Below are 55,024 nucleotides of genomic sequence, written 5' to 3' on the forward strand. Positions count from 1 at the left end.
GGCCGCGGCGACCCGGCACGAGATCGCCGCCCAGCCCGGCGATCTGCTGCCGGTGCTGCGCAACCGCGAACTCCAGGTGCGCGAGGCCATGCAGAAGTCCTTCCCCCGTACGGTGCGGTCGCGCGGCAGCCGGGTCGACAGCCTGGAGGGCTGGGAGTCCGGCCGGGCCGCCGCCGACGAGGCGAAACTCGGTTGAGCCACCCCCGACCGGCGGGTCAGACTGAGGGCATGTCTCCTCCACGTTGACGCTGAACCTTCTATGCGGTGCGGGCTTGTTCCGAGGCCGTGCCGCTCTACCCGGTGTACGCGCTGCTGTTCGCCGACACTGGTCTTTCGACTGCTCAGGTCTCGTCGCTGTTCGCGATCTGGTCGGTGGTGGCGTTCGTCGCCGAGGTCCCGTCCGGCGCGCTCGCCGACGCCTGGTCCCGCAAGCGGCTGTACGCGCTCGGTGAGCTGCTGACGGCTGCGGGATACCTGCTGTGGATCCTCTGGCCGTCGTACCCCGGCTTCGCCCTGGGTTTTGTGCTCTGGGGTCTGGGCGGGTCGCTCGCGTCGGGTTCGCTCGAAGCCCTCGTGTACGACGACCTGGCCGCGTCCGGAAGCGAGGCGGACTACGCCCGCGTGGCCGGCCGCGGCGGCACCATCGCCATCCTGGCCATGCTGGCCGCGACTCTGGTCGCCACGCCCGCCTGGCAGTGGGGTGGCTACGCCCTGGTCGGCGCCCTCAGCGTCGCGATCAAGACGGCCGGCGCGCTACTCGCCTTGCGTCTGCCCGAAAACCGCTCCCGTCCAGACTCCTCCCCTTCTTCGTCGTCCGATCCCTCGTCGTCCGATCCCTCGTCGTCCGATCCCTCGTCGTCCGATCCCTCGTCGTCCGAAGATGAGGCCGCGAGCTATTGGGCAACGCTCAAGGGCGGTGTGCGCGAGGCGTTCGGCTCCCGCCTCGTGGCCCGGGCAACCCTGGTGGCGGCCCTCGTGCCCGGCTTCACCGCGCTCGACGAATACCTCCCGCTGCTCTCCCAGGAGAAGGGTGCGTCAACCGCGGCCGTACCACTGCTCTACGCCGTCACGGCTCTCGCCATGGCTGCCGGCAGCGCGCTCGCGTCACGCCCGTTCCCGCTGCTGGTGACGCTCCCGCTGGCGGCAGCACTGCTGGCTGTCGGCGCGCTCGTCCCCCACCTGGCCGGCATGGTCGCGGTCTCGGCGGCGTTCGGGCTGCTCGAGTACTCGATCATCCGCTCGGAGACCCGTCTCCAGGACACGATCACCGGCCCGGCCCGCACCACCGTGCTCTCGGTGGCCGGTTTCGGCGGGGAGGTCTTCGCCGTGCTGCTCTACGCCACCTTCGCGCTTCCGCTCGAGATGCCGCTGCTGTTCGCCCTCTGCGCCGTGCCCTTGCTGCTCACAGCGCTGATCGCTCGCCGTTGATCTTACCGTGGCCGCCGCTGCCATCCCTAGCCCCCACCCGCCTCGGGGATCGGGATGGAACTTACGCGCTGTCAAGCGAAACGAGACCGTTGTCCACAGCGAGCGGCCACCAGCGAACGCCGATATCCACAGGGCGGTCAGCCGCCGCTGTTCTCCATCTCGGCGTCCTCGGGGACGATGTCGTCGTCGCGGCTGTCGAGCCAGCCGTGCGGCAGGGAGACTTTGCCCGGGGCGTTGATCCGGCCACGCGGCTTGCCCAGCTCGGCCACCGGGAACGGCTCGCCCGGGTCGAGCTTGCCCAGCAGGTCGTCCAGCTCGGCCAGCGACGAGATCATGGCGAGCCGCCGCCGCAGTTCGCCGCCGATGGGGAAGCCCTTCAGATACCAGGCGACGTGCTTGCGGAAGTCGGCGCAGCCGTGCTTCTCGTCGCCGAGCGCGTCGACCAGCAACTCCGCGTGCCGCGACATGATCTTTGAGACCTCGCCCAGCACCGGCAGCACGGGCTTGTAGTCGGCGCCCTGCGTGAAGGCGGCCTCGAGGTCGGCGAAGAGCCACGGCCGGCCCAGGCAGCCACGGCCCACCACCACGCCGTCGACCCCGGTGTGCTCGACCATGCGCAGCGCGTCCGAGCCCTCCCAGATGTCGCCGTTGCCCAGCACGGGCACGTCGAGCGCCTGCTTGAGCGTGGCGATCGCATCCCAGTCGGCATTACCCGAGTAGCGCTGCTCGGCCGTGCGCGCGTGCAACGCCACCGCGGCCACGCCCGCCTCCTGAGCGGCCAGACCGGCTTCGACGTACGTCAGATGGTCGTCGTCGATGCCCTTACGCATCTTGATCGTGAGCGGAATGCCGTACGGCCGCGCCGCCTCGACGGCCTGCCGCACGAGCCGACCGAACAGTCGGCGCCGCCACGGCAACGCCGACCCCCCGCCGCGCCGGGTCACCTTGGGCACCGGGCAGCCGAAGTTGAGGTCGATGTGGTCGGCCAGCCCGTCCTCGCCGACCAGCCGCACGGCGGCCGCCGTCACGTCCGGGTCGACGCCGTACAGCTGCAGACTGCGAAAATCCTCGTCCTCGTCGAACGCGATCATCTTGAGCGTCTTGGGGATCCGCTCGACCAGCGCCCGCGTGGTGATCATCTCGCACACGTAGACGCCCCCGCCCTGCTCACGGCAGAGTCGCCGGAAGGCCACGTTCGTGATCCCCGCCATCGGGGCCAGCACAACGGGCGGTTTCACGGCGTGGTCGCCGAGCATGAGCGGTGCAGTCACGTCGTACAGGATAGTTGCCCTTCCTTCGTATCTTTGATTCATGGAGGCCCGGAAGACCAGCGCCTGGAAGAGCAACTACGTCGTGACCGACCGTGGTCGCGAGATCGCCACGTGGGACAAGTCGACCTGGAAGAGCGGCGGCGAGTTCACGCTCGAGGGCCGCCGCTACCGCGTCCGCTCCAACGGCTGGGGCAACAAGTACACGATGACCGACGACTCGGACACGGTCCTCGCCGCCGCCGACCGCGTGGGCCGCAAGCGCTGGACGGTGACTGCGGACGGCCAGACCTACCACTTCCGCCGCCGCTCCATCTGGGCCAGCGAGGAAGAGCTGGTGCTGGGCGAGACCCGGGTCGGCAGCGTCCGCAAGACAAGCTTCTGGCGCGGCGACGTGAACGTGGAACTCCCCAGTCTGACGCCCGCCCTGCAGCTCTTCATCCTCGGCGTGGTCATCAGCAAATGGGACGCCGAAGCAGCCGCAGCAGCCGCCTAGAGTGGCGGTGGCCAGGGTCGCCCGGAGAGGACCCGGCTCACCGAGTAGCGCCGCTCTATCCAGTTCTTGCTCACTGGGCAGACCCAGCCCACCAGCTCGAGAGCGGCGAACCGGATGTCGGCGATCGGCCGGTTGAACATCGGCTCGTGATGCGCCACGCGGTTGCGCGAAAGATGGGCCACCGCGATCGCGTCCTGAATTATCCGGCGATCAGCCTGGCCCGGGAAGACCTGGTGAAGGGTCTGGCGCCACAGTGTCGCGTCGTAGTGGTTGGCCAGAAGGTAACGCCAGAAACCCAGACTCAACTCCGCCACCACATGTCCTGGACTTTCGCGCCCACGAAGCCGTCGCCGCACACCTCGAACCACTTCGGCCTGGCGTGGCTGCAGAAGGCGGCCGGGATCCAGATACCACCTGGGCTCGGCGAACCGGCGAGTGGACCAGCTTGACAGGTTTTCGTGAATTGCGTTCCGCAGAACGACCTCGACGTGGCCGATCGTCGTCGCCAGGGCGGCCGACACGTGAGTGTTCCAGGCGTACAGATCGAGTGCCGCCGCTATGTCGCCGCCGGCGGCGACGACATACGGCCCCAGCCTTTCGGGCGACAGCCGGCGGGTCATAGTTCTCGTTTCGGTCAGGTCGGCACGCATCTCATGGCCTCCTCCCCCAGTGTCCGGTAGAGTTCTGACCGAAAACCCCGGACAGCCTCTGCTTGCATGCGGCCGGGGTTTCCGTTTGTCCAGAACCGCTTCGCGCGGGCACATACTAGACGCGCGACAACCTGTCTGGCATCAAGACCGGGCCGCCTGTGGACAGAGCGCGGGTCTGGCACAGTCGACTCATGGGCGTTGAGAACGGGGCGCGGCGGCTGGTTGTGGTTTTCGAGTCGCCGGTGGCTGAGGCGATTCTGCGGCTCACGCCGGATCTGGGCTTTCAGACTGTGCTGGTGGAGCCGGACGCGACCAGGCTCACCGGGACGCCGCGGGCCCGTGGGGACAGGGTCGTGCGCGACCTGGCGGCGGCCAACCTCGATGCGAACACCGATGTCGTCCTCACCGACCATGATCGGGCGGAGGTCGGGGACGTGCTCGTGGAGGCTTTGGCGGCCGAGACCCGGTACGTCGGGATCATGGGGAACCCCAAGAAGGAAGGGCCGCACGTGGCGGCCCTCCGCTCTCGGGGTGTGGGCGAGGAGCTGATCGCCCGGGTGCACCGGCCGATCGGGCTCAACATCCGGGCCCGGACGCCGGCCGAGATCGCCGTGGCGACCCTGGCCGGGCTCATCGCCGATCGCAACGACCGGCCCGGTGGGTTCGAGTTCTGAGACTCAGCAGCCGGGCAGGCGCTTGATCAGGTAGTCCTCGATCCGGCTGAGGGCGACCCGCTCCTGCTTCATGGTGTCGCGGTCGCGGACCGTCACCGCGTCGTCGGTCAGGGTGTCGAAGTCGACCGTGACGCAGAACGGGGTGCCGATCTCGTCCTGGCGGCGGTAGCGCCGGCCGATCGCCTGGGAGTCGTCGAACTCGACGATCCAGCGCTTGCGTAGCGTCTCGGCCAGCCCGCGGGCCTTGGGCGACAGCTCCGGGTTGCGGCTGAGCGGCAGCACCGCCACCTTGATCGGCGCCAGGCGCGGGTCGAAGCGCATGACCGTGCGCTTGTCGACGCCGCCCTTGGTGTTCGGGGCCTCGTCCTCGTCGTACGCCTCGAGCAGGAACGCCAGCACGGCCCGGGTGAGGCCGGCCGCCGGCTCGATCACGTACGGCACCCAGCGTTCCTGCTTCTCCTGGTCGAAGTAGGAGAGGTCGACGCCGGAGTGCTTGGAGTGGGTCGACAGGTCGTAGTCGGTGCGGTTGGCGATGCCCTCGAGCTCGGCGAACTCGGTGCCGCCGAACCGGAACCGGTACTCGATGTCGACCGTGCGCGTCGAGTAGAACGACCGCTTCTCCGCCGGGTGCTCGTAGAAGCGCAGGTTGCTCTCCGAGAGGCCGAGACCGCGGTACCAGTTCCAGCGTTCCTGGAGCCAGTACTCGTGCCACTTCTCGTCGGTGCCGGGCTCGACGAAGAACTCCATCTCCATCTGCTCGAACTCGCGCGTACGGAAGATGAAGTTGCCCGGGGTGATCTCGTTGCGGAAGCTCTTGCCGATCTGGGCGATGCCGAACGGCGGCTTCTTGCGGGCCGCGGTGGCCACGTTGTTGTAGTTGACGAAGATGCCCTGCGCCGTCTCGGGCCGCAGGTAGTGCAGGCCTTCGGCGCTCTCGGTCGGGCCCAGGAACGTCTTCATCAGGCCGTTGAAGTTCTTCGGCTCGGTGAAGGTGCCCTTGTTGCCGCAGTTGGGGCAGTTCAGCTCGGCGAGGGACCCCGGCGGCGAGCCGTGCTTCTCTTCCCACGCCTCTTCGAGGTGGTCGGCCCGGAAGCGCTTGTGACACGACTGGCACTCGGTCAGCGGGTCGGTGAACGCCTCGACGTGGCCGGAGGCGACCCACACGTCACGCGAGAGGATGACGGCGGAGTCGAGTCCGACGATGTCGTCGCGCTGCTGGACCATCGTGCGCCACCACTGGCGGCGGACGTTCTCCTTCAGCTCCACGCCCAGCGGACCGTAGTCCCAGGCCGAGCGGGTTCCTCCGTAGATCTCGCTGGAGGGGAAGACGAAGCCGCGGCGCTTGGCCAGGCTGACGACGGAGTCGATACGGTCGGCGGGCATGTTCCTCCTACGCCGGCTGGGTGTCGGCGGGGACAAGAATCGGGACGTACGATCAGGACAAAGGGAGAGATTACTCCCCGAGCTCGCACACCTCGAACGCGCCCGTGGACGTGTTCTGGTCGAGCGAGGCCTCCAGCTGGTCGCGCTGGCCGTCCTCGTAGGTGGCATCGACCGGCACGGTCATGTTGATCGTGTCGAGGGCGCCCAGCTGCCAGTCGGTGATCCGTTGGCCGCCCTCGATGCGGGTACGGAACTCGGACGCGGACTCGGCCCGCCTGGCCTGGGCGCAGAGTTGCCCGTACGCGTCGTCGTAGAGCCGCGCCTCGAGCGCCTCGAGGTAGTCGTCGACGGCGGCGTGCGCCTGCTCGTCGAGCGCACCCTGCACGGAGGTGCCGAGCCCGATCAGCGCGGCCACGCCGCCACCGCAGATGAGCAGCACGACACCGGCACCGATGCCCAGGCCCCAGCCGATGCGTTTGCCCTTGCCCTCGACGGGCGGGGCCGGGAACGGCGGCTGGACACCCGGCCCTGGCGGCGGGGCGGGAACGTGCGGCGCCGTCGTCATGACGCCAACATTAGTCGTCAGCGCCAGGGCTCGGCGGCCCGGTCACTTTCCGCGACCTCGACCGCGCCGCCCGGCGAAGCGTTGGCCAGCGTCTCGAAGGCGGACGGCTCGTCGACCGACCGGGCGAGCAGCGGGGTGGCGTGCACCTTGACGTCGAAGGCGCCCAGGGCCCGCCGGTAGGCTCCGACGGACTCCCACTCGGTGAGCAGGGTCCACGCGGCCGGGTCCTCGATCGCGCGGGTCAGCCGACCGGAGAGGTAGCCCGGGCAGGCGGCGAGAGCGGCCAGCGCGGCGTGCGCCTGCACGACGAAGCCGTCCTGGGTGTCGGGCGGGACGACAAAGCGGTTCAGCACAAGCATGCGACGAGGGTACGCAGCGAACAGGAGTGGCCAGTGACACCCATCCAACGCCTGTCCAAGGTGAGCCCGACCAAGGCGTTCATCGTCGCGCTGGTGGTGATGATCGCCGGCCTGTTCCTGCCCGGCATCGTCGGCGCCGCGCTGCTGGCCGTGCTGGCGGTCGGCCTGATCGCGCTGACCTTCACCACCTGGCCGGTGCAGACCCCGTCGACCCGCGTACTTCGCCTGCTGATCCTCAGCCTGCTCATCGCCGTGATCGTCGCCAAGGCGCTCTAGACATATGCGGTTTTGACAATCATTATCATTCTCGGAGACAGTGGTTGCTATGCGCCGCCGTCTGCTTCCTGCTCTGCTCGTCACCGCCGCTCTCGCCGGCTGCGGCGGCCAGGCCGGGACGGCGGACGGGAAGTTCGAGATCGTCACGGCGTTCTATCCGCTGCAGTTCCTCAGCGAGCGGATCGGAGGCGACGTGGTCAGCGTCACCAACCTCACCAAGCCGGGCGCCGAGCCGCACGACATCGAGCTCACCCCGCGCCAGGTCGGTGACGTCGCCGAGGCCAAGCTCGCGGTCTACATCAAGGGCTTCCAGCCGGCCGTCGACGAGGCGGTCGCCCAGGAGGCGAAGGACCGCTCGTTCGACGCCGCGTCGGTCGTGACCCTGCTGCCCGCCGGCGGCGAGGACGACCACGGGCACGAGCACGAAGAGGCCGGGCACGGCGAGGACCCGCACGTCTGGCTCGACCCGGTGCGGTTCTCGACGATCGCCGGGAAGCTGGGCGAGCGCCTCGCCGAGGCCGACCCCGAGCACGCGGCCGGCTATCGCGAGCGGGCCCAGGCCCTGGTGGCCGAGCTGGGCACGCTGAACACCGAGTTCGCCGACAGCCTCAAGACCTGCGAGCGCCGCGAGCTGGTGACCAGCCACACGGCCTTCGCCTACCTGGCGAGCCGCTACGACCTGCACCAGGTGGGTATCTCCGGTATCGACCCCGAGGCCGAGCCCTCGCCGCAGCGGCTCGCCGCCGTGGCCCAGGAGGCCCGGGAGACCGGCACCACCACGATCTTCTTCGAGACCCTGGTGAGCCCGGCCGTGGCCGAGACCATCGCGCGGGAGGTCGGCGCGAAGACAGCCGTCCTCGACCCGCTGGAGGGGCTCGTGGATGCCCAGGGTGACTACCTCGGGGTCATGCGGCAGAACCTGGCCACGTTGAAGACCGGATTGGGATGTTCGTGATGAGCGTGGAGAGCGGCAACACCCGCAGCGTCGTGACGGTGCGCCACGCCGCGGTCGGCTACGACGGCCGCGAGATCCTGCACGACGTCTCGTTCGAGGTCGGCGCGGGCGAGGTGGTGGCGATCCTCGGGGCCAACGGCTCCGGCAAGTCCACCCTGATCCGGACGATCCTGGGGCTGACCCCGCTCACCCGGGGCGAGATCGACCTGTTCGGCACGCCGCAGCGCAGATTCCGCGACTGGGCCCGCGTCGGCTACGTGCCGCAGCGCCTGGGCGCGGGCAGCGGCGTGCCCGCCACGGTCGGCGAGATCGTGGCCTCCGGGCGCCTGGCGCGGCGCGGCATCTTCCGGATGTCCCGGGCCGCCGACAAGACCGCGGTGCGCGACGCCCTGACCGATGTCGGCCTGCTGGATCGGATCAACGACCCGGTGACCACGCTCTCGGGTGGACAGCAGCAACGGACGCTCATCGCCCGCGCCCTGGCCGGCCAGCCCGATCTGCTGGTGCTCGACGAGCCGACGGCCGGGGTGGACGCGGCCAGCCAGGAGGCGTTCGCGGCCGCGCTGAGCCGGTTCCAGTCCACCGGCGGCGCGATCCTGCTGGTCGCGCACGAGCTCGGCCCGCTGCGGCCGCTGATCGACCGGGCGGTTGTGGTGCACGAGGGCCGCATCGCGCACGTGGGCCCGCCGCCCGAGCCGGCCGGCCACCACGCCGAGCCCGGCCACGACCACGTTCACCCGCACGCCGTGCCCCAGGCGACCGGCATCTGCGTCGCTCCCACCGACCGGATCGCGGCCAGCTAGCGATGGACCTTTTCCAGTACGACTTCATGATGCGGGCCCTGATGGGCGCGCTGATCATCGGCTTGGCCGCTCCCGCGCTCGGCATCTATCTGGTGCAGCGCCGGCTCTCGCTGATCGGCGACGGCATCGGCCACGTGGCGCTGACCGGCGTCGGGGTGGGCCTGCTGCTCAACCAGTCCCCCGTGCTCAGCGCGGTCATCGTGGCCGCGATCGGCGCGGTCGGCGTCGAGCTGATCCGCGAGCGCGGCCGCACCTCGGGCGACCTGGCCCTGGCGCTGCTGTTCTACGGCGGCATCGCGGGCGGCGTGGTGCTGGTCGCGCTCTCCGACGACGCCAGCAGCAACAGCCTGGTGCAGTACCTCTTCGGTTCGCTGATCACCACGTCCCCCGAGGACATCGCGGTGATCGCCGTGCTCGGGGCGGCGGTGCTGATCGCCATGCTGGCCTTCCGGCCGGCGCTCTTCGCGGTCTGCAACGACGAGGAATACGCCCGGGTCAGCGGCCTGCCGGTGCGCGCGCTCAACATCCTGATGGCGGTGACCACCGCCGTGACGGTCACGATCGCCATGCGTACGGTGGGACTGCTGCTCGTCTCGGCCCTGATGGTGATTCCGGTTGCCGCCGCCCAGCAGGTCACCCGCGGCTTCCGCACCACGATGGCCGCGGCGATGGCGATCGGCCTGGTCGCCGCGGGCGCCGGGGTCGTCGTCTCGGCCGAGGCCGACACCCCGCCCGGCGCCACCACGGTGATCCTGGCCCTGGCCGTCTTCGTCGCGATCACGGTCGGCGCCGCCGGTTGGCGCGTGGTGCGGCGACGTGTCCACCCGCCCCACGAAGTCGAACCACCTGACGTCGTCCTGCAAAAGGTCTGAGCCCACAATGACAACCACGCCCAGTAGCCAGGTCCTGCAGGAGGTCCGATGACGAGCGGATACGAGGCGTACGAATCCGCCGGCGAGCTGCTGCGAGCCCTGTCCGCGCCGATCCGGGTGGCGATCGTCGCCGAGCTGGGCGCCGGTGAACGCTGCGTGCACGAGCTGGTCGAGAAGCTCGGCGCGCCGCAACCCCTGGTCTCCCAGCACCTGCGGGTGCTGCGGGGCGCCGGGGTGGTCCGGGGTGCACGACGTGGCCGGGAGATCGCATACTCGCTGGTGGACGATCACGTCGCGCACATCGTCGCCGACGCGGTCAGTCACGCGAGGGAGGTCCGATCGTGAGCACCGAACAGAACGTCGGGCAGCGCAACACCAAGCAGCGCACCGCGGTGAGCGCCGTGCTGGCCGAGGCCGAGGGCTTCTACAGCGCGCAGGAGCTGCACGCCCGGCTGAAGGAACGCGGTGAGCGCGTGGGCCTGACCACGGTCTACCGCACCCTGCAGGGGCTGGCCGACGCGGGCGAGATCGACGTCATGCGCCCGCCCGGCGGCGAGCACCTCTACCGCCGGTGCAGCCAGGGCCACCACCACCATCTCGTGTGCCGGGAGTGCGGCAGCGCGGTCGAGGTGGAGGGCCCGGCGGTCGAGTCGTGGGCCGACAAGGTGGCGAGCCGGCACGGCTACGTCGACGTCTCGCACACGTTGGAGATCTTCGGAACGTGCCCCGTCTGCGCGAAGCGCTGACTTCGTCCCCATGGGACGCTGTGCGGCGTGAAGATCTATGCCGACCGGGTCCCCGCCGCCGTACGCCAGCTCCTCACCGACATCCTCGTGGTCCTCTGGGTCTATGCGTGGGTCCGGGCGGGCCTGTGGGTCAACGACATGGTCGAGAAGCTGGCTGTGCCGGGCGCCAAGCTCGAGAGCGCCGGCGGCGGCATCGCCGACAACCTGACCGACGCCGGCAGCAAGGTCGGCGGGGTGCCGCTCGTCGGTGACCAGCTGGTCAAGCCGTTCGAGGGGGCCGCCTCGGCCGCCCGGTCAATCGCCGAGGCCGGACGCCAGCAGCAGGACATCGTCGACACGCTGGCGCTCGTGGTCGCGCTGATCGCCGTGGCCGTTCCGCTGGCGCTGGTGCTGTTCGGCTGGCTCCCGCTGCGGTTGCGCTGGATGCGCCGGGCCGCGGTGGCTTCGGCCGTACGCGATCAGCCCGCCGGCCGCGACCTGCTGGCCCTGCGTGCCCTGGCCGGCCAGCCGCTGAACCGCCTGGCCAAGCTCGGCCCGGACATCGCCCAGAGCTGGCGCAACGGCGACGCCGAGGCGGTCGACGCGCTGGCCGAGCTCGAGCTCAGGAGACTCGGTCTGCGGTCTCGCCGGGGGTGACCTCCGTCCGGCTGACCCGCTCGTCCTCCTCCTCCTCCTCGTCCTCGTCCTCGATCCAGTTGCGCCGGAAGAACGGCACAGCGGCCCAGAAGGTGAGGAAGAAGGCGGCGGTGATCCCGGTGAAGACGAACGCGATCGGCCGGGCCAGGATGAAGTCGGTGACCAGCAGGACCGCGCTGACCATCGAGACCAGCAGGAAGAACAGCCCGCCGGTGGCCATCGCGTGGGCGTAGCGCACCAGCTCGGGCTTGCGGCCCTGCCGGAAGAGCGCCCGGTGGAAGGCGACCGGCGCGATGATCATCGCGGTGGCGCCGGCCGCGGCCAGCAGCGCCACCACGTAGACGTCCTTCTGGAACTGCGTGACCTCGGGGAACCGGTTACTGAAGGGCAGGGTCAGCAGAAAGGCGAACAGGATCTGGATGCCGGTCTGGGCGACCCGCAGCTCCTGCAACAGATCGGCGAAATTACGGTCCCAGCGCTGCTTCTCTGTTTCGTGCCTGCCACGTACCTCGTCTGCCATGACGCTGCGGATTCCCCAAAGTGAACAGAAATCAAACTCGGCCGATCCGGCGGAGCGCCGCCTCGGCGAGGGCGGTCGCGGCCTGCTCCGGTACCCAATGGCTGATACCCCGCATAGCAACCATTTCGTAGTCGGACTGGACCCAGTCGCGCGTACGCAGAGCGGCGGTCAGCGAGACCACACCGTCCTTGTCGCTCCAGACGTAGGTGGTGGGCACCTCGATGGGGCCGGGGCCGCCGGGTGGGTTGCCGGTTGCCGCGCGGTACCAGTTCAGGCCGCCGGTGAGCCGGCCCGGGTCGTCGCGCATCGCCTCGACGTACTTGTCGCCGCGGTGGCCGATCGGCTTGAACATGGCCCGCAGCACGGCGCCGTCCCGGGCCAGCAGCAACCGCTCGGCCTGCCGGGACTGGAAGACCTTGAAGTACGTCATCCGGGCCCGCTGGGACGCGCGCGTCCGCAGGACCAGGCCCAGCGCCTTGGGGTGCGGCACCGAGACGGCGGTCAGGGTGCGCAGGCGATCGGGGTGCGCCGAGGCCAGCCACCAGCCGACGATCGCCCCCCAGTCGTGCCCGATCACGTGGGCCGACTCGATGCCGAGCGCGTCGAGCACGGCCACCGCGTCGGCAGTCGGCTCGCTCAGGTGGTAGGCGCTGACCTCGGCCGGGCGGGCGCCGGGCGAGGTGCCGCGCTGATCCAGGGCGTACGTCCGGAGACCGGCGGCGTGCAACTTCGGCGCGAGCAGATCGAACTCGCGGTGGTCCTGCGGGAAACCGTGCAGCAGGAGCACCGGATCGCCGTCGGCCGGCCCGCCCTCGTACACGTCGAAGGTCAGGCCACGCGCCTTGATCTCCATGTGATCACTCCCTCGCTGTTCGGCGACCCGCTACGGTGTTACGTTCATCGAAACACAGCACAACAGCACCGAGCCTTGTCCTCGACGGTCACCGTACGTCGCGAACGAAGCTCGTCCGACAGGGGAGCGCACAGCGCTGAGAGTGCGGGCGACCGCAGACCCTCGCACCTGATCTGGGTAATGCCAGCGCAGGAAGTTCGGTCTTTTCTCCAGCCGCGCCGTGTCCCGGGCCCGCCCGGGAGACGGCGTGCGTCTCCTCCCGGTACAAACTGGGAGGTTCCAACCATGAACAACCGCTGGCGCACGATAGACATCGTGATCGCCTCGATCATCGCCGTCTCGTTCGGCGTGATCTTCTGGGCGTGGGGTCTGCTCTGGAACGGCCCCGCCGACGCCATCCCGCTGCCCGGCCGGGCCGTGCTCTACGGCGTCTGGCTGGTGCCGGCCGTGCTCGGCGCGCTGATCGTGCGCAAGCCGGGCGCGGCGTTCTACACCCTCTCGCTGGCCTCGCTCGTCTCGGTGGCCATCGGCGTGAGCTGGGGCTGGACGATCGTCGTGCAGGGCCCGCTGGAGGCGCTGGGCGCCGAGCTGATCTTCGCGATCTTCGCCTACAAGGTCTACCGCCTGCCGGTGGCGCTGCTGGCGGGCGCGACGGCCGGGGTGGTGGCCGCGGTCTACGACGCGTTCGTCTGGTACGGCGGCACGTCGTGGGCCACCATGCGGATCCCGTACATCCTCATCACCGGGGTGTCGGCTCTGGTCATCGCCGGGCTCGGCAGCGTGCTGCTGACCCGCGCGCTGGCCCAGACCGGCGTTCTCGATCGTTTCCCGGCGGGCCGGTCGCGCGCGCTCGTCTGATTTGGTTCGATTGGTAGATATGAGTGAGGTCGTCCTCCGCGGATTCGGCTGGCGGCATGCCGGCCGGCGCGCCTGGGCTGTCCGCGACGTCGACCTGCACATCGCGCACGGCGAGCGGGTGCTCCTGCTCGGTCCCTCCGGGGCCGGCAAGAGCACCCTGCTCGCGGCGCTGGCCGGCCTGCTCCCGGAGGACTCGGGCGAGGCCGCGGGCACGATCGAGATCGACGGCCTCGATCCGCTCAAGGCCCGCCACCGCGCAACAACCGAAGCCTGGTCCTCCGGACGGCACGGAGAACCCGGGCAAGGGGTGGGCATCGTCTTCCAAGATCCGCAGACCCAGCTGGTCATGGCCCGCAGCGGCGACGACGTGGCGTTCGGCCTGGAGAATCGCGGCGTGCCGCCGGCCCAGATCTGGCCCCGGGTCAGCGACGCGCTCGACCGGGTCGGCTTTCCCTACCCGATCATCCGGTCGACGGCAGCGCTGTCCGGCGGCGAGGCACAGCGGCTGGCGCTCGCCGGGGTGCTGGCGCTGCGGCCCGGCCTGCTGCTGCTCGACGAGCCGACCGCCAATCTGGACCCGGCCGGCGCCGAGCTGGTGCGCGAGTCGCTCGCCGCGCTGCGGGACCAGACCACGATCCTGGTCGAACACCGGGTGGCCGAGGCGCTGCCCCTGGTCGACCGGGTGGTCGTGCTCGAGGCGGGTGGCGGGGTGCGAGCCGACGGCGCGCCCGAGATGGTGTTCGCGGCGTACGGCGACCGGCTGGCCGACGAGGGCGTCTGGGTGCCCGGCTTCACGATCCCCCCGCTCAAGTCGGCCACCCCGCCCGGACCCGAGCTCGTCCGTGCTTCGCAGGTGGCGGTGAGCCAGAGACTCGCGCCGGTGTCACTGGCCGTGAACGCCGGCGAGGTGCTGGCCGTGACCGGCCCCAACGGCGCCGGGAAGTCGACGCTGGCACTGACGCTCGGCGGCCTGCTCGCGCCGACCGGCGGCCGGGTGCACGGCTTCGGCGACGACCGCCCGCCGCACCGGTGGCGGGCGGCCACCCTGACCGGGCGGATCGGTTCGGTCTTCCAGAACCCGGAGCACCAGTTCGTCACCGCCCGCGTCGCCGACGAGCTGGCCGTCGGCCCGCGGCGGCTGGGCCGGTCAGCGGCCGAAGTGACCCGGATCGTCGACGATCTGCTCGACCGGCTGCGCCTGAGCAAGCTGGCCGGGGCCAACCCGTACACGCTCTCGGGCGGCGAGGCCCGCCGCCTGAGCGTGGCCACCGCGCTGGCCACCGCGCCCCGCCTGCTGGTGCTCGACGAGCCGACCTTCGGCCAGGACAGGCGCACCTGGATCGAGCTGGTCACCCTGCTCGCCACGCTGCGCGACGACGGCCACGGCATCGTCGCGGTCACCCACGACGACGACTTCGTGCAAACTGTGGCCGACCGCACCCATCGCCTGGGCTCCGCCCGCGTGCGCGATCCCCTCCCCCACCGCCGCCCCGGCGGCGGCCCATGACTCTCGCGCTCCAGCCCGTCGCGAACCCCTCGGCCCCGCTGGCCCGCCGCAACCCGGTGGCCAAGCTGGCCGCCGCGCTGCTCTTCTCGCTTCCGCTGATCTCCACACTCGACCCGCTGACCCCCGCCATCGCGCTCGCTGTCGAACTGGCCGTCGTCCCGCTCTTCGGCCTGCGGTACTCCACCCTCGTCCGGCGGGCCTGGCCGTTGCTGATCGGCGCGTTCGGCCTGCTGGTCACGATGGTGCTGTTCGCCGCCGAGCGCGGTGGCTCGCTGCTGCTGAACCTGGGCCCGTTCGACGTCACCACCGGCGTGCTGATGGCAGCGCTCGGCCTGATCCTGCGTCTGTTCGCGGTGGCCGTTCCCGGCGTGCTGGTCTTCGCCACCACCGACCCGACCGACCTGGCCGACGCCCTGGTGCAGAACGCGAAGGCGCCGGCCCGGTTCGCCCTCGGCGCGCTGGCCGCGTTCCGCCTGCTGCCGCTGCTCGGCGCCGAATGGCAGATGCTGACGCTGGCCCGCCGGGCCCGCGGCATCGACGCCGGCCGCAATCCGGTGGCCGTGCTGCGACTCTTCGTCTCGACGGCCTTCGCCCTGCTGGTCGGCGCCCTGCGGCGGGGCGGCCGGCTCGCGGTGGCGATGGACGCGCGCGGCTTCGACTCGGGGGTTCCCCGCACGTACGCCCGGAGGCAGGTCTTCCGCCGGGCCGACGCGATGCTCGTGGCCGGCGCGGCGGTGCTGTCGGCCCTGATCCTCGGCACCACGATCGCGCTGGGCCTCTTCCGCCCGATCATCTGACCCGCCGCCGCTGAGCCGCCGCCTCCCCCGCCCACGAGGGAGGGAAGCGGGCTGACGCTACCCGATCAGCACTGACCGCCGCGTTCGTCATCCACAGGCGGCCACCCTTGACTTTCGGCAGTAGTGGCGGGCCGGGCGCGTCGATAACCTGGCCGGATGCGGGGACGGCGGGAGTGGCTGGCCGACGGGCTGCTCGGGGCGGTGCTCATCGCGCCGGTCCTGGTGCACCAGGTGATGAACGGCGACGTGCTCAGGGTCCTGGCCGCGCTCGTGGTCGCAGCCGTGCTGGTGGTGACCGTGCGGCGGTCGCCGGTGGTGGGTCTGCTGGTGGTGCTGGTGGGCACGCTGGCCGACGGGAACTTCGTGTTCGGCCTGCCGGTGATGAGCTACCTGGCCGGGTTGCGGACGGAACGGATCCGCGTGGTCGCCGCCGCGTTCGCGGTGATCGCGGCCGGCGGGACGGCGCTCAACTTCACCGTGTTCGGCACCAGCCTGGGCGAATGGTTCTTCCTGGCCATGTCGCTGTTGCTGCTCGGCGTCTTCCCGTGGCTGGCCGGGCGCTACCGGGCGCAGCAGACCCGGCTCGTGTCGGCCGGGTGGGAACGCGCGGCCCGCCTGGAGTACGAGCGACGGCTGGTCGTGCGCGAGGTGCGGCTGCGCGAGCGGGCCCGCATCGCGCAGGAGATGCACGATTCGCTCGGGCACGAGCTGAGCCTGATCGCCCTGCACGCCGGCGCCCTCGAAACCACTCCGGGGCTGGCCGAGAAGCAGAGCGCCACTGCCGGCCGCATCCGCGAGTCGGCCGCCGCCGCCACCGACCGGCTGCGCGAGATCATCGGGGTGCTGCGCGACGAGGACGACGCGGCGCCCCTCGAGCCCGCCGGGGAACAGGCCGAAGCGCTGGTCGAGCGGCACCGGGCGACCGGGATGACTGTCCTGCTCACGCGGACGGGCGACCTGCCCCCACCGGCCGCGCCGACCGTCCACCACGTGCTGCGCGAGGCGCTCACCAACGCGAGCCGGCACGCGCCGGGCGCCACCGTACGGGTCCTGATGGCCGACGACGGCACCCGATCGACCGTCTCGGTGACGAGCGAGGCGCCGGCCACACCGCCCCGGCCCGCGGCAACGACCGGGCTGGGCCTGGCCGGGCTGCGGGAACGACTGCGCCTGGCCGGCGGCACCCTGACCGCCGAGCCCACTCCCGACGGGGGCTTCCGCACCACGGCCGAGATTCCGCACGATGCCACGCCTGTGCTCGACAACCCGCCGGTGGAGGAGGAGATGCACGATGCCCGGCGTCGCGCGCGCCGCAGCCTGGCCGCCGCGATCCTCACTCCGCTCGTGCTGGCCACGGTCACCGCAATCGGCTACTACCCGTTCGCGGTCGCCGGCTCGGTGCTCGACGAGGCCGCGTTCGACGCGATGAGGACGGGCACACCGCGGGCCGATCTCGTCGACGTGCTGCCGGCCCGCCAGACACCCGGCGACCGGCCCCGGGGTTGCGAGCTCTACACCGACGGCAACTTCCCGATGGCCGGCGCCACCTACCGGCTGTGCTTCACCGACGGCCGCCTGACCGGCAAGGAACGACTGCGGTGAAGGTGCTGATCGCCGACGACGAGGCGATGATCCGGGCCGGCATCCGCGCGATCCTCGACAACGACGCCGGCATCGAGGTGATCGCCGAGGCCGGGGACGGGATCGAGGCGGTCGACCTGGTGCGGCGGCACCGGCCCGCCGTCGTGCTGATGGACATCCGGATGCCGCGGCGCGACGGGCTGGCCGCGGCGGCCGAGATCCGGCGGGTCGCGCCCGCCACCGGCGTGCTCATGCTGACGACGTTCGGCGAGGACGAGTACATCGTGCGTGCCATCGCCGCCGGGGCGGCCGGCTTCCTGCTCAAGTCGAGCGACCCGCGCGAGCTGACCGCGGCGATCCGGGCGGTCGCGGCGGGCGCGGCCTACCTGTCGCCGCGAGTGGCCCACCGGGTCATCACCGAGCTGGCCGGCGCACGGCTGGGTGCGGGAGCCGAAGCCCGGTCGAAGGTGGATTCCCTCACCGGCCGGGAGCGCGAGGTGCTGGCCCTGATCGGTGAGGGACTGTCCAATGCGGAGATCGGGCGGCGGCTCTTCCTCGTCGAGGGCACCGTGAAGGCGTACGTCAGCAGCCTGTTGAGCCGGCTCGGCGCGCGCAACCGGGTGCAGGCGGCGATCGTCGCCTACGAAGCCGGGCTGGTCTAGGCATCGCGGCGGTCGAGCAGGCGGGCGCCGATCAGGAAAGCGGCGGCCGCCCAGGCTGTCACGATCAGCAGCCCCGCGTACGAGTTCTCGTTGAGGAACCGCTCGCCGGCCACCCCGGGCAGGGCGTCGGCGATCGTGTTGAGCACGGCCAGATCCGGCACCTGGAGCAGCGGCGGCACCACCACGACCAGCATCAGCAGCACCACGAGGGTGACCACCGGCCCGCGCAGCGCCGCACCGAGGCCGACCGCGAACACGCCGAGCAGGGCCAGGTAGAGGCCCATCTTCGGGGCCGCGGCCCCCATCGAGCTGTCGTCCAGGATCGAGGCGGCGACGAGCGTGCCCACGAAGCCGACGATCGTGCCCGCGACCAGCGTGACGGCGGCGACCACCACGCTCTTGGCCAGCAGCAGCCGGGGCCGCAGCGGGGTCCAGGTGAGCGTGGCCCGGATCGTGCCGGCCGAGTACTCGCCGGTCATCACCATCGAGGCCAGAGCGATGAAGGCCAGTTGCGCGAAGCTCAGGCCGAGCGCGGCGATCTCCCCGGCCGAGCTCTCGTCGATGTCGCCGTTCCTCGCGTAGAGCGCGTACTGTCCGGCGCCCGCGGCCATGAGCACGAGTGCGGCGGTGAGCGCCCACCACACCGTACGAGTGCTCCAGAGTTTGATCCATTCGGCGCTGATCGTGGCTCGTAGCATCGTCATCGGAGCGCGCTCCCCTCGGTCAGCGTGTAGTAGGCGTCCTCCAGCGAGGCGTGCCCGGCCAGGATCTGCTCGATCGGCGCGTCGGCCAGCAGCCGCCCGTTGCAGATGACGATCAGGTGGTCGGCGGTCACCTGCATCTCGCTGAGCAGGTGGCTCGAGACCAGCACCGTGCGGCCCTCGGCGGCCAGGTCGCGCATCAGGCCCCGGATCCAGCGCACCCCGTCCGGGTCGAGGCCGTTGACCGGCTCGTCGAGGATCAGCACCGGCGGGTCGCCGAGCAGCGCGCCCGCGATCCCCAGCCGCTGCCCCATGCCCAGCGAGTACGTGCCGGTCCGCTTGCGGGCCGCTCCGCCGAGTCCGGCCAGGGCCAGCACCTCGTCGACCCGTGCGGCCGGGATGCCGTTGCTGCGCGCCATGGCGAGCAGGTGGTTTCTTCCCGTACGGCCGGGGTGAGCCGCCTTGGCCTCGAGCACGGCCCCGACCTTGCGCAGGGGCCAGGCGTACGAGGAATAGGGTCGCCCGTCGAGGAGCGCGCGCCCCGACGTCGGGCGGTCGAGCCCGAGGATCATGCGCAACGTGGTCGACTTGCCGGCGCCGTTGGGTCCGAGAAACCCGGTGACCAGGCCGGGCCGCACCGCCAGATCAAGCCCGTCGACGGCCAGGGTGGCGCCGTATCTCTTCGTCAGTGTCTGCAGGGTTATCACCATGCGCCGCACGGTAGAACCGCAGGTGCCGCCGCCACCCGACCCGAACGGCAGTCGCGCGTACTGACGAAAGTCATGCTCGATACACGGGCTGTTGATCTACCGCCGCGAATGTGTGCTGGAGTCCGCATGCGTCAATCTGTGGGAGATCACCGATATGGGTCACGGCCACGACCATCACCACCACCACGACAACGTGCACGAGGGCAGCGACGTCTCGCCCGCTCTCGACCTGACCATCCCGGACAGCGAGCTCTCGCCGTCCGACGTGTCCCGCCGTGGGTTCCTGCGCGGCGCGGGCCTGCTCGGCGCCGGTGCGGCCGCGTCTGTGCTGGCCAACCCCGCCCCGGCTGTGGCCCACGGGCAGAATTCGTCGGGAAAGGGGCTAGTTTGGCTGTCTGGTGACCACCACATTCACACCCAGTACAGCTCGGACGCCCAGTACCGGGTGATCGACCAGGCCCGGCACGGCCGCGCCTTCGGCCTCGACTGGGTCGTCATCACCGACCACGGCAGCGCCACCCACGCCAAGATCGGCGTCGACAAGGTCAACCCGGACATCCGGGCCACCCGCGACGAACTGCGCGACCTGCTCACGTTCCAGGGTCTGGAGTGGAACATCCCGGGCGCCGAGCACGCGACCGTCTTCGTCACCCCGAGCCGGAACGAGGTCGAGGTCCTCAAGAAGTTCGAGCAGAGCTACGACGGCTCGCAGCTGCCCGCCACCAACACCACCGAGCAGAACGAGGCGGCCGCGATCGCCGGCATCAAGTTCCTCGCCTCGCAGGTGAAGGCGCGCAAGGTGGACGGCGCGCTGTTCTTCGCCAACCACCCGGCCCGCCGCGGGATCGACTCGCCGCACGAGATCCGCAACTGGCGCGACGCCGACCCGACCGTCGCCGTTGGCTTCGAGGGCGCGCCCGGCCACCAGGCCGCCGGCATCCCGGCCCCGAACGGCCGCGGCGGCGCCCGCGGCTACTACGACAACAACCCGTCGGCCGCCTCGTTCCCGGGCTACCCGCTCGAGAGCTACCGCACCTGGGGTGGCTTCGACTGGATGACCGCCACCGTCGGTGGCCTGTGGGACAGCCTGCTCGCCGAGGGCAAGGCGTGGTGGATCACCGTCAACTCGGACTCGCACGTCAACTACCTGGACCAGTCGGACCGGGGACCGGGCAGCAACTTCGAGGTCAACGGCAAGTACAACGACCCCGTCCACACCGGCAAGACGCTGACCACGGCGGGCGACTTCTGGCCCGGCTTCTACGGCCGCACCACGGTCGGCGCCACGTCGTGGGGCTACAAGCAGGTCATGGACGGCCTGCGCGCGGGCCGGGTCTGGGTCGACCACGGCCGGCTGATCAAGGGGCTGGACGCGCGCGTCCGCGTGGCCGGCGACCGCCGCTCGGCCACCGGCACCGGGCTCGGCGGCGTGCTGCACGTCAAGCGCGGCACCACCACCGAGATCACCCTCGACATCGACCTGCAGGACGTGCCCAACTGGGCGCAGTTCGTCCCGGTGCTCAAGCGCGTCGACCTCATCGTCGGCACGGTCACCGGCCCGGTCACCGAAAAGGACGCCTACACCGCCCCCGACACCAAGGTGGTCAAGTCGTTCGAGGTGTCCAAGACCTCGGGCCGGGTGTCGATCACGTACTCGTTCGGCCGCCTCGACAAGCCGTTCTACGTGCGGGTACGCGGCACCGACGGCAACCGCACCCAGCCCGGCCTGATGGGGGTGGGCGTCGACCCGTACGGACCGAAGCTCGACGTCATCGGCGACGCCGACCCGTGGGGCGACCTGTGGTTCTACACCAACCCGATCTGGGTCCTGCCCAAGTGACCCTGTACCGCTCGGTTGCCGGCCCCTCGGTTCTCGGCGTTTCGCTCGGGCACCGGGAGGTCGGCGCGGCCGATCACTGGATCCTCTCGCTCGACCCGGCGCCGTCGCTGGCGTGCACGCACCTGGTCCGGACGCCGTTCCCGCACGTGGCGATCAGCCTGGTCGGCGCGTCCGCGTCCGCACCGGCCTCGCCGGCTCCGCTTCAGACGGCCGCCGACGAGGCAGCAACCGGGAAATTCGGCCGCGCGGTGATCTTCCCCGGCTCGCGGGACCTGACCGGCACCCTCTCCGTCGGCGAGGTGCTGTCCCGCAGCGCGATCGACCGGGTCGAGGTGCTGGGCTCCGGTCCGGCCGACGAGGCGCTGAAGCTCGACACGCGCGACTTCGTCCGGCCGCAGTTCCGCGGGGGCGACCTCGTTCTGGTGACGATGCCGGCCGCGGGCGGCCTGCTGGTGCCGTTCGAAACGCGGGACCCCACCCCCTGCTGCGCCGACCACGCCTAGCCGATTCTCTACGCTGGGCCGGTGCCTCGTAACTCGCTGCAGTCCAAGCTAGCCGACCCGCAGCGCGGGGTGATGCTGTTCAGCATCACCCCGCCGCGCCGCAACACCGCTCCCGAGCGGGTCAAAGAGATCGCCGAGATCACCGTGCGCCGGCTGTCCGGCCTGGACCTCGACGGCCTGATCCTCTACGACATCGACGACGAGTCCGACCGCGTCGCCGGGGAGCGCCCGTTCCCGTACCTGCCGACCCTCGACCCGGCGTCGTACTACGCCGACCACCTCGGCGACTGGGACCGGCCCACGGTGATCTACCGCTGCGTCGGCAAGTACACCGAGGACGAGCTGCGCGGCTGGCTGGCCACGGCCGACGCCGCCCGCACGCTGAGCGTCTTCGTCGGCGCCTCCTCCGGGGGCAAGCCCGTGCAGACGTCGCTGCGGCGGGCCCAGCAACTGCACGCCGAGGTACGCCCCCAGTTGCCGCTGGGAGCCGTCGTGATCGGCGACCGCCACACCCGCCACGGCGACGAGCACCTGCGCATGCTGACCAAGCAGGAGCGCGGCTGCACATACTTCATCTCCCAGGTCGTGTACGACCTCAACGAGACGAAGAACCTGGTCTCCGATTACTTCTACGCCTGTCGCGAGGCCGGCATCACCCCGCGTCCGCTCATCTTCACGCTGTCGCTCTGCGGGTCGGCCAAGACGCTCGAGTTCCTGGGCTGGCTGGGCGTGCAGGTCCCGCCGTGGCTGGCCACCGAGCTGCTCGAGTCCTCCGATCCCCTGGCCACCTCTCGCCGCGAGGCCCTGGCCATCGCCGAGGACCTGAAGGCCTTCTGCCGACGCCTCGGCATGCCCTACGGCTTCAACGTCGAGAGCGTCTCCATCCGCAAGGCCGAGATCGAGGCCTCCACCGAGCTGGCCCGCGAGATCGCCACCCTGCTCCGCGGCTGACCTCAGCCCAGGCGGGCCAGATCCTCAGCGGTGAGACGCACGGCGCCGGCGGCGATGTTGTCCAGCAGATGCTGTTCGTCGCCGGTGCCGGGGATGGCGAGGACGTTGCCGCCCTGGTGCAGTGTCCACGCCAGACGGATCTGATGCTCGGTGACGTGGTGGGCGGCGGCGATTTCGCGTACGGCGTTGTCTGTGCCCGCGGTGGGGCCGCCCTCGCGGCCGGGGCCGGCGATGGCGAAGAACGGCACGAAAGCCATGCCCCTCGACGCTGCTTCTTTCACGAGCGCAGCGTCCCGGCGAAGGTCGACGGCGAAGCTGTTCTGAACGCAGACGATCGGGGCGACAGCGGCAGCCTCGTCGATCTGGGTGAGGGTGGCGTTCGAGATGCCCAGGTGCCGGATCAGGCCCTCGTCGCGCAGGGCGGCCAGCGCCTCGAAGCGCGGGGCCACGGGCGCGGTGCGGCTGGTCAGGCGCAGGTTGACCAGGTCGAGACGGTTCACCCCGAGGCGGCGCAGGTTCTCCTCGACCTGGGCTCGCAAGCGGGCCGGGGTGTCGGCGGTCTCCCAGTCGCCTTCCGGCCTCAAGCCCGGACCCACCTTGGTGGCGAGGAACAGGCTTCCGTCGTACGGGAAAAGGGCCTCCCGGATCAGCTCGGTGGCATACCTCCGGGGGCCGCTGCCGGTGTCGATGATGCCGCCGGGGCTCACGTAGAAGGCGGCCGTGTCGATGTGGTTGACGCCCAGTTCGACCGCCCGGCGCAGGACGCGGATCGCGACGCTGCGGTCGGGGTTCGCGGTGAGCCGCATCGAGCCGAAGCCCATGCGGTTGACGACCTGATCGCCGAGCTGCCAGGCGCCGGCGGCGTGTGCAGTGATCATCGCGGCAACGCTAGGGCGACATCTACCCGAAGGCACTCCGCCGTCCGCTCGATACCGTTTTGTACACACCTTTGCTAGCTTGTTTAAACACGGAATGATGCGTACGTGCCGGCGGTTGTCGCGGTCATGACGACGATTGGAATCATCGGTAGCGGGAACATCGGCGGCACGGTGGCGCGACTCGCGGTCGCGGGCGGCTACGACGTGGTGGTGAGCAACTCCCGCGGTCCCGAGACCCTCAAGGACTTCACCGACGAGCTCGGCCCCAAGGCTCGCGCAGCGAGCGCGGCCGAGGCCGCGGCGGCCGGCGACATCGTGGTGGTGAGCGTGCCGTTCAAGGCGTTCCCGCAGCTGCCGGTGGCCGAGCTGGCCGGCAAGGTCGTGCTCGACACGAACAACTACTACCCGCAGCGCGACGGCGCCTTCGAGGCGCTCGACGAGGGCGAGAAGACCAGCGCCCAGCTCGAGCAGGAGGCGCTGGGCTCGGCGCGCGTGGTGAAAGTGTTCAACAACATCTACTCGGGCCACCTGGCCTCGCTGCCCCGCCCGTCGGGCTCGGCTGACCGCTCGGCCCTGCCCATCGCGGGCGACGACGCGGCCGCGAAGCAGACAGCCACCGAGTTCCTCGACGCCATCGGCTACGACGCGGTCGACGCGGGGACGCTGGCCGACAGCTGGCGCCAGGAGCCAGGTACTCCGGTCTATGGCCCGCCCTACGGCACGTACGGAGTAGAGGCCGGCACTCCTGCGAGCGCCGACCAGATTCGCCAGGCGCTGGCCGAAGCCAAGCGCTGACCTGTCAGGAGATCGTGCCGGGCTCCGCGAGCCATTGCACGCGCTGCCCGGTCACCTCCGAGACGCATTCGAACCCTTTGTCGTAGTGCAGCAGCACCATCTCGTGCTCCTCAGCCGTGGCCGCCGCCAGCAGGTCGAGGGGACCGACCGCTCGGTGACGGCCCTGATCGGCCAACTGTTGCTGCACTTCCTCTGCCCGCTCGAAGGCTCGGTCGGGCATGACCACCCATCGGTACGACTCCCGCAAGTTGGCGATCATCTCTTCACGGTGTTCTCGCGACTTGGCGCTGAAGAGAATCTCCAACTCGCTGAGAGGGCAGACCACCAGCGTGCCGCGCCTGACCTTGTGATCCCAGGCGGCGCGAACGCCAGGATTCGTCGTCAGTCGCACGTAGGCGCTGGTGTCGACCAGGTAACTCGCCTGGCTCATATGCGGTAGTTCCTCTTGTCGAGCAGGATGTCGAAATCGCCCGCATCCCCCATCTTGCCGAGCCGCTCGAACGCCTCCCCGCGCCGCTGCTGGTCGGCCGCGTCCTGAACCGCGGCTTCGACCGTCTTCTCGTGTGTCTCCGTGCCGAACATCCGGGCGGCGAAAGCCAGCACCTCGCGGTCGATCTCGACCTCAATTTTGATCTTGGTCGCGCTCATCAACGCCTCCATTCGGTCACCTCCTCTCATCTTAGCGCCTAGACGACTAGCGCCTAGTTGTTATATGACTAGACTAGTCACCCGACCATAAGAATGCAACATAGGTACAGCTCGCACTTCTCGCGGGAGCGCGATCCGATTCTCGTCGCATCCGACCCCTGCCAAACCCGTCGCCAACTGCGCGAACATGCCGTGAGAGCGCTCTCAGGCCCTGGACGCGCCATCGACGGTATTGCTCGCCGGGCTGCCCGAAACCGGGTTGGAGCTGCGACTATGTGGGCGTGCTGGTTGCTTTCTCTGTGACGCCGCTCGGCGTCGGTGACTCCGTCGGTGATCTCGTGGCCGAGGCGGTGCGCGTGGTGCGCGCCTCCGGGCTGCCCAACCGCACCGACGCGATGTTCACCACGATCGAGGGCGAATGGGACGAGGTGATGGCCGTCGTGAAACAGGCCGTCGACGCGGTGGCCGCGCACGCGCCGCGGGTCAGCGTGTCCCTCAAGGCGGACGTGCGCCCCGGCGTCACCGGGGCCCTCGACGCCAAGGTCGAACACATCGAACGGGCGCTGCGCGAATGAGGCGCCTGATCATGTGGGACATCGACCACACCCTCCTGCGCGGCGGCGGCGTCACGACGATGGCCTGGCAGGCGGCCTTCACCGCCGTCACCGGGGTGGCTTGGCGCGAGACACCGAACTTCGGCGGGCGCACCGACACCGACGTCTGCGCCGAAGTCTTCGCGACGCATGGGGTCACCGACTGCACGCCCGAGAAGTTCTTTCCGCGGTACGTGGCCGAGGTGCACCGGGTCAAGCATCTGTTCGCCGAGCAGGGCACCCTGATGCCCGGCGTGCGGGCGGTGCTGGCCCGCCTGGGCGACGACCCCGGCGTGGTGCAGACGCTGGTCACCGGCAACGTGCCCGAGGTGGCGGCGGCCAAGGTGGCTGCCTTCGACCTCAGCGCCTCCTTCGACGCCGAGGTCGGCGGCTACGGCACCGACGACAGCGTGCGCGCCACCCTGGTCCGCCGCAGCCTGGAACGGGCCGAGGCCAAGTACGGCGAGCCCTTCCAGCCCGTCGTCATCGGCGACACCGTCCACGACGTGACCGCGGCCCTGGCCAACGGCGCGTACGCCGTCGCCGTGGCCACCGGCAGAACCAAGATGGCCGACCTGGCCCTGGCCGGCGCCCACGCGGTGCTCCCGGATCTCTCCGATGTCGACGCCGCCGTCAGCGTCCTCCTGGCCGAAGCGGACCCGCTCGACCAGCCCCTGACCCACTGACCAGCCAGGCCAGGCCCATGATCGCCAACCAGCCGAACCCCACCCTCCCTGGGGGAGCCCCCGCAGTCCATTGTCCCGAAAATCCGGGCATCACCGCGGGCAGCCTGTGGGCAGGCGGGAATTGTGGATAACTTCGGCCGGCGTGACGTGACGGTGTGCCCAGCTCCGGCGCCGGCCCGGGCCGCCGTCAGGGCAGGCGCAGCTCGGGTGGAAAACCTGTCCAGCGCAGATCGGGCGGCAGGTGGGTGAGGTCGTTGAAGACCAGGGGCGACACTGGGACGCCGGGGGTCGCACTCCAGCGCAGCACGGTCACGCCGGTGTTGGCCGAGTTGAGCGCGGACCACCGGGCGGCCGGCGCGTCGAGGACGGCGCGCACGAACCAGCCGACCTGGAACATATGGGTGATGCACAGTTCGTCGGCCGGCGGGTCGGCGAAGCGCGCCACCATCGCCTCGGCCGCCGCGGGGTCTTCGGTGGGGTCGGAGTCGGTCAGCTCTTCGGCCGCCACGACCGGCACCCCGGGCAACGCCGCGGCCACGATCGACGCGGTCTGAACCGCACGAGGGAGCGGGCTGTGGCTGATGCGCGTGATTCCCGCACCGGCCAGCCGCTCGCCGAGCAGTTCGGCCTGACGCCGTCCGGTCGCGGACAACTCCATGCCACCCGGCGCCGCCTCAGCATGCCGCGCCAACCAGAGCCGGCTCACCAGTCACCGCCCGCGAAACCGCAGCCAACGCCCGCGAAACCGCAGCCAACGCCCGCGAAACCGCACTCAGCGCCCACAACACCGCCGTCAGAAGCGCAGACACCGGCCGGGCGACGACAGCGGACCATCAGGTCGGGCTGACCGGGTTGGGGACGGCGCCGCCGAAGCGGCGGTCGCGGCTGGCGTACAACTCGCACGCATACCACAGGTGGCGGCGGTCGAAGTCGGGCCAGAGGGTGTCGAGGAAGACCAACTCGGCGTAGGCCGACTGCCAGAGGAGGAAGTTCGACGTACGCTGCTCGCCCGAGGGCCGCAGGAAGAGATCGACCTCAGGCACCTCGGGGTGGTAGAGGTATTTGGCGATCGTCTTCTCATTGATCTTGGATGGGTCGAGCTTGCCCGCGGCGACGTCGCGCGCGATCGCGGCCGTGGCGTCGGCGATCTCGGCCTGGCCGCCGTAGTTGACGCAGAACTGCAGGGTGAGCTTCTTGTTCTTCTGGCTCATCTGCTCGGCCGTCTCGAGCTCGGAGATGACGCTCTTCCACAGCCGGCCCCGGCGGCCCGACCACACGACGCGTACGCCCAGGTCGACCAGCTGGTCGCGGCGGCGGCGGATGACGTCGCGGTTGAAGCCCATGAGGAAGCGCACCTCTTCGGGCGACCGCTTCCAGTTCTCGGTCGAGAACGCGTACGCCGAAAGGTAGGGGATGCCCAGCTCGATGGCGCCCTCGATGGTGTCGAACAGCGAGTGTTCGCCCTGCTCGTGGCCCTTGGTGCGGGACAGGCCGCGCTCCTTGGCCCAGCGGCCGTTGCCGTCCATCACGAGCGCCACGTGCTTGGGCAGCGCCGCCTTGGGCAGTTCGGGCGGCTTCACCCCGGAGATGTGCGGGGTCGGTGGACGCGGCGTCATGAGTTCTCCCGTCGATCGACCAGCGGGAGCGAGCGCAACGCCCGCTCCATGTGCCATTGCAGGTGGGCGGCGACCAGGCCGCTGCACTCGCGGCGCACCGGGGCCTCGGACGCGTCGGCCACCACCCAGTCGCCGATGGTCAGCGCGTTCATCAGGCCGATCGTCGCGGGACTGGGGTGGGCCGCGCCCGGCGGGCGGCAGTCGGGGCAGACCGCGCCACCGGCCGGCACCGAGAAGGCGGCGTGTTGCCCCGCGGTGCCGCAGACCGCGCACTCGATGATCGCCGGCGCCCAGCCGGCCACCGCCATGCCGCGCAGCAGGTAGGCGTCGAGCACAAGGCTGCCGGCGTGCTCGCCCTTGGCCAGTGCCTTGAGCGCGCCCAGGGTGAGCTGGAACAGGCGCAGCGAGGGCTCGCGCTCGACCGGGGTGAGCCGCTCGGCCGTCTCGGCGATGGCGCTGGCCGCCGTGTAGCGCGGATAGTCGCTCAGGAAGTCTTTGCCGTAGAGCGCCACCGCCTCGACCTGGCTCACCGAGTGCAGGCTGCTGCCGACGCCCTCGGGCGAACCGGCGAGCTGCAGATCGATGTGGCCGAACGGCTCCAGCCGGGCGCCGAAGCGCGAGGTGGTGCGGCGTACGCCCCGGGCCACCGCCCGCAGCCGGCCGTGGCGCCGGGTGAGCAGGGTGATGATGCGGTCGCTCTCGCCCAGCTTCTGCACGCGCAGCACCACCGCGTCGTCGCGGTAGAGATGGCGGCGGTATCCGGCGGTCGGCACCCCAACATTCTGCCCCCTGGGTGCGACCGACCCTGACCCGGATCTCAGGGTCATCTAGGGGGCCGGTCAGTGACAGGACCGATGGTGCCCACCCGGCCCCGGCAATAGCGTCGACATCATGACCGCGACACTCGCCCGGCGTGCCGGAGTTCTCGTCCTCGTCGCCGCCACGACGGCGGCCACCCTGACCGGGTGCGCCGGAGTGGTCGGGGCCAAGATGACGTACGACGACACCGAGAAGACCAAGATCACCGCGATCCGGCTCGACGGTGGCAGCGGCGACATCGCGATCAGCACCGCCGCGGTCACCGAGACCAGCATCAAGCGGATCATCCGCCGCAGCACCGACCCGGGCGAGTCCTACCGGCTCGACGGCAGCACGCTGATCATCGACACCTCGTGCGGGCACAACTGCTCGGTGTCGTACGAGATCGTCGCCCCGGCCGGGGTGAAGGTGAGCGGCGCGCTCGACTCGGGCGACATCTCGTTCGACTCGCTCGGTGACACCGACGTCAAGCTCACCTCGGGCGACGTCACCGTGGTCGACCCGGCCGGCACGGTCAAGCTGCGGGGCACCTCGGGCAATATCCGGGTGGTCAACGCGAAGAAGGCCGTCGACGTGCAGTCCACCTCGGGCGACATCGAGGCGATGGACATCGCCGCCCCGGTGAAGCTCAAGGTCACCTCGGGCGACATCAACGCCGTGCTCTCCACCCCCAACTCGGTGACCGCCCAGACCACCAGCGGCGACGTCGAGGTGCAGGTGCCGGTCGGCAGCTACAAGATCAGCACCAGCAGCGGCTCGGGTGACGAGGGTGTGCAGGGAATCACCAACGACCCGACCGCCAAGAACGAGATCAACCTGCGCACGGGAAGCGGAAATGCGGTAGTCATCGGGGCATGAGTTTCTATCTCCCGCTCGGCGACGACCACTACCGCCCGACCCGATCGACGGAGAGCCCCTGGGATTCCGGGATGCAGCACGGCGGCCCGCCCGCCGCGCTGCTCGGCCGCGTGCTCACGGTCGACGGCCTGCGCCTGGCCCGCATCTCGGTCGACTTCCTCGGCCCCATCCCGCGCCGCGACTTCCGCATCGAGGTCTCGCCGCTCAAGCCCGGCCGGCTCACTACGCTCAACGAGGCCCGCATGGTCGTCGACGGCCGGGTCGCGGTGACCGCCCGGGCCTGGCACATCGCGCCCGGCCCGCAGCCGCCGGTGACCACCCCCGCCGACCACGCCGACCCCCTGCCCAAGGGCGACGGCCATGGGGACTTCCCTAACTACGAGGGCTGGGGTTACGGCGAGGCGATCGAGTGGCGGGCCACCAAGGGTGAGCTGGGTGTGGCCGACGGCGAGACCCACGTCTGGACCCGGGTACGGATGCCCCTGATCGAGGGGCAGCAGATCGACGGGCAGGACAGGGCGCTGATCGTGGCCGACTCGGCCAACGGCGTCTCGGCGGTGCTGCCGATGGACAAGTGGCTCTCGATCCCGCCCACGATGACCACCACGCTGCTGCGCCCGGCCGGCGGCGAATGGGTGCACCTGGCCTGCCGTACCGTCCTCAGCGCGGACGGGCTGGGGTTGAGCTCGGGCGAGCTCTACGACTTCGACGGCAGCATCGGCCAGGTGGCGCAGCCGCTGGTCATCCGCGCCCGCTGAGCCCAAGATCACCCGTCGAGCCGAGCCCGCCCTCCACCGGGGGAGCCCCCGCTGGTCATTATCGCGAAGTTGCGCTTGATCGTGTCGGCGTCGCCGGCCTTGTTGTGGACAAGCCGGGAATGTGGACAACGGGACGGCTCAGCGGCCGGCGCGTTGCAGGTCGACGGCCCCGGTTGGAGCTGGGGAGACAGGGGCTACGCGGCGGGTGGCGCCGGGCAGTAGCGACGGGCGGCGACCGGCGGAGATGTCTTCCACCCAGCCGACCAGCATGACGACGATCGCGAGCAGCACCGACACCACGGCCAGGCGCCAGGAGATGCCTACCCAGCCGTGCACCGGCAGGCCGGTGGCCTCGGCGAAGCGGACCACGATGATGATCAGCGGGACGTGCCAGAGGTAGATGGAGAGCGCCCGCGCGTTGAGCACGGTCAGGATGCGGCGTGGGGCCACCCGCGGGGACACGCTCAGCGCGACCAGGATGAATGCGGCCGACCAGAGCGCGTTGGCCAGCGGGATGTCGTTGAGGTCGTAGCCGCGCGGGCCCGGGTGGGTCACCGCCCAGGCCGCTGCGGTGGCGGCCAGCACGCCGACGATCCACCAGCGGTAGCGGGCCAGCGCCGCCCCGCGGACCAGGGCCTCGCTGCCCGCCGACGAGCAGGAGAGCGCTGCCGGTGAGGCGCGGGTCGCAGACCAGACGGCGCGGGACGCCGACTCGGCGGCGGGTGAGGTCGAGAGGCGGGACGGCGGGGCAATCAGGCGGCGGGCGGCGGACCGGGCCGGGCGGCGGGCCAGGAGGCCGTCGTGGTGGGCGAAACCCAGCAGCCAGGCGCCGCCGTAGAGGGCCAGGTCGCGCGCGATTACGTGGGTGGTGGCGCCGGTGAAGGTGATCAGCGCCAGAGCCGCGTACGGAAGGGTGAGGGTGGTCAAGGGGAAGCGGCGGAACAGGGGCAGCAGCAGGGGCGAGAGCAGGACGAACCACAGGAAGTCCCGCAAGTACCACGTCGCGGCCAGGCCCTCGAGCCAGAAGCCCGCGGCCGGCGGGTCCTCCAGCGGGAAGGCCCACAGCAGCACCTGCCACTCCCAGGCCATGCCGCCGATCAACATCATCGGCACGGCGACCGCGGCCAGCAGCCACAACGCGGGCAGCAGACGATGCAGGCGCCGCTCGACCGCGAACGGCCCGTAGCGGTCGAGCGAGGCCGCCATCATCGAGCCGGCCAGCGCGAACATCACCGACATGGCCGGGAAGACAATGGTCAGGGCCGCCCAGCCGGACGAGTGATAGACCACGACCCGGACGGTTGCGGCAGCGCGCAGCAGATCCAGGTACCGGTTTCGCATAGGCGTCGTTGTTACCCAACTCAGCACTAAGGTCGCAAACCAGCGTGAACTATCCCATAATCAATATATCGCGACGTTTAGATCTTACGGGATAGGGCAGAAACGAAATCAAAAGCCGAGTTTGCGCAGCTGACGTGGGTCACGTTGCCACTCTTTGGCCACCCGCACATGAAGATCGAGATACACGCGAGCGCCAATCAACTGCTCGATCTCGGCGCGCGCGGTGCTGCCGACTTCTTTCAGCCGGGCTCCCCGCGAACCGATCACGATCGACTTCTGGCTGTCGCGCTCCACATAAAGATCGGCGTAAATCTTGGTGACGCCGCCTTCGACCATCATCTCCTCCACGAGCACCGCGATCGAGTGCGGCAGCTCGTCGCGGACACCCTCGAGCGCCGCCTCGCGGATCAGCTCGGCGATCAGCACCTGCTCGGGCTCGTCGGTCAGCACGTCGTCCGGGTAGAGCTGCGGCGACTCCGGCAGGTGCTTGACCAGCACGTCCACCAGCGTCTGCACCTGATGCCCGGAAACCGCACTGACCGGCACGATCTCCGCGAAGTCGTACAACTCGCTGACCGCGAGCAGGTGCTTGGCCAGCGTCGCCGAGTCGACCAGGTCGACCTTGGTCACCACCGCGATCACCGTCGCCTTGAGCTCGGCCAGCTCGGACGAGATGAACCGGTCACCCTTGCCCACCGGTTCGTCGGCCGGGAAGCAGACGCCGATCACGTCGGTTTCGCTCCACACCTCGCGCACGAGGTCGTTGAGCCGCTCGCCCAGCAGCGTGCGCGGCCGGTGCAGGCCCGGCGTGTCGACCAGCACGAGCTGCGCGTTCTCCTGGTGGACGATGCCCCGGATCACGTGCCGCGTCGTCTGCGGCTTGTTCGAGGTGATCGCGATCTTCTGCCCGATGATCGCGTTGGTCAGCGTGCTCTTGCCGGCGTTGGGCCGCCCGACAAAGCAGGCGAACCCGGCACGATAAACATCGCCCGACGCCGCGGCAATGGACGCTTCCCGATGCTTATGGACCCGCCGGCCAGGACGAACCATAGGCGTGCTCTCAGCGTCGGCCCGCTTCGCGCTCTGGTCAGCGGCTGGCTTCGCGCTCTGACTCGGAGCGGCTGGCTTCGTGCTCTGGCTGCTCGGAGCGCCGGCCTGCCTCAGCCGCTGGTTGATCCGCGGCACGCGCTTCGGCCGGGCCTCACCATCAGCACCAACCCGCTTCGGCCGAGCCTCACCGTCAGCTCCGACCCGCTTCGGACGCTGGTCACCCCGGGCGGCGACGTCCCGCATTTTTGACGTACGCGCCATGTCTCTCCCGCCGGAACCGGCCCGATCAGAGTCACCGCGCGACTCGCCGCGCACCCACTCCGGCCTGGCTCCCGCCCGCAGACCCGGCTCGCCGCCGGCTCTCGGAGTTTCCCGCCGTCCTCCGGACGAGCTCTCGGCCCGCCGCGCGGCCCGCCGCTCCTGACGCCGGATCTCGTTCCGCTCCCCCGCCGTCAGCCGCCGCTCACCGCCGGACGCCGTGGACCGTCCGCCGCCCGAGGCCGCGGATCCCCCCGACCGCCCACCAGCCGAAGCCGAGGATCCAGCCGAACGTGCGCCACTCGAGCCCGAAGAACCCGCCGCAGAGTTCCGGGACGCCAGAGAGCGCGAAGTGCCCGCCGAGCGCCCCGCCTTCCCGCCGGCACCGCGTGCCGCAGCACCGCGTCCGCCGTCCGCCGCACGCGAAGAAGCGGAACCACGGCCATCCCCACCGGCATGGGAAGAACCGGCACTACGCCCATCCCCACCCGCACGCGACTCAGAAGGGGTGCCGTCACTCGACGCAGAAGCAGCGGTTTGCGAACCGCCGCCGCCCGCCGCCGAAGAGCCGGCCGCCGACGATGCGCCACGAGAGCGCGGCTTGCGGGCTCCCCCGCCGGCCCGCGGGCTCTCGGGCGAGGACGGAGAGGGGGTCTGGCCGGGAGAGGCAGCGGAGTCGCTCATGCCGTGACCGTGCCGCACAGGCTGCCCGCCGGGTCGGCCACGTGGATCGGGGCCTCAGCCGCCAGGTCACGCACCGCGGCCTGGCCCGCCGGCTCGAGCGCAGCCGTCTCGGTGACGACCGCCGCCGCCTCGATGAGCTTGGCGCCCGACGCCACCGCCGACGCCACCGCGAGCTGCAGCGCCGTCACCGACAGGCTGGGCAGCGTCACCGTGGCCGCCGCGTAGGTGCGGCCGTCCTGGTCGCGGACCGCCGCCCCCTCGGCCGCGCCCACCCGGGCGCGAGCGCTGCGCGCCAGGGTGACCAGCTTGGTGTCCTCGGCGCTCAAGGTGTCCGTGTCAGGCATCGGCGGTCTGTTTCTCCTCGTTCTCGGTCGTGTTGTCGGACGGGGTGTCGACGGCGGGCTCCGGCGGCTCGACCCGGCGCACCAGCACCGAGTCGATCCGGTTGCGCCGGCCGGTCGTGCCCTCGGCGACCAGGTGCAGGCCGCCGACGTCGACCGTGGCGCCCGGGATCGGCACCCGGCCCAGAGTCTGGGCCAGCAGGCCGCCGACCGTCTCGACCTCGTCGGCGGGCAGTTCGACCCCGAACTCCTCGCCCAGATCCTCGATCGGCAGCCGGGCCGTGACGCGCACCGCACCGTCGTCCAGGTGTTCCACCGGGGGCCGCTCGACGTCGTACTCGTCGGTGATCTCGCCGACGATCTCTTCCAGGATGTCCTCGATCGTGACCAGGCCGGCTGTGCCACCGTACTCGTCGACGACGATCACCAGGTGGGTGCGGGCCGCCTGCATCTCGGAGAGCAGGTCGTCGACCGGCTTGGACTCGGGGACGAAGGTCGCCGGCCGCATCAGGTCGGCCACCGCCTGCGCGGTCGAGGCCGGGTCGCCGTTCTGGGTGCGGCGGATCACGTCCTTGAGGTAGACCACGCCGAGCACGTCGTCGACGCTCTCGCCGATCACCGGGATGCGCGAGAAGCCCGACCGCAGGAACAGGTAGAGCGCCTGTTGCAGGGACTTCGAGGCCTCTATCCAGACCATCTCGGTGCGGGGCACCATCACCTCGCGGGCGATCGTGTCGCCCAGCGCGAAGACCGAGTGGATCATCTCGCGTTCGCCGTGCTCGACGACGCCGCGCTGCTCGGCCAGGTCGACCAGTTCCCGCAGTTCGACCTGGCTGCCGAACGGCCCCTCGGGGAAGCCCTTGCCCGGCGTCACCGCGTTGCCGATCAGGATCAGCAGCGAGGCGAGCGGGTTGAGTACCCGGCCGAGCCAGCGCACCAGCGGCGCGGCGGCCTTACCCACGGCGTACGCGTGCTGGCGCCCCACCGTGCGCGGCGCCACCCCGACCACCACGAAGCTGACCACGGTCATCGTGCCCGCGGTGACCAGCGCCGCCGTCCAGCCGATGCCCCAGCTGTCGACGGCGACCAGCGCGACCAGCGTGGTCGCGGTGAGCTCACACAGCAGTCGCAGCAGCAACAGCAGATTGAGGTGGCGCACCACGTTGGCGGCGACCGCGGCCAGCGCCGCGGCGCCGCGCTCGCCCTCGCGGGCCATTTCCGTCGCGCGGGCCGCGGAGACACTGCCCAGCGCCGCGTCGGCCATCGAAGCGAGGCCGGCCAGGAACACCAGCAGCACCGCGAAGATGATGAGTTGCACGTCCGGCAGGCCGGCCGAAGCCGGACCGGCCGCGATCAGATGGGCGGGGTCCACGACTCAGCCGCCGGCCCGTCCGGCCCGCCAGCTCTGGAGCAGCCTGTTCTGCAGGGCGAACATCTCGCGCTCCTCCTCCGGCTCGGCGTGGTCGTAGCCGAGCAGGTGCAGAGCACCGTGCACGGTCAGCAGGTGCAGCTCGTCGGCGGCCGAGTGCCCGGCGGCGACGGCTTGTTTCGCGGCCACCTCGGGCGCGAGCACAATGTCGCCGAGCAGCGCCGGCTCGCCCACGCCGGCCTCGCCGGGGCCGTGGTCGACGCTGCCCTCGTCCATCGGGAACGCGAGCACGTCGGTGGGACCGTCACCGCCCATCCAGCGGTGGTTGAGCTCGGCCATGTAGTCGATGTCGACGAGCAGGATCGACAGCTCGGCGAGGGGGTTGACCCCCATCTCGTCGAGGGCGTGCCGGGCCACCGCGAGGATCGCGTCGGTGTCGACCTCGACTCCCGACTCGTTGGCGATCTCGATGGACATAGTGGTGCTCTTACCCCTTGGTATCAGCGCCGGCGCCCCGCGCGGCCGCCACTGGCGGCGCGGCCGGGGACGGCGTGGACGGATTGAGTGGCGGCGCGTTCCTGCTCGTCGTCGTAGCGCGCGTACGCGTCGACGATCTCGGCGACGAGCCGGTGGCGCACGACGTCGGAGCTGGACAGCTCGGCGAAGTGCACATCTTCGACATTCTGCAGGATCTCACGGACGACCTTGAGACCACTGCTGGTGCCGCCGGGCAGGTCGACCTGCGTGACGTCGCCGGTGACCACGATCTTGGCACCGAACCCGAGACGCGTCAGGAACATCTTCATCTGCTCGGGCGTCGTGTTCTGCGCCTCGTCGAGAATGATGAACGCGTCGTTGAGGGTGTTGTGAGTGACGATCAGGTCGTCGGTGACGTAGAGCGAGTCCTCGGCCGCGACCTGGATGCAGACCGTCTCGGTCTCGCCCTCGGGCTCGATCGCGTGGATGAACCGCATCGGCTTCCCGCCGCCGGCCAGAGTGTGGATCTCACGCTTGCGTTCCAGCCGGAAGGGCTCCACGGACTCCGGCAGCCGGATCTCCAGCACGTAGGCGTCATGCCGGTATCCGACCGGCCGGCCCTTCGCCAGGCCCGCCTTACGACCTGCAGCCGGCCTTGTCCGCCAGGTGGCGGTCCCGCCGAGCGAGCGGACGAGAAAGACCACGTCGTCGCGGAGCCGCTCGGAGCAGGTCGTGTACTGAACACGGCAGGTGCGCCCGGTCTGCGCGACCGGCCCGCCGTCGCTGTCGAGCAGGCCTTGCAGAACAGCGAGTCGCACCGCGGCGCTGTTCATCAAGTAGCGCTCCGGCACGAACTTGGTGTCCGACCGGGTTCCGGCAAGCTCAAGCTCACGAAGCACCGCGGTAACCGGATTCGCAGTGATCACACCACCTCGGCCACCGCCGCCGGACTGCCGCAAGATGTAGTCGACCTCATTTTTGCGGAACAGCGTGATGCCCGGCAGGGCCGCGTCGAGCGACTCCGCCAGCTCCGGGTCGTTCGTCGAGAACGATGGCGTGGTCGCCGTGGTCAGGCAGCCGTCACCGAGTAGGAGCCCCAGTGCGTACGGGTCCATCGGCACGTCCTGGGGAACGAATTCCACCGCGTCCACCAGCGGAAGTTCGTATCGGTGGACGGGACCGCGGCGGAGCTTGCCGATCATGTCCTGGGTCTGCAGCACCCGCGAGGGACGGCCGTGGCTGCGGTCGTCGACGGTGCGAACCGTCCAGAGATGCTCGCCACAGGCCAGAGTCGAGGCGCCATCCTGAGTTGTCACCCGGTACACCGGCTTCTTGCCCTGCGGATAGACCCCGAGCACGGAAGTCGGCAGGCCGTCCGAGCCCACGACGAGGTCACCGACGCGCAGATCGCCGATCTGCCGCCAGCCGTCGGGCGTCAGCACCTTGGCCGTCAACGGCTGCGCCCGGCCGCGCATGTAGGCCAGGGGGGCGACCTCGATCGTGCCCGCGGCCATCAGGCGCGGGATCGACTCGGGGTCGAGCATGTCGTGCAGCGCGTCGTAGAGCGGGCGCAGGTAGGGATCGATCTTCTCGTTGAGCGTGCCGGGCAGGAAGCCCAGCCGCTCGCCGGCCTCGACCGCGGGGCGGGTGAGGATGATCCGGCTGACCTGCTTGGCCGTCAGCGCCTGGACGGCCTTGGCCATCGCCAGGTACGTCTTGCCGGTGCCGGCGGGGCCGATGCCGAAGACGATGGTGTTCTCGTCGATGGCGTCGACGTAGCGCTTCTGGCCCAGCGTCTTGGGTCGGATGGTCTTGCCGCGACGGGACAGGATGTTGAGCGTCAGCACCTCGGCCGGGCGCTCGGCGGTCGCGTCCTCGAGCATCGTCGCGGTGCGGCGCACCGAGTCGACGCTGAGCGTCTCGCCGCGCTCGATCAGTTCGATCAGCTCGGAGAAGAGTCGCTCGGCGGTGGCGTTCTCGGCGGGGTCACCGGTGATGGTGATCTCGTTGCCGCGGACGTGCACGTCGCTGGCGAGGGTTCGCTCGATGAGCCGCAGGATTTCGTCCTTGGCACCCAGCAGGTTCACCATGATCTTGGGGTCGTTGACCGAGATCTTGGTCTGCACCCGCGCCGCGCCGCTGGAGCCCGCGCTGGAAGGGTTCGGCGTACCGGTCATAGGGCGGCCCAGAGGGCCTCCGCCACCTGCTCTCGTTCTCTTCGTCGCCCGGGTGGACGGCGTACCTGAGGATCGTGCCATCGTATCCGCTCGGCCGCCCGCGCGCCGATGCCATTATCGCCGCGTCAGGCGTCGAAACCACCGGCCGACGCCGGCCCGCCGTCGAAGCCGTCCTGCACCCGGGTCACGCGGTAGGTGGCCCAGTGCATCCGGACGACCGTGCCCGAGGAGTCCCGGCTCAGGCGCAGCAGCTCCCCGGTCTCCCGGCCGCTCACCGTCCGCAGCACGTCCGGCCGTCCCGGCAGGGGTTCGAAGATCGCCGGCGGGACGTCCGCGGCCCCGTCGGCCAGCCGCGCCTGCAGGGCGCCGCCGTGCCACGCGAAGACCAGCGGCGTGCCCTCGCTGTACCAGTGACCGAGGATCGACCGGTACTCCTCGGGCGCGGGCGGCGCGATCCGCCACGGCGAGATCTCTGCCGGGTCGAGCTCGACGGCGAGTTTCAGCAGGTCGTGCACCAGTTCATTGATCACCCGGGCGGTACCCGACGAGCCCAGGACGGCGCAGCCGAGCCCGGGCGGCAGCCCGTCGCCACCCCGGCGCCCGTACGCCGCGGCGCGGAACCCCGGCATCGCGCCGTCGTGCCCGACATGCGTCACGAACCGGCCCTGCGGCTCGACGATCAGGCCCAGCCCGAAGCCGTCCAGCCACAACGCCTCGTGGGTGACCGTGGCCGGGAAGCGCATCTCGTCGAGGGTCGCGGCCGCCAGCACCTTGCCGTTCGGGTCGACCGTCGCCGGGTCGGCCAGGAAAGCGCCCCAGGTGGCCATGTCGCCGGCGGTGCTCCAGAGCTGGGCGGCCGGTCCGGCGCCGCCGAGGTCGGTCTGCGGTTCGGGGCGGGCCGCGTCCGAGAAGTCGTCGACGACGTAGCCGACGGCGGCCTCCCGCGGCGGGTGCAGCGTCGTGGCGCCCAGGCCCAGCGGTTCGATCACCCGCTCGGTCACGACCTCGGCCCAGGTTCTGCCGCGCAGCTTCGCGACCAGCTGCCCGAGCACCGCGAAGCCCAGGTTCGAATAGTGGAAGCGGCGGCCGTTGGGAAGCACCCGCTCGGCCCGGTCGAGCTGGGCCAGCACCTCGCCGTCGTCGGGCGCCCGCAGCGTGTCCCAGATGTCCCCGTACGGCTCCCGCTGGAACCCGGCCGTGTGCGACAGCAGGCGCCGGACCGTCGCGTCGCCGTGGGCCGGCACGGACAGGTGCTTGGCGATCGGGTCGTCCAGGTCGAGCAGCCCGTCGTCGCGGGCCTGCAGGACCAGCACCGCCGTGAAAGTCTTGGTGATCGAGCCGATCCGGAACCGGGTGCCGGGGCCGAGCGGATGCGCCGGGTTGCCCGAATCGCCGACAGTCAGCACCCAGGGATCGCGGTCGGCGCGGTGCAGGGCGACGGCGAGGGCGGGTACGCGGCCGTCGGCCTGCGCCTTGCGGACGGCCCGTTCGTAGCGGACCGGGGGATGGGTCTCCATCCCCAAGATCCTAAGGTGGCAGCGACGGGCACGAAGGATGGGAGCGCTTCCATGACCGATGTCGAGCATCTGCTCACACAGTTGAGCCTCGAGGAAAAGGTCTCGCTGCTCGCCGGGCAGGACTTCTGGTCGCTGCCGGCGATCGAGCGGATCGGGCTGCGCTCGCTGGTGATGTCGGACGGGCCGATCGGGGTGCGCGGCGTCGGCTGGGCGCCCGACGACCCGTCGATCGCGCTGCCCAGCCCGACCGCGCTGGCCGCGGCCTGGGACGTCGAGCTCGCGGAGCGGGCCGGGCAGCTGCTGGGACAGGAGTCGCGGCGCAAGGGGGTGCACCTGCTGCTGGGGCCGACGGTCAACCTGCAGCGCACGCCGCTGGGCGGCCGCCACTTCGAGTGCTACTCCGAGGACCCGCTGCTCAGCGGCGAGATCGCGGTCGGCTTCGTCCGGGGTGTGCAGCAGCACGGCGTCGGCACGACGGTCAAGCACCTGGTGGGCAACGACTTCGAGACCGACCGCATGGAGGTCGACGTCCGGATCGGCGACCGGGCGCTGCGCGAGATCTACCTGGCCCCGTTCGAACGCGTCGTCGAGGAGGGCGGCTGGGGCGTGATGAGCGCCTACAACAGCGTCAACGGGCAGTCGATGGCGCAGAACGGGCCGCTCCAGGACGAGATTCTCAAGCGCGAGTGGGGCTTCGACGGGATCGTGGTCTCGGACTGGCGGGCCGCGCGCTCGACGGTCGGCGCCGCGCTGGGCGGGCTCGACATCGCGATGCCGGCGCTGGAGAACCCGTGGGGCGACAAGCTGGTGGCCGCCGTCCGGGCCGGCGACGTGCCCGAGGAGGTCGTCGACGACAAGGTGCGGCGCGTGCTGCGGCTGGCCCAGCGGGTCGGCGTGCTCGACGGCGGGCCGGCCGTGACCCCGCCCGCCGACCTCGACGGCGACGCCATCGCGCACGAGGTTGCGGCGCGCTCGTTCGTCCTCGTACGCAATGAGAACTTCGCCCTTCCCCTCGAGCCGGCCGCCCTGACCAAGGTCGCGGTGATCGGCGCCCTGGCCGCCGACGCCCGGGTGCTCGGCGGCGGCAGCGCCCAGGTCTCGCCGCCGCACGTGATCTCACCGCTCGACGGCCTCAGGGAGCGCCTGTCCGGAGTGGACGTCGAGTACGCGACCGGCGCCGACCCGCGCCCGTTCCTGCCCGCCGCGCACGGTCCCGGCTGGACCCCCGCGACGGTCACCATGGGCGACTACTCGTTCCAGGTCGACCCGGCCGCGGTGCGCTGGATCGGCTCGCTGCCCGGCGGGCTCGACCCGGCCGGCATCGACGAGATCCGCCTGGAGACGACGTTCACACCCGAGGCCGGGGGCGAGCACACCTTCGCGGTCTCCGGCTTCGGCACGTTCGAGCTGAGGGTCGGCGATGAGCTTCTGTACGAGGGCACGCTGCACCCCCCGGGCGCGACCCGGGCCGACCTGCTGCTTTCCCCGCGCGAGCAGCGGGCCACGGCCACGCTCGAGGCCGGGGTGCCCGTCCCGGTCGTGATCCGGCAGAGCATCGCCCGCGGCATGGCCCACACGGTCTCCACCACGCTCGGCCACCGCCCGCCCGGCCCCGACGACGAAGGCCTGATCGCCGAGGCGGTGCGGCTGGCCGCCGGCTCGGACGTCGCCGTGATCGTGGTCGGCACCACCGAGCAGACCGAGTCCGAGGGCTTCGACCGCACGTCGCTCGCGCTGCCCGGCCGGCAGGACGAGCTCGTGTCGCGGGTGGCCGCGGCCAATCCCCGTACGGTCGTGGTCGTCAACGCCGGCTCCCCGGTGCTGCTGCCGTGGGCCGACGAGGTCGCGGCGGTGCTGCTCACCTGGTTCCCGGGGCAGGAGGCGGGCGCCGCGCTGGCCGACGTGCTGCTCGGCGTGACCGAGCCCGGCGGCCGGCTGCCCACGACGTGGCCGCGCCTCGAGGAGGACTGCCCGGTGCTCGCGGTCGAGCCACGGGACGGCGTGGTGTCGTACGAGGAAGGGATCTTCGTCGGTTATCGCGGCTGGCTCCGTTCCGGCGTGGCCCCGCTGTACGCGTTCGGGCACGGCGCCGGCTACACGTCCTGGCAGTACGACGAGCTGAACGTCAACGAGACGGAGGCCGTGGTGACGCTGACCAACACCGGCGCACGGGCCGGCCGCGAGGTCGTGCAGATCTACGTCGGGCCGTCGCCGGTCGACCCCGACCGGCCGGAGCGCTGGCTGGCCGGCTTCGCGAACGTGGAGGCAGCGCCCGAGGAGACGGTGACCGTGCGCATCCCGCTGCCGCCGCGGACCTTCGAGACCTGGGCCGACGGTGGCTGGCAGCGCCGCCCGGGCGAATACCGGGTGATCGCCGCGCACGCCCTGGACGACCCCCGCCTGACCGCCACCCTCAAGATGTAGACAGGCTCACAGAAAATCCCCTGTGGACAACCCGTCCGGCCCACCCCGCCCGGTGTAATTTGGGCCCGCCCCCTGGTCGGGCGGGGTGGGCTGAACGGGCCCAGTGGGCTGGCTACGGGACTGCCACGCAGACCACAACGTGGCATAACGCCCACCCGCGGCGACCAGATCGTCGTGGGCGCCCTCCTCGACCACGGCCCCGTGCTCGAGCACCACGATGCGATCGGCCCCCGCCGCCTGGGTGAGCCGGTGCGCCACCAGCAGCGTGGTGCGCCCCTTGGTGGCCGCCAGCGCCGACTCCTCCAGTTCGCGCGCGCCCGAGCTGCCGGCCTCCGCGGTGGCCTCGTCGAGGACGGCGATCGCCGGGTCCAGCAGCACCAGCCGGGCCAGCGCCAGCTGCTGCGCCTGGGCCGCGGTCAGCGGGTGCCCGCCCTCACCCACCACGGTCGCCAGGCCCTCCGGCAGGGTCCGAGCCCAGTCCAGCGCGCCGACCAGGGCCAGCGCAGCCTCGGCGGCCTCGGTCGTCGCGCCCGGGCGGGCCAGCCGCAGGTCCTCGATCAACGGACCGGCGAAGACATGCACCTCCTGGCTGATGATGGCCACGATGCCGGGCGCGAGCTGGTCGACCGGCACCCCGCCGGCGGTGGCCGTGCCCCTCAGCGGGCGCAGAACGCCGGCCGCGATCGAGGCGACCGTGGTCTTGCCGGCCCCGGTCGAGCCGACCAGCGCGACCCGCTCCCCCGGCGCCACGCGCAGGCTGATCCCGCGCAGCACCGGCACCCGCTCCTCGTACCCGAAGGTCACGTCGCGCAGGGTCAGGTCGGCGTCGGCCAGCGGGCGCACGCCGGTCGGGGCCACCGGCAACGTGCCCACTCCGACCAGCCGGGCCAGCCCCGCGCCGGCCGCCTGGATCTCGTCGAAGGTGAACAGGATCATCGAGACCGGGTTGAACAGGCGGTGAAACAGCACCGCGGCCGCGGCGGTCTCGCCGACCGTCACCCAGCCGTTGCGCACGTACCAGAAACCGGCGACCAGAATGGTGGCCAGCCCCATCAGCTCAGCCCGGTTGATCCGCCCGACGAACCGGGTGAACAGCGCGAACACTCCGACCGAGAGATCCCGGGCGCGCGCCGAGGCGTCGTTGATCGCGTCCAGGTGGCGGCGTTCGAGCCGGTACGCGTGGACCGTGCGCACCCCCTGCAGGCTCTCCATCAGCAGCTGCGAGCGGGCGCCGACCGCGGCCCGCTCGGCGGCGTAGATCGGCGCCGACCGCGGCAGGTACCAGCGCAGCGCGAGCAGGTAGGCGGGCATGGCCGCGAGCCCGGCCAGGCCCAGCCGCCAGTCCAGTCCGAACATCCCGGTCACGCTGAGCAGGGCCAGGAACAGCGCCGAGATGACGGTCGGCAGCACCTCGGCCACCGCCGCGCCGACCGCGGCCACGTCGGCTCCGACCCGGGCCAGCAGGTCGCCCCGCCCGACCCGGTCGAGCGTGGTGGCGGGCAGGCGCAGCGCGACGCTGACCGTCTGCTCGCGCAGGTTGGCCAGGATGCGCTCGCCGAGACGAGTGACCAGGGTGGTGGTGGCCCCGGCGGCGATGCCGCCGAGCAGGGCGATCCCGGTCACGAGCAGGCCGATGGGCACAAGGGCGGCCGAGGCGGCGCCGTCCCGTACGAGATCGACCAGCTGACCGAGCGCGGTGACCGGAACCACCGAGGCGGCGGCCGCGCCCAGCCCGGTGGCCACCGTGAACGCCAGTTCGAGCCGGCGGAGCCGCAACTGCGAGCAGAGCCACAGCCAGGTCTGCCGCGGGGTCGCGATCGGAAGGGCGTGAGTCACCGCAGCACCGCCGCCTGGTAGGTCTCGTCGCCCGCGGCCAGCGAAGCGTGCGTCCCGGTCGCCACCACGTGGCCGTCACGCACCACGATCACCCGGTCGGTCACGGCCAGCAGAGCCGGGCTGGTGGTGACCAGCAGCGTCCCCAGCGTCGAGCCGGGCCGGTGGCGCAGCTCCCGGATGCCGCGGGCGATCGCGTGCTCGGTCACCGCGTCGACCGCCGTGGTCGGCTCGTGCAGCACCAGCAGCCGCGGGCCGGCCAGCAGCGCGCGGGCCAGGGCGAGCCGTTGCCGCTGACCGCCCGAGAGCGCCGCGCCCCGGTCGGCGATGGCATGCTCGAGCCCGTCCGGGTGGGCCGCCACCACGTCGTCGGCGGCCGACGCCCGCAGCACCTCACCCAACAGGTCCGGGCCGGCCGGTTCGAGCAGGTTCTCGCGGATCGTGCCGCTGAACAGCTCGGGCAGGTGGGGCGCCACCAGCACGTCCGGGGAGCCGTCGTCGAGCAGAGCCACCAGCGCCCCCGCGTCCGGCTCGACCACCACCCCGACGCACTCGCCGGCCACCGGCGGCACCGGGTTGGCGCCGGTCGGCGGGGCGGCCGGGCAGAGGTCGAGCACCGCCTCGATCCGTTCGGCCGAGGCCCGCGACGACGCGAACCAGCCGGGCGCGGCCGAGAGCGTGGCGAACGGCTCACCCAGGAACGCGGCCAGGCCGATGACCGTCACGAGCTCGCCCGCCGAGATGCGCCCGCTCAGCGCGAACCAGCCCGCCAGGATCGCGATGCCGCAGGCCACCAGCGTGCTGACCGTGTCCGAGGCGGCCTGGAACCAGCCCAGCGTCTTGGCCGCGCGCAGCGTGGCGCTCAGCGACTCGCGGCTGACGTCGCGGTAGCGGTGGGCGGCGGCGTCCTGGGCGCCTATCCCCCGCAGCGGGCGCAGTCCGGTGACCAGGTCGGTGGCGAGCGAGGCGGCCCGTCCCGCGACCTCCTGCCGGGCGGCGACCCGGCGGGTGATCCGGGGCGCCGCCCGCTGCAACCCGACCAGCACGACGGGGGTTCCGATCAACACCACCAGGCCCAGGGGTACGGAGATCAGGCACAGCCCGACCGCGCTGATGGCCGTGGCGACCAGCGCCCCGAACAGCCGGGGCAGATAGTCCAGCAGGTACGACGTGGTGTCCGCGTCGGTCGTCGAGATGGTCAGCACGTCGCCGGTGCGCACCTCCGTCCGCGGGTCGAGCACCTTGGCCGCCACCTCGAGCCGCAGCCCGTGGGCCTCGTCGGCGATCGCCCGCATGAGCTGCCGCGTGCCCGCCCGGTAGGCGACCGTCAGCACGAGGAACAGCGCGGCGAGGATGCTGACCCAGAGCGCCAGCATGCCCAGGTGCCCGGGCGCGACGGCCCGGTCGACGATGACGCCGATGAGGATCGGGACGACCGCCTGGCAGCCCTGGTGCAGCCCGATCAGCAGGCTGCCGGACGCGACCCGGCCACGGTTGCGGAGCAGCGTCCGCCACAGCAGGGTCATGCCCACGGGAGGGTCGGCGGGAATTCGACAGTCATCGACTATCGACCTTGGCCCGGCTGCCTCATCAGATCAAGGCCGGAGAGCAATCGAGCGACTTCCCTTAGTCACGGGCGGGGGTCGCGTCTCCATCGCAAGATCTAACTCATTGTGACCAAGATCGCTGACACGTAGAGTAGTTCAAGCCTAAAGTGTGTTGGTCCGGTTGATCCGTTAAGCCCGTTAGGACGCCTTGCATGACGCGGATTCCTGAGCTCGATGCCAAGGCGCTGGCCCGGCACTGCGCCGCGGCGCTGGCGGCGCATCCGACCGGCGGACGGTTCGCCGCGCTGGCCGTCGGGCCGACCGACCCGACCGCCGACGTCGCCCGCACGGTGGCACCGTCGAGCGCAACCGAACACGACGTGAACAGCATCTTTATGATCGTGCTGGACCGGCGGACCGGGCTGCCGGCAGGGGTAGGCCAGGTCGTCCGCGGGGGTGGCCGCGCCTTGGACGACGGCCCCGAGCGGATCGGGCGCGACCTGTCCGCGGTGGTCGAGGCGCATGGGCTGCACGACGGCGGCACGATCTGGGATCTCGCTACTCTGAGTGTTCTTCCCGACTACCGCAGCGATCGATCGGCCGTTACTGTAAGTGCTCTTTTGTATCGGTCACTGCTGCGGGCGGGCCAGCGTGCGGGCGTACGCCATCTGGTTGCTCTGCTCGACCAGCGCGCCCACGGCGAGCTGACGCTCCTCGGCTTCCCGTTCGTGCCGATGGCCGGCGCCGAACCGGCCGGCGAGGTGCACGCGGTCTACGCCCCCTTCGCCGCCGTGGAGGCCGCGATCGCCGCACAGGGCCGTCGCCTGCGCCGACTCACCGGTCCGTTCGCCGGCCGCCTGCCCGCACGGGGCCTGCGCCGCCTGCCCGCGCGCCGCTTCGCCGCCCGCCTGTCCGACCAGGTCGCCACCGGCCGCGACCTCGACGAGCACATCCTGCTGCCCGGCCTGGAACGCCGCCGCTACCGCGGGCTGCGCTCACCATCGGCCTAACCGCGCGGACAGCACGGACAGCGCGGCCATGCCCGCCGTCGAAGTGCGCAGCACCTCGCGGCCGAGCCGGACGGCCGTCGCCCCGGCGCCTGTGAACGCCTCCAGCTCCGCGTCGCTGATGCCACCCTCGGGGCCCACCACCAGCGCGATCTCGCCCGACGCGGGCAGGCCGGCCGCGCTCAGCGAGCCGGTCGCCTCCTCATGGAGCACAAAAGCCGCGTCCGCGGCGGCCAGGCGGGCCACGATCTGCTTCGTCGAGCAGTCCGGGTCGCCGCCGACCAGCGGCAGCCACGCCCGCCGGGCCTGCTTGGCGGCCTCGCGGGCGGTGGCCGCCCACTTGTCGCGGGCCCGGGCGCCCCGGTCGCCGCGCCACTGCGCCACCGAGCGGGACGCGGCCCAGGGCAGGATCTCGTCGACGCCGATCTCGGTCATCGCCTGCACGGCCAGCTCGCCGCGGTCGCCCTTGGCGATGCCCTGCACCACGACCAGGCGCGGGTCGGCCGCCGGCACGTGCTCACGATCGAGAATCTCGACGTCGACGCTGCCCTTGCGCGCCGCGGTCACCTTGGCAGTCGCGCTGCCACCCCGTCCGTCGGCGAGGATGATCGTCTCGCCGGCCCGCAGCCGTTGGACGTCGGCGGCGTGGTGCCCCTCGGGCCCGTCCAGCGTGTGAAGGTCGGCAGCGGGCAGGGCCTCGACGAGAAACAGCGGTGCGGACACCCCGGCACGCTACCGAATCGGGCGGCCACCCGTTCGGGGAGGACGGTTGCCGGGCAGTCGTTGTTAGCCTCGGCAGACGACGTCACACCGACTTCCCGAGGAGCTTCCCGGTGGTCCTGCACGTGGCTGTTGTCGACGACCATGACCCGACCCGTCGGAGCGTCCCCGAACTGCTCCGCGACGATCCCCGGCTCCGCATCCTCCCACCGGTCGGCACGGTGGCCGGCCTCGCCCGGCTCCGGCACGACGTACGCCTCCTCGACCCGGACCACGTGGGTCCCGTGGACGAGATCCGCGCCCTGCTCGCCGACGCCGTGCCGACGGTCGTGCAGACCGCCGGCGCCGACCCGCGGGCCCAGGTCGCCGTCTGGGTGAACGGCGCGAACGACGTGGTGGCCAAGAACCTCGGCCGCTGGCCGCTGGCCGACACCCTCTGCGAGGCGGTGAACCGTCCCTGTCGCGTCGGCCCCACACTCGCCCGGGCGATCCTGTCCGTGCTCGACCAGTACGGCATACCCGCCGCGGACCCCCTGCGCGACCTGCTCGTCCTGCTCCGGCACGGACGGCGACTCACCGCGGCGCTCCAGATCACGGGCCTGACCTACGACCGGTACGAGCACGAGCTGCGCGGTCTCCGGGCCGCACTGAGCCGGGCCGGGCACGGCGAGCTGCCTCAGGACATGGGGATGACCGAGCAGGAACGTCACGCCCTGCGACTCTGCGCCGAGGGGTGGACCGACGCCGAGATCCGGGACCGGTTGGGGATCACCGCCGAGGCGCTCCAGCTGCTCTTCGAACGGGCGCTGGTCGGCCGGATGCGGCTGCCGAACGCCGGCCCGCACGTGCGGTTGCTGGTCGGGCTGCTCGTCTCGGGCCTGCACCGCCGCCCCGACCTGCTGCGCGAGCGCATCGACGAGCTGCGGGCCGACGGCTGAGGGTCAGCCCCGGTCGCCGGGCCGGCGGTTGGCTCGCATGCGGGCGATCGCGTCGTCCCACTCGTCGGGCCGGCCGACGTCGCCACGGGACATGAAGTGGTCGGCGTGCGAGATCGCGGCCCAGATCAACGCGACCGCCACGCCCAGGCCCAGCAGCGTGACAGTGCCCTGGGCGATGTCCTCGAGCCAGGCGTACCACTGGGGATAGAGCAGGGCCTCGACCTGCGGGATGCGGTCGCCGATGCCCTGCCACGTCATCGCCGTGAAGTAGTCGCGCAGATAGCTCGGCCGGCTCGCGTCGGCCCCGATCGTCGTCAACCCGATCAGGAAGATCGCGCAGCCGAGGCCCACGCCCCAGCTGCGCGCCCAGCGCACCCCCCGGCCGATCAAGGGCGCCAGGCCCGCGTACGCCACCCCGGCCGCGCCCAGAACGACCAGCAACACCGCCCCCCGGCCGTCGCGGATCATCGCCGGCAGCGGCACACCGTGCTCGGTCTCGACGTCTCTCATCAGGACCGTCAGCCGCTCGGCGCCGGGTGAGGCCCAGTAGGCGAGGTCGAGCACCCCGGCGGCGAGCAGCAGGGCGCCGGCCGGCACCATCAGCCAGGCCAGCAGCGTCGCCACTCGCACGCCCCGGGGCACTTCCACGCCCGCCATGCCCCGGATGCTAGACCTGCCGGGTCACGCGCTACTCCTCCGATCATCCCCAATTCTGGGGTGCTTGCTGACGGGTCGTGACGTTGATCCGGTTGAAGAAGTTCGTCGTAGCGATCCACAGGACGAGCGCGGCCAGCTCCCGGTCTCCGAAGTGCTTGGCGGCCTCGTCCCAGACCGGGTCCGGCACCGGGTCGGGGCTGTCGGCGAGCCGGGTGGCGTGCTCCGCCAAAGCGAGCGCCGCCCGCTCGGCGTCGGTGAACCACGGCGTCTCCCGCCACACCGCGACCGTCATCAGCCGCTCGTCGGTCTCGCCGTTCTTGCGGGCGTTGCGGGCGCCCGACTCGGCACAGGGCGCACAGCCGTTGATCTGGCTCGCCCGCAGGTGCACCAGCTCCAGCGTGGCCGGGTCGACGCCGGCCGAGTGAGCCGACTTGTAGAGGATGTTGATCGCCTTGACCGAGTCCGGCAGATGAGCGGCGGGGTTGTCCATCCGAGCCTGCATGATTGTTCTCCTCCGTATGCGCGGCGGCACGTCACATCGGCGCGCTCTGATCCGTCAGGGGTCCGACGGATGAAGCCGCCCCGGTGTGACCGATGTGGCGCACACCACAGAGGGAGAGACGATGGACGTGCAGGAGCGCTTCGAGCAGAACCGCCCAAGGCTGCGCGCGGTGGCCTACCGCATGCTCGGCTCGGCCACCGAAGCCGACGACGCGGTGCAGGAGTCCTGGCTACGCCTCAACCGCACCGGCGCCGACCGCGTCGACAACCTGGACGCCTGGCTCACCACGGTCGTCGGCCGCGTCTGCCTGGACATGCTGCGCTCCCGCGGCTCCCGCCACGAAGTCACCATCACGCCGGACCAACCCGCCGCGAAGCCGAACCCCGAGGACGAAGCCCTGCTCGCCGACTCGGTAGGCCTGGCCCTGCTGGTGGTCCTCGAGACGCTGACCCCGGCCGAACGGCTCGCCTTCGTGCTGCACGACCTGTTCGCCGTACCCTTCGACGAGGTAGCCCCCATAGTCGGCCGCACACCCGACGCGGCCCGCCAGCTGGCCAGCCGAGCCCGCCGCCGCGTACGCGCCCAGCCCGCCGAACGCCCCGCCGGCCGCGAGGTGGTCGACGCGTTCCTGGCCGCCTCCCGCAACGGAGAATTCGAAACGCTGCTGAGCCTCCTCGACCCCGACGTACGCCTGCGCGTCGACGCCTACGGCCAGGAGCAGCTGGCCCTCCCGGCCGAAATGCAAGGATCGGACGCGCTGGCCCGCTTCTTCACCGGAAAGGCCCGCAACGCTCTCCCCGCCCTGGTCGACGGCTCACTCGGCATCCGGGTCGCCCCGGGCGACGACACCCTGCTCGTCATCACCCTCACCGTGACTGACGGGCGCATCACCGCCTTCGACGCGATCACCGACACGGCTCGGCTGCGTGCGATGGAGATCCTGCCTTTGTGAGATTTCTGCGTTGATGACCGCTGAGGGTGCTGTGTGCGGCTGTTTGCCGTCGGACGCGAGGGGCCACTCACTGCAGGCCGTTGTTTGGGCACGGCTGGCAGGCCGGGGACGTGTGGTGGACCGGCGAAGTACGGCCTGTCGCCGTGGGCGCCGGCTCGGCACGGCTGCCAGGCCGGCGACGTCGTGGCTCGGCGGAGCGCGGCCGCTCACCCGGGGCCGGTGGCTGAGCACGGCCGCCAGGCGGGCGACGTCGCGGCTCGGCGGAGCGCGGCCACTCACCCCGGACCGATGGCTGAGCACGGCCGCCAGGCGGGCGACGTCGCGGCTCGGCGGAGCGCGGCCACCCACCCCGGACCGATGGCTGAGCACGTCCGCCAGGTCGGCAACGTCGCGGCTCGGCAGTGTGCCGCCTGTCTGTGGTGAGTGGGTGGCTGGGCTGGCAGGCGGCCTTATTGCCAGGGTGGGTGCGCCAAGTGCCCGGGGCTGGGAAACACTCCCTCTGAGTGCTGGCTGTGCATTTCTGGAGCAGCAGATCTGTGCGCACTATCTTACTCAGCCTCCCCCAAGCCTCCCCCTTGATCGCGACCGGCAATGGCTCCCTTATTCAATCTGTACTTGATCGAGAATTCTGCTCGCCGGGTCGCTGGTCAACAGGCTTTCGCGCCCTTGACCTCATGTTGGTGCAGGCGAGTGGAGCCGAAGTTGCATAACGTTTTGCAACTCCCGGGCAGCCGACCGACAAAGCCACCCGAAAATTCGTTCAATTCCGCAACCTTGTGTATAGGTAACCCAATTTGGCATGATCGACTACCTGGCGGGGTAGGCATTCGCCCAGTCGGCGCGGGACAATAAACGTATGCGGCAGCTACAGTTATTCAGCACTGCAGAGCTGGCGAAAATGCGTGACCGAACCCGGTGCCGAAACTATTCACCCGCGGGCGAAGAGTTCCGCCGCGAGCACGAGCGCCACCGCGCTTGGGGTCTGCAACAAAGGCACGCCGCCAAGCTGAGCCGTCTCCGCCGTGAAGCCGCCGAGTCCGAGCCGAGCCGCAGACCCGAACCACCCGCGCGTTCCTCCGGCATCCCAGCCCAGCGTCAATCCACACCAGCATCAGAATCAGCACCACAGCCAGCCGTGCAGGTCACCACCCCACCCCAGCCGCCCGCGCAGGCCGCCCGACACAAGTCGACCAAGCAAGTCGCCACCTCACCACGGCCAGCCGACGAGGCGACCACACCACCAAAGCCAACCGACGAGATGACCACCTCACCACAGCCGGCCGAACAGGTCCCCGCCCTCACCAGCACGACCGAGAGACCATCCGAGACACGAAATGCAAGCAGCGAGCCCGACTACGCCAGGTCGACGACACAGGGCCCACACCAATCCCATATACCTGCAAGCCCAGCCACACTCTCGCTTACCGCAATGCCGCCCGCCCGGCCAGCCACCCACACCCCGCAACAGGCCGCACCAAACCGCACTCACCACGCTGGCCGCCCGGAAGCCAGCCCAGGGCCATACCGCACGCACGGCTCCGCCCACCCGGCAAGCAGCCCAGCCAACACCGTCCGCGCCAGCCGCGGCATTCACCTCAAGCACCACGCCGCCCGCCCATCGACCCCGGCATGCAAAATGCCGGCAACCGCGGCGAACCAAGCGCCCGGCACTCCCCCACAGACCCCGCCCTCCCAGGGGACCCCCACCACGACCATTGTCCAGAAAGCGGCCGATCTTCGAGAGCAGCCAGACGCAGCCCTGTGGATAACCCGCCATTGTGGACAACTAAAAGGTCAGCACGATCCGCCCGTCGGCGTCACCTGCGGCCTGGCGGTTCCAGGCGGCTTCGACGTTTGTGAACGGAACCACCTCGTGCGACACGGTCAGGCGGCCGGCGGTGGCGTGGTCGGCTACCACGCCGAGCGAATCGGCACGTTCGCCTACTGACAGGGCGTTGTTGGTGTAGCCGAGGATCTTCAGCGAGCCGCTGCGCAGCGTTGCCGAGTCGAGGGGTGCGGTGGCGCCGGCTGAGCTGCCCAGGTTGACCAGGCGACCGCCTGGGCGCAGCACTCTCAGGGCGGCCGCTGCGGGGATTCCGAAGACCGGGTCGAGCACCAGGTCGACCAGGCCGGAGACGGCGCGTAGGCGGTCGGCCAGCGCTGTCGGGTCGTCGTCGGGTAGCAGGGGGGCTGCCTCTTCGGCGCCCAGTTCCACGGCGCGTTCGAGTGCGGCGGTGGAGCGGGAGACGGCGATGACCCGGGACGCGCCGGAGAGCAGGGCCAGCTGGATCGCGGCCTGGCCGACCACTCCGCCTGCGCCGAGCACCAGCACGACCTCGCCCTCGGTGAGGCCGCCGGTGCGGGTGAGCGCGGCGTGGGCGGCCACGGCCGAGAGGCCCAGGGCGGCGATCAGGGTCAGTGGCGCCTCGGGTGGGAGGGGCACTACGTCGACGTACGGGACGGAGACCGCGCCCGTCATGCTGCCGTCGCCGGGGCGCATGCCGGCTGAGGTGGCGAACCAGACGGGCGTGCCGTCGTCGCGGCGGCCCACGCCCTGCACGCCGGGGACGTACGGGGTCGCGGGTTGGCCGAAGTAGCTGGTGCCGCTCGCGCAGAGCACGTCCAGCGGGGTGATCGGCGCCGCGGCGACGGTGATCGGCACCTCGCCCGCGTGGGGCACCGGCGGCCGCCGCTCCTCGATGGACGGCGGCCGGCCGCAGACGCGGAGCACGGCCGCCGGGATCATGTGGCGATGTCCGGGTAGGGCATGTCGAAGTGGGCGAGCCGCGCGCCGAAGGCCTTCTGGTATTCCAGTGGCTCGGTGTTGTCCCGCTCGAACATGGCGATGAACAACGTCAGCGTGAGGAACGGGTGGGCGCCCAGCTCGAAGAGGCGTACGTGGTCGTGGCCGATCAGCGCCTGCCGCTCGTCGTCGGTGAAGCGCAGCCACGTGCTGGCCTCGCCGGTGTGGCAGTTGAGCACGGCGTTGGCCCGCTCGTCCTCCCACCACGTCACCAGTTCACGAGGGGACGAACGGTAGCGCTCCACCAGATCGGGGTCGCGGTCCACCGTGTACAGGAACTTGTCGAGCAGATACTTGCTCACCGCACGCCTCCCTGTGTGGGGTACCAGGTGAAGTAGGCCTCCATGGTGTGGAACAGGTCAAGGGTGTCGACGTAATCGGCCTTGGCGCCGGCGCCGGCTACTCCCATCATCAGCATGAAGTCCATGAAGCCGTGGGTGGCGTTGCCCGGCGAGTGCAGGCTGTCCAGGGTCACCTCGCGCAGGCAGTTGTCGAGGTCGCCGGAGGCGATCCACTCGACGGCCCGGCGGTCGAATTCCGGGTCGGGGCCGTGCGGCCCGAACTGCCGTGGCCCGCCGAGTTCGAGGGACAGGTGCCCGGTGCCGATGATCGCGACCCGCAGATGGGACGGCCACTGCTCGACGATCTGGCGGATGGTCTCGCCCAGCTTGACGAAGCGCGACGGCTGCGGCAGCGGCGGCGCGAAGATGTTCGTGTAGATCGGCACGATCGGCAGGTCGGCCTCGGGGCGCAGCGTGATGATCGGGCAGGTGATGCTGTGGTCGATCCGCAGCTCGTTGCTGAACGCGAGGTCGAAGCCCTCGTCGAGCCCGTTGCGCAGGATGTGCGCGGACAGATCTTCCTGGCCCTTGAGCAGCATGCGGGGCAGGCCGAACTCGCGCTCCTCGTTGTACCAGTTGGCGTCGTAGAAGGGCGCCTTGCCCACCAGGAACTGCGGCATGTTGTCCAGCCACAGCTGGTGGAAGTGGTCGGAGCCGACCATCACCAGCACGTCCGGGTTGGCGCGGGTCAGCGTCTCGCGGAAGGCGAGGATCTTGCGCTCCCACTCGTCCGCGAAGGGTGGCCGATCCTCACCGGTGGCCGTGCTGGCCTTGTAATAGAACGGGTGGTGAGTGGAGGCGATGACCGCGACAATGCTGGCCACGGATTCTCCTTAAGGTTCGTAGACGGCGTTACGGTCAACGGTGCGATAGATCTCCATGCCGAGCGGCCGCCGGCGTTCCTCGGCCAGGTGCCCGAGCAGGCCGGCCGCGCGGGCCAGCAGCGCGAAGCCGCGCAACAGGTCGATGGGGAGCCCGAGGTCGGCCAGGGCTGCCCCGCACACCCCGGCTCCGTTGAGCGGCAGCCGGCGACCCAGCACCTCAGGGTGCACTCGCCCGATCGCCTCGAACAGTTGCAGGTGCGGGCCGCGGAGGCCTTCCTCCGAAGCGATCCGGATCAGCACGGGCGTGCGCGGATCTTCCTCTTTGTGCACCGGATGACCCAGCCCGGGGACGAAACGCCTCTCGGCCTTGGCTTGGCGGACGGCCTCGAGCGCGATCGCGCCGTAGTCCGGCTCGTCGCCGACGCCCTCCAGCAGGGAAGCCAGATAGCGTCCACAGTCCTCGGTCACGCCGAGAAAACGTGACCCGCCGCCGAGCAGGCCGGCGGCGAGGGCGCCCTGGATGGATTCCGGCGCCGACAGGTACGTGAGCCGGGCCGCGATCGCCGTCGGCGTGAAACCGTGGTCGGCCAGCGCCACCAGCACCGCTTCGAAGACCCGCACCTCGGAGGAACTGGGACGACGGCGGGTGACCAGCCAGAAGGCGAGCTCGCCGAAGCCCACCTGCCCCATCAGATCGGCCGCCAGATCCTGCCCGAGCAGCGAGATCGTGTCGGGTGTGGACGTGCCGATGCCGGTCGGGAAGCTCAGCTCCTCAGCCACTTGCGGATCTCCTCGCCGTGCTCGTCCAGCCCGGGCGGCGGCAGCTCGTACCGCGCCTGTGAATCGCTGAAGGTGATGGGATTGCGGATGCCGGGGATGCCGCCGGCGGTGACCACCGGGTCGAGCCCCAGCTCTTCGGCGAACGCGACGCCGCCATCGATCGTGTTGATCGGCGCGCAGGGCACGCCGGCCGCGATGAGGTCGCGGAACCACTCGTCCTTCGTACGGGTGGCCAGG

58 protein-coding genes, 4 pseudogenes and 1 riboswitch (2 of these 63 cut by a window edge) are annotated in these 55,024 nt (G+C 71.0%); of the genes and pseudogenes, 28 read left to right on the top strand and 34 right to left on the bottom strand.

Annotated elements, in window-relative coordinates:
* Positions 1-196, top strand: the final stretch of a protein-coding gene (locus tag LXN57_RS23275; protein ID WP_251800294.1) for a DUF2786 domain-containing protein. It extends 890 nt beyond the left edge of the window; 196 of the gene's 1,086 nt are visible here — the last part of the coding sequence; its start codon lies beyond the left edge, outside the window; it ends in the stop codon at positions 194-196.
* Positions 197-264: 68 nt separating this feature from the next.
* Positions 265-1,428, top strand: a complete 1,164-nt coding sequence (locus LXN57_RS23280; RefSeq protein ID WP_251800295.1) for an MFS transporter — start codon at positions 265-267, stop codon at positions 1,426-1,428.
* Positions 1,429-1,565: 137 nt separating this feature from the next.
* On the opposite strand, the gene dusB is transcribed toward LXN57_RS23280, so the two are convergent.
* A complete protein-coding gene (dusB, locus tag LXN57_RS23285; protein ID WP_251800395.1) occupies positions 1,566-2,684 on the bottom strand; it encodes a tRNA dihydrouridine synthase DusB in 1,119 nt (372 codons plus the stop codon).
* Between the two features lie 55 nt (positions 2,685-2,739).
* Here dusB and LXN57_RS23290 point away from each other — a divergent pair, with 55 nt between their 5' ends.
* Positions 2,740-3,192, top strand: coding sequence for a hypothetical protein (locus LXN57_RS23290; RefSeq protein ID WP_251800296.1), 453 nt, complete (start codon positions 2,740-2,742; stop codon positions 3,190-3,192).
* Here the strand turns inward: LXN57_RS23290 and LXN57_RS23295 are convergent.
* Positions 3,189-3,842: an Abi family protein gene (locus tag LXN57_RS23295; protein ID WP_251800297.1), complete on the bottom strand. Its 654-nt coding sequence runs from the start codon at positions 3,840-3,842 to the stop codon at positions 3,189-3,191. The genes LXN57_RS23290 and LXN57_RS23295 overlap by 4 nt on opposite strands.
* 191 nt (positions 3,843-4,033) lie before the next feature.
* Between LXN57_RS23295 and LXN57_RS23300 the strand changes: the two genes are divergently transcribed.
* Positions 4,034-4,516: an XdhC family protein gene (locus tag LXN57_RS23300; protein ID WP_251800298.1), complete on the top strand. Its 483-nt coding sequence runs from the start codon at positions 4,034-4,036 to the stop codon at positions 4,514-4,516.
* Between the two features lie 3 nt (positions 4,517-4,519).
* On the opposite strand, the gene LXN57_RS23305 is transcribed toward LXN57_RS23300, so the two are convergent.
* The 3 genes from LXN57_RS23305 to LXN57_RS23315 form a co-directional block, all read right to left on the bottom strand.
* A complete protein-coding gene (locus LXN57_RS23305; RefSeq protein WP_251800299.1) occupies positions 4,520-5,899 on the bottom strand; it encodes a glycine--tRNA ligase in 1,380 nt (459 codons plus the stop codon).
* A 70-nt stretch (positions 5,900-5,969) separates the two neighbouring features.
* Positions 5,970-6,464, bottom strand: a complete 495-nt coding sequence (locus LXN57_RS23310; RefSeq protein WP_221376494.1) for a hypothetical protein — start codon at positions 6,462-6,464, stop codon at positions 5,970-5,972.
* A gap of 17 nt (positions 6,465-6,481) precedes the next feature.
* Positions 6,482-6,823 carry an antibiotic biosynthesis monooxygenase family protein gene (locus LXN57_RS23315; protein ID WP_251800300.1) on the bottom strand — a complete coding sequence of 114 codons (342 nt, stop codon included), beginning with the start codon at positions 6,821-6,823 and terminating at the stop codon, positions 6,482-6,484.
* Between the two features lie 33 nt (positions 6,824-6,856).
* Here LXN57_RS23315 and LXN57_RS23320 point away from each other — a divergent pair, with 33 nt between their 5' ends.
* Genes LXN57_RS23320 through LXN57_RS23350 form a run of 7 tightly spaced genes read left to right on the top strand, consistent with a single transcriptional unit; the run spans position 6,857 to position 11,111 of the window.
* Positions 6,857-7,099: a DUF6703 family protein gene (locus LXN57_RS23320; protein ID WP_251800301.1), complete on the top strand. Its 243-nt coding sequence runs from the start codon at positions 6,857-6,859 to the stop codon at positions 7,097-7,099.
* A 49-nt stretch (positions 7,100-7,148) separates the two neighbouring features.
* Positions 7,149-8,054, top strand: coding sequence for a metal ABC transporter substrate-binding protein (locus tag LXN57_RS23325; protein WP_251800302.1), 906 nt, complete (start codon positions 7,149-7,151; stop codon positions 8,052-8,054).
* Entirely contained in the window at positions 8,054-8,857 is an 804-nt protein-coding gene (locus LXN57_RS23330; protein WP_251800303.1) for a metal ABC transporter ATP-binding protein, read from the top strand. Before LXN57_RS23325 ends, LXN57_RS23330 begins: the two co-directional genes overlap by 1 nt.
* Before the next feature lie 2 nt (positions 8,858-8,859).
* Entirely contained in the window at positions 8,860-9,729 is an 870-nt protein-coding gene (locus LXN57_RS23335; RefSeq protein ID WP_251800304.1) for a metal ABC transporter permease, read from the top strand.
* Positions 9,730-9,777: 48 nt separating this feature from the next.
* The gene (locus LXN57_RS23340; RefSeq protein ID WP_221376500.1) at positions 9,778-10,074 is read left to right on the top strand and encodes an ArsR/SmtB family transcription factor; all 297 of its coding nucleotides are present in this window, start codon (positions 9,778-9,780) and stop codon (positions 10,072-10,074) included.
* Entirely contained in the window at positions 10,071-10,475 is a 405-nt protein-coding gene (locus LXN57_RS23345) for a Fur family transcriptional regulator (protein ID WP_251800305.1), read from the top strand. Before LXN57_RS23340 ends, LXN57_RS23345 begins: the two co-directional genes overlap by 4 nt.
* 27 nt (positions 10,476-10,502) lie before the next feature.
* Positions 10,503-11,111, top strand: a complete 609-nt coding sequence (locus LXN57_RS23350; protein WP_251800306.1) for a hypothetical protein — start codon at positions 10,503-10,505, stop codon at positions 11,109-11,111.
* On the opposite strand, the gene LXN57_RS23355 is transcribed toward LXN57_RS23350, so the two are convergent.
* Both LXN57_RS23355 and LXN57_RS23360 read right to left on the bottom strand, forming a co-directional pair.
* Positions 11,077-11,631, bottom strand: a complete 555-nt coding sequence (locus tag LXN57_RS23355; protein ID WP_251800307.1) for a DUF6328 family protein — start codon at positions 11,629-11,631, stop codon at positions 11,077-11,079. The two genes, LXN57_RS23350 and LXN57_RS23355, sit on opposite strands and share 35 nt — an antisense overlap.
* Before the next feature lie 31 nt (positions 11,632-11,662).
* Positions 11,663-12,484, bottom strand: a complete 822-nt coding sequence (locus tag LXN57_RS23360) for an alpha/beta fold hydrolase (RefSeq protein WP_251800308.1) — start codon at positions 12,482-12,484, stop codon at positions 11,663-11,665.
* 110 nt (positions 12,485-12,594) lie between these two features.
* A riboswitch (TPP riboswitch) is annotated at positions 12,595-12,697 on the top strand.
* Positions 12,698-12,769: 72 nt separating this feature from the next.
* Here LXN57_RS23360 and LXN57_RS23365 point away from each other — a divergent pair.
* The 5 genes from LXN57_RS23365 (at position 12,770) to LXN57_RS23385 (ending at position 17,889) form a co-directional block, all read left to right on the top strand.
* Positions 12,770-13,342: an ECF transporter S component gene (locus LXN57_RS23365; RefSeq protein WP_221376505.1), complete on the top strand. Its 573-nt coding sequence runs from the start codon at positions 12,770-12,772 to the stop codon at positions 13,340-13,342.
* 19 nt (positions 13,343-13,361) lie between these two features.
* Positions 13,362-14,849 (top strand): ABC transporter ATP-binding protein, encoded by a 1,488-nt coding sequence (locus LXN57_RS23370; protein WP_251800309.1) that lies wholly within the window; start codon positions 13,362-13,364, stop codon positions 14,847-14,849.
* Positions 14,846-15,646, top strand: a complete 801-nt coding sequence (locus LXN57_RS23375) for an energy-coupling factor transporter transmembrane component T family protein (protein ID WP_251800310.1) — start codon at positions 14,846-14,848, stop codon at positions 15,644-15,646. The genes LXN57_RS23370 and LXN57_RS23375 overlap by 4 nt, the downstream gene beginning before the upstream one ends.
* A gap of 156 nt (positions 15,647-15,802) precedes the next feature.
* Positions 15,803-17,248 (top strand): sensor histidine kinase, encoded by a 1,446-nt coding sequence (locus LXN57_RS23380; RefSeq protein WP_251800311.1) that lies wholly within the window; start codon positions 15,803-15,805, stop codon positions 17,246-17,248.
* Positions 17,245-17,889: a response regulator transcription factor gene (locus LXN57_RS23385; RefSeq protein WP_285904664.1), complete on the top strand. Its 645-nt coding sequence runs from the start codon at positions 17,245-17,247 to the stop codon at positions 17,887-17,889. Before LXN57_RS23380 ends, LXN57_RS23385 begins: the two co-directional genes overlap by 4 nt.
* On the opposite strand, the gene LXN57_RS23390 is transcribed toward LXN57_RS23385, so the two are convergent.
* Positions 17,886-18,593 carry an ABC transporter permease gene (locus tag LXN57_RS23390; RefSeq protein ID WP_251800312.1) on the bottom strand — a complete coding sequence of 236 codons (708 nt, stop codon included), beginning with the start codon at positions 18,591-18,593 and terminating at the stop codon, positions 17,886-17,888. The two genes, LXN57_RS23385 and LXN57_RS23390, sit on opposite strands and share 4 nt — an antisense overlap.
* Before the next feature lie 56 nt (positions 18,594-18,649).
* A pseudogene (locus LXN57_RS23395) lies at positions 18,650-19,297 on the bottom strand (ABC transporter ATP-binding protein); the annotation flags it as partial.
* Between the two features lie 94 nt (positions 19,298-19,391).
* Here LXN57_RS23395 and LXN57_RS23400 point away from each other — a divergent pair.
* The 3 genes from LXN57_RS23400 to LXN57_RS23410 are packed head-to-tail and all read left to right on the top strand — an operon-like array spanning position 19,392 to position 22,594.
* Positions 19,392-21,140, top strand: a complete 1,749-nt coding sequence (locus tag LXN57_RS23400; RefSeq protein ID WP_251800314.1) for a twin-arginine translocation signal domain-containing protein — start codon at positions 19,392-19,394, stop codon at positions 21,138-21,140.
* The gene (locus tag LXN57_RS23405; RefSeq protein ID WP_251800315.1) at positions 21,137-21,643 is read left to right on the top strand and encodes a hypothetical protein; all 507 of its coding nucleotides are present in this window, start codon (positions 21,137-21,139) and stop codon (positions 21,641-21,643) included. Before LXN57_RS23400 ends, LXN57_RS23405 begins: the two co-directional genes overlap by 4 nt.
* Positions 21,644-21,664: 21 nt before the next feature.
* Entirely contained in the window at positions 21,665-22,594 is a 930-nt protein-coding gene (locus LXN57_RS23410) for a methylenetetrahydrofolate reductase (protein ID WP_251800316.1), read from the top strand.
* Positions 22,595-22,596: 2 nt separating this feature from the next.
* On the opposite strand, the gene LXN57_RS23415 is transcribed toward LXN57_RS23410, so the two are convergent.
* Positions 22,597-23,472 (bottom strand): aldo/keto reductase, encoded by an 876-nt coding sequence (locus LXN57_RS23415; protein WP_251800317.1) that lies wholly within the window; start codon positions 23,470-23,472, stop codon positions 22,597-22,599.
* A 126-nt stretch (positions 23,473-23,598) separates the two neighbouring features.
* Here LXN57_RS23415 and LXN57_RS23420 point away from each other — a divergent pair, with 126 nt between their 5' ends.
* Positions 23,599-24,267, top strand: a complete 669-nt coding sequence (locus tag LXN57_RS23420; RefSeq protein WP_251800318.1) for an NADPH-dependent F420 reductase — start codon at positions 23,599-23,601, stop codon at positions 24,265-24,267.
* A 4-nt stretch (positions 24,268-24,271) separates the two neighbouring features.
* On the opposite strand, the gene LXN57_RS23425 is transcribed toward LXN57_RS23420, so the two are convergent.
* Complete coding sequence (locus LXN57_RS23425; protein ID WP_251800319.1) at positions 24,272-24,697, bottom strand: PIN domain nuclease; 426 nt, start codon at positions 24,695-24,697, stop codon at positions 24,272-24,274.
* Entirely contained in the window at positions 24,694-24,915 is a 222-nt protein-coding gene (locus tag LXN57_RS23430; protein WP_251800320.1) for a DUF2191 domain-containing protein, read from the bottom strand. Before LXN57_RS23430 ends, LXN57_RS23425 begins: the two co-directional genes overlap by 4 nt.
* A gap of 275 nt (positions 24,916-25,190) precedes the next feature.
* On the opposite strand from LXN57_RS23430, the gene LXN57_RS23435 reads away from it, so the two are divergent.
* On the top strand, positions 25,191-25,490 hold the full coding sequence (locus LXN57_RS23435; protein ID WP_251800321.1) for an MTH1187 family thiamine-binding protein: 300 nt from the start codon (positions 25,191-25,193) through the stop codon (positions 25,488-25,490).
* Positions 25,487-26,194: an HAD family hydrolase gene (locus LXN57_RS23440; RefSeq protein ID WP_251800322.1), complete on the top strand. Its 708-nt coding sequence runs from the start codon at positions 25,487-25,489 to the stop codon at positions 26,192-26,194. The genes LXN57_RS23435 and LXN57_RS23440 overlap by 4 nt, the downstream gene beginning before the upstream one ends.
* A gap of 187 nt (positions 26,195-26,381) precedes the next feature.
* On the opposite strand, the gene LXN57_RS23445 is transcribed toward LXN57_RS23440, so the two are convergent.
* From LXN57_RS23445 to recO, 3 genes are all read right to left on the bottom strand, one after another.
* Positions 26,382-26,900 (bottom strand): histidine phosphatase family protein, encoded by a 519-nt coding sequence (locus LXN57_RS23445; protein WP_251800323.1) that lies wholly within the window; start codon positions 26,898-26,900, stop codon positions 26,382-26,384.
* A gap of 127 nt (positions 26,901-27,027) precedes the next feature.
* Entirely contained in the window at positions 27,028-27,810 is a 783-nt protein-coding gene (locus LXN57_RS23450) for an isoprenyl transferase (protein WP_221376516.1), read from the bottom strand.
* Positions 27,807-28,583: a DNA repair protein RecO gene (gene recO / locus LXN57_RS23455; RefSeq protein ID WP_251800324.1), complete on the bottom strand. Its 777-nt coding sequence runs from the start codon at positions 28,581-28,583 to the stop codon at positions 27,807-27,809. Before recO ends, LXN57_RS23450 begins: the two co-directional genes overlap by 4 nt.
* 118 nt (positions 28,584-28,701) lie before the next feature.
* Here recO and LXN57_RS23460 point away from each other — a divergent pair, with 118 nt between their 5' ends.
* Positions 28,702-29,487, top strand: a complete 786-nt coding sequence (locus LXN57_RS23460) for a DUF4097 family beta strand repeat-containing protein (RefSeq protein WP_251800325.1) — start codon at positions 28,702-28,704, stop codon at positions 29,485-29,487.
* The gene (locus LXN57_RS23465; protein WP_251800326.1) at positions 29,484-30,245 is read left to right on the top strand and encodes a thioesterase family protein; all 762 of its coding nucleotides are present in this window, start codon (positions 29,484-29,486) and stop codon (positions 30,243-30,245) included. Before LXN57_RS23460 ends, LXN57_RS23465 begins: the two co-directional genes overlap by 4 nt.
* A 138-nt stretch (positions 30,246-30,383) precedes the next feature.
* On the opposite strand, the gene LXN57_RS23470 is transcribed toward LXN57_RS23465, so the two are convergent.
* From LXN57_RS23470 to LXN57_RS23510, 9 genes and pseudogenes are all read right to left on the bottom strand, one after another.
* Positions 30,384-31,586: an acyltransferase family protein gene (locus LXN57_RS23470; protein ID WP_251800327.1), complete on the bottom strand. Its 1,203-nt coding sequence runs from the start codon at positions 31,584-31,586 to the stop codon at positions 30,384-30,386.
* A 108-nt stretch (positions 31,587-31,694) separates the two neighbouring features.
* Entirely contained in the window at positions 31,695-32,636 is a 942-nt protein-coding gene (era, locus tag LXN57_RS23475) for a GTPase Era (protein ID WP_251800397.1), read from the bottom strand.
* Positions 32,637-33,574: 938 nt separating this feature from the next.
* Positions 33,575-33,922 (bottom strand): cytidine deaminase-like protein, encoded by a 348-nt coding sequence (locus LXN57_RS23480; protein ID WP_251800328.1) that lies wholly within the window; start codon positions 33,920-33,922, stop codon positions 33,575-33,577.
* Positions 33,915-35,291 carry a hemolysin family protein gene (locus LXN57_RS23485; RefSeq protein ID WP_251800329.1) on the bottom strand — a complete coding sequence of 459 codons (1,377 nt, stop codon included), beginning with the start codon at positions 35,289-35,291 and terminating at the stop codon, positions 33,915-33,917. The genes LXN57_RS23480 and LXN57_RS23485 overlap by 8 nt, the downstream gene beginning before the upstream one ends.
* Before the next feature lie 3 nt (positions 35,292-35,294).
* Positions 35,295-35,765, bottom strand: coding sequence for an rRNA maturation RNase YbeY (gene ybeY, locus LXN57_RS23490; protein ID WP_221376523.1), 471 nt, complete (start codon positions 35,763-35,765; stop codon positions 35,295-35,297).
* A 23-nt stretch (positions 35,766-35,788) separates the two neighbouring features.
* Positions 35,789-36,151, bottom strand: a pseudogene (locus tag LXN57_RS23495) (PhoH family protein); the annotation flags it as partial.
* A 264-nt stretch (positions 36,152-36,415) separates the two neighbouring features.
* Positions 36,416-37,240: pseudogene (locus LXN57_RS48190) on the bottom strand (LAGLIDADG family homing endonuclease); the annotation flags it as partial.
* A pseudogene (locus LXN57_RS23505) lies at positions 37,229-37,942 on the bottom strand (PhoH family protein); the annotation flags it as partial. The pseudogenes LXN57_RS23505 and LXN57_RS48190, both read right to left, overlap by 12 nt.
* Before the next feature lie 125 nt (positions 37,943-38,067).
* Complete coding sequence (locus LXN57_RS23510) at positions 38,068-39,459, bottom strand: serine hydrolase domain-containing protein (RefSeq protein ID WP_251800330.1); 1,392 nt, start codon at positions 39,457-39,459, stop codon at positions 38,068-38,070.
* Positions 39,460-39,510: 51 nt separating this feature from the next.
* On the opposite strand from LXN57_RS23510, the gene LXN57_RS23515 reads away from it, so the two are divergent.
* Complete coding sequence (locus LXN57_RS23515) at positions 39,511-41,883, top strand: beta-glucosidase H (protein WP_251800331.1); 2,373 nt, start codon at positions 39,511-39,513, stop codon at positions 41,881-41,883.
* 6 nt (positions 41,884-41,889) lie between these two features.
* Here the strand turns inward: LXN57_RS23515 and LXN57_RS23520 are convergent, their stop codons facing one another.
* Together LXN57_RS23520 and LXN57_RS23525 are read right to left on the bottom strand one after the other, a co-directional pair.
* Positions 41,890-43,719 (bottom strand): ABC transporter ATP-binding protein, encoded by a 1,830-nt coding sequence (locus tag LXN57_RS23520; RefSeq protein ID WP_251800332.1) that lies wholly within the window; start codon positions 43,717-43,719, stop codon positions 41,890-41,892.
* Positions 43,716-45,242, bottom strand: a complete 1,527-nt coding sequence (locus LXN57_RS23525) for an ABC transporter transmembrane domain-containing protein (protein ID WP_251800333.1) — start codon at positions 45,240-45,242, stop codon at positions 43,716-43,718. Before LXN57_RS23525 ends, LXN57_RS23520 begins: the two co-directional genes overlap by 4 nt.
* A gap of 233 nt (positions 45,243-45,475) precedes the next feature.
* On the opposite strand from LXN57_RS23525, the gene LXN57_RS23530 reads away from it, so the two are divergent.
* Positions 45,476-46,273 (top strand): hypothetical protein, encoded by a 798-nt coding sequence (locus tag LXN57_RS23530; RefSeq protein WP_251800334.1) that lies wholly within the window; start codon positions 45,476-45,478, stop codon positions 46,271-46,273.
* Here the strand turns inward: LXN57_RS23530 and LXN57_RS23535 are convergent.
* Positions 46,259-46,993, bottom strand: a complete 735-nt coding sequence (locus LXN57_RS23535; RefSeq protein WP_251800335.1) for a 16S rRNA (uracil(1498)-N(3))-methyltransferase — start codon at positions 46,991-46,993, stop codon at positions 46,259-46,261. The two genes, LXN57_RS23530 and LXN57_RS23535, sit on opposite strands and share 15 nt — an antisense overlap.
* Before the next feature lie 110 nt (positions 46,994-47,103).
* Here LXN57_RS23535 and LXN57_RS23540 point away from each other — a divergent pair, with 110 nt between their 5' ends.
* The gene (locus LXN57_RS23540) at positions 47,104-47,928 is read left to right on the top strand and encodes a hypothetical protein (RefSeq protein WP_251800336.1); all 825 of its coding nucleotides are present in this window, start codon (positions 47,104-47,106) and stop codon (positions 47,926-47,928) included.
* Between the two features lie 3 nt (positions 47,929-47,931).
* Here LXN57_RS23540 and LXN57_RS23545 read toward each other — a convergent pair whose 3' ends face one another.
* Together LXN57_RS23545 and LXN57_RS23550 are read right to left on the bottom strand one after the other, a co-directional pair.
* On the bottom strand, positions 47,932-48,585 hold the full coding sequence (locus LXN57_RS23545) for a hypothetical protein (RefSeq protein ID WP_251800337.1): 654 nt from the start codon (positions 48,583-48,585) through the stop codon (positions 47,932-47,934).
* Between the two features lie 43 nt (positions 48,586-48,628).
* Positions 48,629-49,087, bottom strand: coding sequence for a carboxymuconolactone decarboxylase family protein (locus LXN57_RS23550; protein WP_251800338.1), 459 nt, complete (start codon positions 49,085-49,087; stop codon positions 48,629-48,631).
* 121 nt (positions 49,088-49,208) lie between these two features.
* Between LXN57_RS23550 and LXN57_RS23555 the strand changes: the two genes are divergently transcribed.
* The gene (locus tag LXN57_RS23555) at positions 49,209-50,039 is read left to right on the top strand and encodes a sigma-70 family RNA polymerase sigma factor (RefSeq protein ID WP_251800339.1); all 831 of its coding nucleotides are present in this window, start codon (positions 49,209-49,211) and stop codon (positions 50,037-50,039) included.
* A 1,786-nt stretch (positions 50,040-51,825) separates the two neighbouring features.
* Here LXN57_RS23555 and LXN57_RS23560 read toward each other — a convergent pair.
* The 5 genes in view from LXN57_RS23560 to LXN57_RS23580 are tightly spaced (at most 9 nt apart) and all read right to left on the bottom strand, a layout consistent with a single transcriptional unit that may run on beyond the window.
* Entirely contained in the window at positions 51,826-52,785 is a 960-nt protein-coding gene (locus tag LXN57_RS23560) for a quinone oxidoreductase family protein (protein ID WP_251800340.1), read from the bottom strand.
* Positions 52,782-53,144, bottom strand: coding sequence for a hypothetical protein (locus LXN57_RS23565; protein WP_251800341.1), 363 nt, complete (start codon positions 53,142-53,144; stop codon positions 52,782-52,784). Before LXN57_RS23565 ends, LXN57_RS23560 begins: the two co-directional genes overlap by 4 nt.
* The gene (locus tag LXN57_RS23570) at positions 53,141-54,007 is read right to left on the bottom strand and encodes a DODA-type extradiol aromatic ring-opening family dioxygenase (RefSeq protein ID WP_221376536.1); all 867 of its coding nucleotides are present in this window, start codon (positions 54,005-54,007) and stop codon (positions 53,141-53,143) included. The genes LXN57_RS23565 and LXN57_RS23570 overlap by 4 nt, the downstream gene beginning before the upstream one ends.
* Before the next feature lie 9 nt (positions 54,008-54,016).
* Positions 54,017-54,787, bottom strand: coding sequence for a citryl-CoA lyase (locus LXN57_RS23575; protein WP_369077289.1), 771 nt, complete (start codon positions 54,785-54,787; stop codon positions 54,017-54,019).
* Positions 54,772-55,024 carry the final stretch of a CaiB/BaiF CoA transferase family protein gene (locus LXN57_RS23580; protein WP_251800342.1) on the bottom strand. The gene runs 878 nt beyond the window's last position, so only the last 253 of its 1,131 coding nucleotides appear in the window; the start codon falls outside the window, past its right edge; the stop codon is at positions 54,772-54,774. The genes LXN57_RS23575 and LXN57_RS23580 overlap by 16 nt, the downstream gene beginning before the upstream one ends.

The organism is Paractinoplanes hotanensis (assembly GCF_023717965.1).
In the GTDB taxonomy this organism is placed as follows: Bacteria; Actinomycetota; Actinomycetes; order Mycobacteriales; family Micromonosporaceae; genus Actinoplanes; species Actinoplanes polyasparticus.

Bases quoted from the DNA above. Each gene is read 5' to 3' on its own strand.
- LXN57_RS23390 (WP_251800312.1), bottom strand. From the start codon at position 18,593: ATGACGATGCTACGAGCCACGATCAGCGCCGAATGGATCAAACTCTGG.
- LXN57_RS23315 (WP_251800300.1), bottom strand. From the start codon at position 6,823: ATGCTTGTGCTGAACCGCTTTGTCGTCCCGCCCGACACCCAGGACGGC.
- LXN57_RS23330 (WP_251800303.1), top strand. From the start codon at position 8,054: ATGAGCGTGGAGAGCGGCAACACCCGCAGCGTCGTGACGGTGCGCCAC.
- LXN57_RS23290 (WP_251800296.1), top strand. From the start codon at position 2,740: ATGGAGGCCCGGAAGACCAGCGCCTGGAAGAGCAACTACGTCGTGACC.
- LXN57_RS23480 (WP_251800328.1), bottom strand. From the start codon at position 33,922: ATGCCTGACACGGACACCTTGAGCGCCGAGGACACCAAGCTGGTCACC.
- LXN57_RS23525 (WP_251800333.1), bottom strand. From the start codon at position 45,242: ATGACCCTGCTGTGGCGGACGCTGCTCCGCAACCGTGGCCGGGTCGCG.
- LXN57_RS23340 (WP_221376500.1), top strand. From the start codon at position 9,778: ATGACGAGCGGATACGAGGCGTACGAATCCGCCGGCGAGCTGCTGCGA.
- LXN57_RS23450 (WP_221376516.1), bottom strand. From the start codon at position 27,810: ATGACGCCGCGTCCACCGACCCCGCACATCTCCGGGGTGAAGCCGCCC.
- LXN57_RS23335 (WP_251800304.1), top strand. From the start codon at position 8,860: ATGGACCTTTTCCAGTACGACTTCATGATGCGGGCCCTGATGGGCGCG.
- LXN57_RS23420 (WP_251800318.1), top strand. From the start codon at position 23,599: ATGACGACGATTGGAATCATCGGTAGCGGGAACATCGGCGGCACGGTG.
- LXN57_RS23380 (WP_251800311.1), top strand. From the start codon at position 15,803: ATGCGGGGACGGCGGGAGTGGCTGGCCGACGGGCTGCTCGGGGCGGTG.
- LXN57_RS23360 (WP_251800308.1), bottom strand. From the start codon at position 12,484: ATGGAGATCAAGGCGCGTGGCCTGACCTTCGACGTGTACGAGGGCGGG.
- LXN57_RS23310 (WP_221376494.1), bottom strand. From the start codon at position 6,464: ATGACGACGGCGCCGCACGTTCCCGCCCCGCCGCCAGGGCCGGGTGTC.
- era (WP_251800397.1), bottom strand. From the start codon at position 32,636: ATGGTTCGTCCTGGCCGGCGGGTCCATAAGCATCGGGAAGCGTCCATT.
- LXN57_RS23305 (WP_251800299.1), bottom strand. From the start codon at position 5,899: ATGCCCGCCGACCGTATCGACTCCGTCGTCAGCCTGGCCAAGCGCCGC.
- LXN57_RS23550 (WP_251800338.1), bottom strand. From the start codon at position 49,087: ATGCAGGCTCGGATGGACAACCCCGCCGCTCATCTGCCGGACTCGGTC.
- LXN57_RS23375 (WP_251800310.1), top strand. From the start codon at position 14,846: ATGACTCTCGCGCTCCAGCCCGTCGCGAACCCCTCGGCCCCGCTGGCC.
- LXN57_RS23440 (WP_251800322.1), top strand. From the start codon at position 25,487: ATGAGGCGCCTGATCATGTGGGACATCGACCACACCCTCCTGCGCGGC.
- LXN57_RS23555 (WP_251800339.1), top strand. From the start codon at position 49,209: ATGGACGTGCAGGAGCGCTTCGAGCAGAACCGCCCAAGGCTGCGCGCG.
- ybeY (WP_221376523.1), bottom strand. From the start codon at position 35,765: ATGTCCATCGAGATCGCCAACGAGTCGGGAGTCGAGGTCGACACCGAC.
- LXN57_RS23300 (WP_251800298.1), top strand. From the start codon at position 4,034: ATGGGCGTTGAGAACGGGGCGCGGCGGCTGGTTGTGGTTTTCGAGTCG.
- LXN57_RS23295 (WP_251800297.1), bottom strand. From the start codon at position 3,842: ATGCGTGCCGACCTGACCGAAACGAGAACTATGACCCGCCGGCTGTCG.
- LXN57_RS23545 (WP_251800337.1), bottom strand. From the start codon at position 48,585: ATGGCGGGCGTGGAAGTGCCCCGGGGCGTGCGAGTGGCGACGCTGCTG.
- LXN57_RS23425 (WP_251800319.1), bottom strand. From the start codon at position 24,697: ATGAGCCAGGCGAGTTACCTGGTCGACACCAGCGCCTACGTGCGACTG.
- LXN57_RS23560 (WP_251800340.1), bottom strand. From the start codon at position 52,785: ATGATCCCGGCGGCCGTGCTCCGCGTCTGCGGCCGGCCGCCGTCCATC.
- LXN57_RS23530 (WP_251800334.1), top strand. From the start codon at position 45,476: ATGACGCGGATTCCTGAGCTCGATGCCAAGGCGCTGGCCCGGCACTGC.
- dusB (WP_251800395.1), bottom strand. From the start codon at position 2,684: ATGCTCGGCGACCACGCCGTGAAACCGCCCGTTGTGCTGGCCCCGATG.
- LXN57_RS23355 (WP_251800307.1), bottom strand. From the start codon at position 11,631: ATGGCAGACGAGGTACGTGGCAGGCACGAAACAGAGAAGCAGCGCTGG.
- LXN57_RS23470 (WP_251800327.1), bottom strand. From the start codon at position 31,586: ATGCGAAACCGGTACCTGGATCTGCTGCGCGCTGCCGCAACCGTCCGG.
- LXN57_RS23325 (WP_251800302.1), top strand. From the start codon at position 7,149: ATGCGCCGCCGTCTGCTTCCTGCTCTGCTCGTCACCGCCGCTCTCGCC.
- LXN57_RS23370 (WP_251800309.1), top strand. From the start codon at position 13,362: ATGAGTGAGGTCGTCCTCCGCGGATTCGGCTGGCGGCATGCCGGCCGG.
- LXN57_RS23510 (WP_251800330.1), bottom strand. From the start codon at position 39,459: ATGGAGACCCATCCCCCGGTCCGCTACGAACGGGCCGTCCGCAAGGCG.
- LXN57_RS23365 (WP_221376505.1), top strand. From the start codon at position 12,770: ATGAACAACCGCTGGCGCACGATAGACATCGTGATCGCCTCGATCATC.
- LXN57_RS23460 (WP_251800325.1), top strand. From the start codon at position 28,702: ATGACCGCGACACTCGCCCGGCGTGCCGGAGTTCTCGTCCTCGTCGCC.
- LXN57_RS23465 (WP_251800326.1), top strand. From the start codon at position 29,484: ATGAGTTTCTATCTCCCGCTCGGCGACGACCACTACCGCCCGACCCGA.
- LXN57_RS23430 (WP_251800320.1), bottom strand. From the start codon at position 24,915: ATGAGCGCGACCAAGATCAAAATTGAGGTCGAGATCGACCGCGAGGTG.
- LXN57_RS23515 (WP_251800331.1), top strand. From the start codon at position 39,511: ATGACCGATGTCGAGCATCTGCTCACACAGTTGAGCCTCGAGGAAAAG.
- LXN57_RS23415 (WP_251800317.1), bottom strand. From the start codon at position 23,472: ATGATCACTGCACACGCCGCCGGCGCCTGGCAGCTCGGCGATCAGGTC.